The organism is Streptomyces pactum (assembly GCF_002005225.1).
GTDB classification, from domain to species: Bacteria; Actinomycetota; Actinomycetes; order Streptomycetales; family Streptomycetaceae; genus Streptomyces; species Streptomyces pactum_A.
The window spans coordinates 8472737-8529846 of the sequence record NZ_CP019724.1 but is presented as its reverse complement, the minus strand read 5'-3'; the positions used below and the strand labels follow the sequence as shown (position 1 = coordinate 8529846).

Below are 57110 nucleotides of genomic sequence, written 5' to 3'. Positions count from 1 at the left end.
CCGCGGTTTCCGCCGGTCAGCGACACCGCGAGCGGGATGCCCTGGCCGTCGACGATGAGGTGGTGCTTGCTGCCCGGCCGTGCGCGGTCGACCGGGCTGGGCCCGCTTTTGGGCCCCGCCGGGCGGCCCGCACGTGCGAGGAGTCGATCACCGCCCGTTCCCAGTCCAGCTGGTTCTTCGACCGCAGCTCGTTCAGCAGCAGCTGGTGCAGCCGGTCCCAGACGCCGGCCTCGTTCCAAGCCGCAAGACGCCGCCAGCAGGTCATGCCCGAGCCAAAGCCGAGCTCCTGGGGCAGGTACTCCCACTGGATGCCGGTGTGCAGGACGAAGAGGATCCCGCACAGGGCCTGCCGGTCCGGCACCCGCGGTCTGCCCTCGGCCTTCTTCGGACCCGGCTTCGGCAGCAACGGCTCGATCAGCGACCACAGTTCATCCGACACGATCCACGGCCGCGACTGACGGTTTCCCATGCCCAGACATACGAGCAGAGAGGGCGACCGACTCATGATCAGCAGCTTTTGTTAGAGCCAGTAAGGGCGATACCTGCAAATTTGCGCGAATGCATAGGCGAGGGCGGGGCGCACCATGTCCGCAGACGTTGCGGCGGCGGAGTGCGCCCCGGCGTACGTCAGGGAGGCAAGACGGTCCATTCGTCTGGATCAGTCGCATTTATGCAGCACAGCGGGGGGTTGTCATTCGCGGTCGAGACCGATCAAGGATGGGCTGAAGTCGACGATGTTCGACGCCTTCGCAGGCCACAGACTGCAATTGCTCACCGCGAGGAGATTCGAACTTTGCGCGATGAACGGTTTATATGGCGCCATCTGTGACGGAGGGGCTACCGTCCGTTGACGCGAGGGAACCCCGGGCAGGCTCGCTACCGACTCCGGGGCCCCTCCTCAACGAGACCAAGGAAGGCAGGTAACCACCTATGCTTGTCCCGTACTTCGCCGCTGCCGCAACCAGGGCGGCAACTCGCGACGACGCTAGCATTCCGCGTCGCTCCCAGCCTGAAACCCGTGGCATGAGTGCCTGGACTGTCACGGTGCAGGCGAGCGCGTTCCTGGCAGTGACCGTGCTCCCCGTGCTCCTGATCCGAGACGAGTGGACGGGACCTGCCACCACAGCGCTGATGGCCGGCCTCTCGGTGATGATGCGCCAGTCGCAACTCCGCTACCAGCGAATTCGACTGATCTGAGCCGTGCTTGATCGTGGCGGCGCGCTGCACAGCGCGCCGCCCGCCGTCCCGGCGGCTGCCGCCGGGACGGACACGGGAAGAGTCCATTCCTCTTCAGCTTGCGCAGAACCCCGCGCACATGGGAGAGAAACGGTCACAGCACGTGGGAGGAAAGGATGGCGGGTTCAAGTCCCCGCTATGGCATCTGCCGCTACTGCCAGGAGCGCTTCGCTCAGACGATCGGTCCGGGCCGCAAGCGGGAGTACTGCAGCGTCGGCTGCCGGAGCAAGGCGCAGCGCGACCGGTCTGGCAAGACAGGCCAGCACAAGGCGCCCACGGCGCTCCCCTTGGGCCGGCGCATCGCAGAGGACCTGCAGGCATTGTCGGCCGCTCTCCTCGAGGCCGAGTACGACGGACGGCCTCTTCAGGAGCTCCTGCGTTGCGCCAGCAGCGTGGCACGGGAAGTGGACTACTACACGGCGGCCGCCGTTCAGGACGCGCGGTCCCAGGGCTCGAGTTGGGAGCAGGTAGCCGAGGCGGCGCAGCTGAGCGTGACCACGGCCCGTACACGGTGGCCGGAGAACCGGGTGCGAGAACGCCTGGGAAGGCGGGCTGCCGAGCGTGCTGAGGTGCAGCAGCCTCTTGCCCCGATGACGGAGGGCCCGAACGCCGCGGCAGACGGTCAGCTGTCCAAGGTGGCCGAGCGGGCGTCGGCGAAACTGGCCTCGGCGCTGTCGCATCTCCACCGATCCAGTGGCCTGACGATCAGGGACGTGGGCGAGCGGACGTGCTTGTCTCCCTCGTATGTCTCGCGCATCCTTTCCGGAGAGCGAACCCCGGCCTGGGCCGTGGTGGGTGCGCTGACCGAGTTGTTCGGAGGCGACCCGGCAGAGCTGAGCGTGCTGTTCGAAAGTGCGCACGGGAAGGTGCCGCCAGCGCAGTACGCGATCACTGACGCGGTGGACCGGCTCCACGCCGCACTGCGCGGTCTGCACCTGGCGGCAGGACGTCCCCGTGTCGGCGTGGTCCGCAGCGCTTCACATGGCGCGCTGAGCGTCCAGGAGATCGACGACATCCTCGAGGGCGTCTTGGTTCCGGGCTGGGAGCAGACGTCGGCGCTGGTGACCGCGCTGGGCGGCTGGCCCGCCGACGTGCGGCCGCTGTGGCAGGCGGTCCACTACACATTCCTGCTCTGCATGGATCCGCCCAAGGATCCGCAGCCGCGGTCTGCTGACCCGTCCGAATCCACCTGATGCCCTGTGTGCTGCAGGAAGTGGGATGCCATGTTCATGCGTTTGCGTCGGACGGACCGGCTGGTGCAGGCAGCCGGCGCGGTGGAGACCACTACCACTGCGCCGTCTATCGAGCTGGTTCTGCCGCTGGAGTACACCGCCTTCTGCCTTCTGTATCAGGAGCGGTACCTGCACTACACGCGGGAGCGGGTCCACGACCCCTTGATGAGCCAGCAGGTGGTCAGGGCGCTCCTGGGCAACCTTGCCACGATCTGGCCGACGGTCATCAGCAGCCCGCGGCCTGCTGCGGTGGCGTGGCGGCTGCTGGACGCCCTGATCTCCTCCGTGCTGCGCAACGGTGATGCAGGTGTCACCGGGCCGGATCCGGTGCGCCAGGTGTTGCCGCCCGCGCAGGCAGACGCGGTCGTCCTGCGATGCCGGATGCATTTGAGTGAGGCGCAGGCGGCGGAGCTGATGGGTGTCGAGCCGCCGGTTGTCGCTACCCGGTTACGGATGGCTCAGCGGGCCTTGCCCGGGAAGCTGACGGCCTCCGCCGCGGCCGCGCATCCGCCATCCGGTCGCGCGCGCCAGTGAGAGGGTTCCGGAAGAGATTCTGCAGCGCGCCTCGACCCACGGGTGCTGATTCGGCGAAGAACTACCCGCGGTGAAAGCGGCCTCCTTACCATGGGTACCCGCAGCACGCAGCGTGCTGCGGGTACCAACACGGGGCGGGGTGCCACCTTGGAGCGCGGGCAGACGCCGCGGCTGGACGTAATCGACTCCAAATCACCGAACCTTGCCCGGATGAACAACTACCTGTTGGGCGGCAAGGACCACTACGGCGCCGACCGTGAGGCGTGCGAGCGGCTGACGCAGCTCGTTCCCGAAGCACCTCGGGTGGCTCAGGCTGCGCATCGGTTCCTCTTGAGGGCAACCAGCCATCTGGCCCGTGATCACCAGGTGCGCCAGTACGTGGTTTTCGGCGCCGGACTGCCGACCTCTGTGGGAGTACACCACGTTGCTCGGCGCATCCAGGCGGGTGCGCGCACCGTTTATGCCGATCACGATCCGCTGGCTCTGGTCCATGGCCGCGCGCTGTGGGAGGACCGGTACACGCTGGTCATGCGGGCTGCTCCGGCTGAATCACTTGCTCTGCTGAGAAGTGCAGCGGTGCGCGAGATGATCGATTTTGCGTCGCCGGTGGCCGTGCTTCTTGTCTCAGGACTGCACAACGTTCCCGAAGACGCTGGTCCTTCGACCGTGCTGCAACAGGCATCGAGAATACTGGCATCGGGAAGTTTCATCGCAGCAAGTCATCTCGTGAGTGAGGATGCCGAGGTGCGTCGGAAGGCTGGTGCATTGCTGCGGGAAGCGGCCGCGGGCCGGTGGGGGCGCGTGCGCCCGCGGGCGGAGGTCGACGCATTCTTCGGCGGCTTGCAGCAGATGGCTCCGGGGCTGGTGGATGTGCACCAGTGGCGGCCGGGCGGTGACCGTGCTGCGGGTGGCGGCAGTCTGAGGTGGGCCGAGCGCGGAGCGGTGGCCGTGGTGCACTGAGGTGCGGACTGGCCGGGTTCAGCTGATGATGCTGTCCAGGAGCTCCACACTCTCCTGCGGGGACAGAGCGGCCTGGGCCAAGCCGTCCAGGACGCTTCGGTAGTGCTGAGTCTCGTCTGGTTTGTCCAAGTACTCGGCGTCCTGCAGTTGCTCCAGGTAGACGACGTCGGGCAAGGCGGGAAGGTCGAAGCGCAGGTGCGTAATCGGGAAGCCTCCGGCGATGCACCCCGGCCGGTTGAAGGGCGCGATCTGTATCGTGACGTGGCTGAGGCGAGACATGCTGATCAGAGAGCGCAGTTGCTCTCGCATGACCAGATCGCCGCCCATGGGCCGGCGCAGCACGGCTTCGTCGAGGACGGCCCAAAGGCGGGGCGGGTCCTGGCGGATCAGGACGTTCTGGCGTAGGGCCCTGAGTTCCAGCCGGTCTTTGACCTCTTCCGGAGGAGCGGCGGGGTAGGCCTGGTGTACCAGGGCTTCTGTGTAGGCGGGTGTCTGCAGCAGTCCGGGAACGAGCTGCACTTCGTAGGTTCGGATGACAGAGGCTGCCTCCTGCAGTCCGATCAGCTTGCCGCACCAGTCCGGCAGGACTCCGTCGAATCGATGCCACCAACCGGGCTGGCGGGAGATGCGTACGATCTCGGCGAAGCAGGCGCGGACGTGCTTGTCATTGACACCGTAGAGGGTGAGCAGGTCCATCACGTCGTCGTGCTTACAGGTGACCTGGGCTCGCTCCATCCGGGAAATCTTGGCTTCCGAGCTTCTGATGGACTTGCCCGCCGGCTCCGCGTCGATGTGTGCCGCCTTGCGCAGGTGACGGAGGTAGTACCCGAGGACCAGCCGCAGCGCGATGGGGCTGCGCGCGGAGGCGTCGAGGTAGTACTCCAGGGTCGGTGCATCGACCGGAGGGGCGGGCACGGGCATGATGTCTCCTGTGGTGGCCGGACGACGAGCGTCAGTCTTCCAGGAGACGATGCGACGGGCGCGTCAATTGGACTGTCTCAGGCTGGCGTTACTGACTTCGGCTCGCCAGGGTGAATCTTTGCGAAGTCCCTGATGGGTCTGGAGCGGTGGCTGTATTCCGTGGTGTGTGAGATATGCGGATGGGGGCGGGCTGACCGCTGCGGGACGTCGGCGCCGGGAGTCGGTGCGGATGCAGGCGGCCGAGCTGTTCGAGCAGGAGATCAAGCCGCCGGAGGTGGCACGGCGACTGCGGGTGAGCCTGAAATCGGCCTACCAGTGGCACCAGCTGTGGCGGGACGGTGGTCATGAGGCTCTGGCCTCCCGCGGCCCGAGCGGATCCCGTTGCCGGCTGTCCCCGCGCTGTCTGGAGAAACTGGCTGCGTACCTCGATGAGGGCCCGGCCGCCCACGGCTGGGTGGAGGACCAGGTGTGGACCGCGGCGAGGGTGGCCACGCTGATCGGCCGGAAGTTCCACGTCTCCTACAGCGTCTCCGGTGCCACGAGGCTGATGCACCGGCTCGGCTTCAGCCCGCAGGTCCCCGCACGGCGGGTCGCCGAGCGCGACGAGAGGGCCGTCACCGTGTGGAAGGAGGTGACCTGGGCGGAGGTAAAAGAGCCCGGGCGGCCTGCGGGGGCTACATCTGCTTCGAGGACGAAGCAGGGTTCACGCGGAAGCCGCCCCGGGGACGAACCTGGGGCCGGCGCGGGCACACCCCGGTCGTGACCGTCAGCGGGCGACGCTCGGGGCGGCTGTCGGTGGCCGGACTGATCGCCATGCGGCCCGGCTCCCGTACCCGGCTGTGCCACCGCCTGCGCGCCCACCGGGCGGGCAGAGGCAAACGCCGCAGCATGGGCGAGCGTGACTTCATCGCGCTCGTCGACGGCGTCCACCAGCTCCTCAAGGCACCTATCGTGCTGGTCTGGGACCGCCTCAACACCCACGTCTCTCACGCCATGCGCAAGTTGATCGCCGAGCGCGCATGGCTGACAGTGTTCCTGCTGCCCGCCTACTCACCCGACCTCAACCCCGTCGAATGGGTATGGGCACACATCAAACGCAGCCTGGCCAACCTCGCCGTCGTCGCGCTCGACCGGCTCGAAGCACTCGTCCGTAACCGACTCAAGCGCCTTCAGTACCGGCCCGGCACCCTCGACGGCTTCATAGCCGGCACCGGCCTGACTCTCGACGAACCTGCCTCACCCTGACGAGCCGAAGTCAGTAACTGGCGATCGGGTCGAATTCACCGTCCTTCACCCCCGCGATGAAGGCCGCGATCTCTGCCCTCGAGTAGACCAGCGCCGGTCCGTCAGGGTGCCGGGAGTTGCGCAGTGCCACCTCACCTCCTATCAGTAGCGCCACTTCGACGCAGTTGCCGTCTGCTGTGCTGTGACGGCTCTTGACCCATGTCACTCCTGGAAGAGAGTCCGCCGAGACACCGTTGAAGGCACGGGCCATGTCCGACCTCTTTCGATCGTTTCCGACTTCTTTCATTTTTGGGTGACGCTGCTCTGGTTGCTGGGGACATGCTTTCCCTCCCCTCCTCATTTGGATGCAAGTCACGGATGCAATTGCATCCGGAGCGGGGCGACGCGGATACTTATCAGTCAGGGCAGAGGACCGCGGCCCATACAACTGGACGTCTTCCGGGGGGATGAACAGTGTCAGCTCATGCGGCGACGGCGCCGAGCCAAGGGCCGAATGCGGAGGCGCTCTTGCCACTTCGGAGCATGAGCTGCCCCTCCCGTTCACCGCTGACGCCACCCACGGCACCGGACTGGGGACTTGCCCTGGGCATCAGCACATCCGACTTTGCCGCTCGGGCATTCACGCGGGACCCGAGTAGTCTGAAAAGCATCCGCTGCTTCGTCCGCGACACCGCCGTGGCATGGGGCATCGGCGCTGTGGCCGAAGACCTGACTCTCGTGGTCAACGAGCTGACCACCAACGCGGTTCGGCATGCGCTGCGGTCGAGCCCTCAACGGGAAGCCAAGGCATGGCTGGGTATCGCCCAGACTGCGGGCACGGTGCTGTGCGCTGTCTCCGACCCCAGTCCGGCTCCCCCACTGCCTCACCCGCCTCGGGGTATGGCCGTGGCGGGCCGGGGCCTGCTCATCGTGGACGCCCTGACCAGCCAATGGGGTTACGCCGAGGCAGCACCCGGAAAGACCGTCTGGGCACGGCTGAACGCGCACGCGCACTGACTTGGTGATGACGGTCACCCCTCCGCACCCTCACACGTACGCGGGCCTTCATGACGCGTCCTGCGCCGCAGCACCGTCGGGGTGATCACGGACCCATGACAGCCCGCCGAGGTCGAGACACTGGCGTGCCCGTGTGACCGCCACGTACGCCAGACGGGCTTCTGCCTCGTCGATCGGTTCGGGAGGCGTCGGAGCGCCCTCATAGCTGTCGACTGGGGCGAAGTCGTCGGCGATGAGCACGCGGGACCACTCCCGTCCCTTCGCTTTGTGCGCGGTGGAGACAGTCGCCTGCGCCTGTGGCTCGGAGACGAGCCGAGCTACGGCGTCGAGAATGGCATCGGTGCCGTGGCTGTCGACGAGGTTGACCAGCGGCTGCAGATCACGTCCCGCCGGGTCATAGGCTGCGTAGTCCTGGAGGTCGCCCCAGTGAGTGAAGAGGGTCAGCTCCGGGTGGTGGGTACGCCGGCCTTCTTTGAGGTCCCGGGCTGCCAGGGCAAGGGCCTGCAGACTCTCTCCTCCCCCGGCCAGAGCTACTCGGCTGCCGACGGCCATGAGCGCCATCACCTGCGCCATGGCACCGACGTTGGTGCGGCACAAAACGGCATCTGGTTGGGTGACGGTCCCGAGTTCTGTGGGGATGTCGGGGGTGCCGGTAAGGCGGAGCGGAGCGCCGGCGAGGTGGAGCCAGCGGTTGGCCTCTGCGGCAAGGTCGGGGCCGAAACGGAAGGACTGCGACAAGGCCAGGCGGGTGCCGTCGAAGCCGGTCATGATGTCCTTGGCGCCGCGCCAGTGGTAGATGGCCTGTGCAGAGTCACCGACCATGACGAGCTGGGCGTGGCCGCGCTGGGCCAGGAAGACGTCTTCGACGACCGGATTAGTGTCCTGTGCCTCGTCCAGCAGGAGAAAGTCGGTGTCGAGCCGAGGTCGGGTGAGTGCCCAGATTTTCAGGTAGTGGTCGTGGTCGAAACGGACGGCGCCGCCGTCGGGGTGCTGCAGGTCGGCCCAGGCTTTACGGGCGAACGGAACGATGTGGTCGGCGAGTTCAGTATGGCAGCCAGGATCTTCCAGGCCGCGCAGGCGGGGCACGTGGTGAGGAGCGATGCTCTCGTCGGCGGCATGACAGAAGCGGGAAACGGTACGCAGGGTCGCGTTGGAGAGAGCCATAGGGCTCACCTCCTTCTCGTCGATGCGGAGGGCCTTGGTGATGCCGAGGTCCTGCCCGCTCTTCCATGCGGGGCGGCGGGGGGCGTTCAGACGGCGGCGGTATCGGTGGCCGATTGCCGCGTAGGCCAGGGCGTGGGCAGTTCTGCACTGAACGCTGCTGGGGAACTGCGCGGCGGCGCTCTGGGCGATGGCCCGGTTGTAGGCGAGATAGCGGCCTCGGCGACTGGTGGTGCGAGCGAGCAGGTTGAGGGTGGTGGTTTTGCCGGTCCCGGCACCGGCCTGCAAGGACAGGTGATCGCCGTTACGGAAGGTGTCGGCTGCGGCGGTCTGCTCGTCAGTGGCGGTCACCATGGTACTGCTCCAGGGAAACGGGTCAGCGCGTGGCCGACGGCCGTCAGAAGGCGGGCGGGCGTGGTACCGATGAGGAGGTGATTCACAGCGCGGCTGAGACGCTCGGTTTCCTCCCTGTCGTACTGGGTCAGTTCTTGGTGCAGCGCCCGTTCCAGCACCTGTTCGGGGGTTTGACCGGCCTGCTCTGCTGTTCGGCCGAGGACGGCTCGAGTGGCGGGCGGCACAGAGACGTTGAGCAGAACCTGGCCATGCGTGTCCGGGTAGTGGGTGGTGATGACGTCGACCGGCAGGTGTTCACCGAGACGGCGGCGCAGACGGTGGGCGGCTCGCCGGGCTGTCTTTCCGGGACAGAGTGCCATCAGGCGTGTGGCGTCGTGGTTGGCAGCGAGTGGGATGGAGCGGGTGGCTGCGCGGAGCTCGGCCGGACGAGCGGAACGGGTGAGCAGGACTTCCAGGGCGTGGTGGGGCATCATCACGCTCCTTGGCAGGGTCGGCGCGACGGGCGTGGAAGCTGGGTGTGGATGTGGTCGGCGTGCAGGAGGGGGTCGAAGACCTTCCATTCGGTCTGGTCGAGTTCGACGGGACTGGCAACGTGGTCCGGGCAGTGTTGAGCGCGCCAGCGCAGTTGCTGGACCGGGTCGAGTCGGTCGAGATCGTAGACGGCCACCGGGAGCGGAGACTGGCCTGGGCTGTGCTTGGCGCGGACGGGCAGGAGGCGCCAGGTGCCTGCCGGGAAGCCGGCGTCCAGGAGGCGCTGGCCGCACAGGGGATGGTGAGGACGCTGTGCGATGCAGCGGATGTTGTCCAGTGGTGCGCTGGCCAGGTAGAGGGTCAGCAGGGCTCGTACGACCGGGCGGGCAGGGGTGGTGGACGGTTGCTCTGAGCGGTGCGGTGCGGGGGTGAGCAGGCCGGTGTCGATCAGGCGGCGGGTTCGCAGGGCGAGCCGGAGGCGGAGGGCGTCCAGGTGGGGCCGGGACTGTGACGAGTCCGTTCGGCGGGGGCAGACGAGCCGGTGTGGGATACGGCACCACGGGCTGCCGTCACCGCTCGGGTGGGCGATGCCTGCGCTGAGGTGCCAGCGGCAGTCCTCGGGGATTACGGCAGTGGCCAGTTCTGCGGGGTGCAGGGCAATGAGTCGGTGATCCGCGCGCGGGAAGAGCTCGATCGGGTTGCCGCAGGCGTAGCAGCGGCGAGTTTGACCGGCAGTCGGAAATCGGTCTGGGCTGGTGGCGGTTGTTCGTAGCGGTCGCCTGCGGGGGCGCGCGGTGTGAGGGATGCCGTGCAGGCGGGTGAGGTGGGAACGCATGCGCGGACCGTGTCAGGCGACACGCTGTGATCGGCGCAACGACAGCCGAGGATCCCGCGAACGGCCCAACACTCGCGAACGTGTGAGCGGAGGTGCGTATGCGAGTGCGACTCTCCCTCGCCTCTTCGGGTGATTCGCTGCGGCGTGATTTTCAGGGCGTGGCCGGTTGGTCAGGTGTCGTTGCCGCCCGGCGGGGTGTGGTTGCCGCAGAGCACCGCAAGCAGGTGCTCGATGGGTACGTCGAAGACGTGGGCGAGGGCGTGCCAGGTGGTGAGGTTGCCGGGGGTTCGACCGTGTTCGAGGTCGATGAGGGTGCGGCGGGCCAGGCCACTGCGGTTGGCGAGTTCGTCGAAGGTCCAGCCGCGTTCGCCCCGCAGGCGTGCGAATTCCACGCGTAGTGCGCTGAAGTCGGGATCGGGGGGCAAGATCGTCACTCCACCATCCGACGGTGCAGAAGCCTGCCCTGTCAGTGCGGGTTTCTGCACTATCTGCGCTGACGAGAGTGACATTCACGGTGCGGAAATCTGCACTAGCGTTCTGGCCGTCCTGGCGCCTGCTGCCAGGACGCCTGTCAGACCAGTTGTGTTCACGGGAGGACGACGAGCCGATGAGGCTGGCCGGTACACAGGCCGCGGTGCGGCGCGTCTGGACAGTCGAGCTACGCCCGCGAGCGGGAGGGCCGAGACTGTTCTGCATCCAGTGCAAGGCCCACACACACCCGGTGGATGTGTCCTCGGCCCGTTCGGCGGCCCTGACACATCTGGCCAGCCACGCTCGTGCCGAGGCGTTGCCCGGGCACCTGCGCACGTGCCAGTGCCGCGCCCTGGGCTGTACGTGGCATTCCCGCAGCCGAGGCTGCGGGGGGCTGGTGCTCCTGGCGCTCACCCGCCAGGCGGGCGGGCGCTCCTGGCGCCTGGCCGACGCCTGCGCCGCCTGCGCCGCAGCAACCAGCGAGACCGCCGTCGTGCCGGACACGCTGCTCGGCGCACGCCGGCCCAAGCCGGCGGGAGGCATCTTGCGGCGCGCCCACCACGGCCTGTCTCCGGGGCCCGACGAACGGGCCCGTGTGCGGGAGATGCTCACCTACCTGTCTGCCACGCTCCCCCAGTTCACCTCACCCGCTGCCCGGCTGCTCGCCCTGCAGTGCGCCCTGCGCTCGGACACCCGGGGACATGTCACTGTCGCGGACGGGCTACTGCGCAGCATGCGGCTGCGCGGGCGCCGGGAACTGTGGCTGGAGCTGGCTCAGGCCGGATGGCTGGAGACGACCAGTCCCCGGCCCGGATCCGTGGCCGTACGGCTACTGGACGCCACCGTGCTCGACCAGGCGCCAGGCCGCGGCGCGCGGCGCCGCGCCGCTCACTGGGCGCTGCACCCGACGCCCCTGGTGCTGCCGGCTGCGGCTCCCGCTGTGTTGCGGCTGACCGCTCTCGCGCTCGCGTCACATACCTTCCGCACGGAGGATTTGGATGCTGTGTCCCGCCTGTGCGGGAACTCCCCGCAGCAGACCATGGAGTTGCTCGACCGGCTGGTGTCGGCTCGCACACTGGCGGCCTGGCATCACCACCAGGACACCGATGAAGTGCTCTGGCAGTTCCCGCAACAGCTACCACGGTATTCGGCAGACCGGGACAGCTAACGCTGCAACCCGCGGCGTCCGGACCAGGAGTACGCATGGACGTGGTCCGGGATGACCAATCCTCATCTCTCATCCGTACTATCTCCGCACGGGGGTATGCGCGGCAGGTGCTGTGCAGCGGCTTTCCTCTCAGGCGCAGCCAGCACATCCGCGCCCGGCAGTTACCTCCCCTCCCCGTCCCTCACGCAACCAAGGAGAACCAGCGCCATGTCGGAGACATCGAACACAACCGAAGTGGCCTCGCAGTATGCCGTCCAGGTGGCCGGCGACCTCGAGCGCAACGCCAAGGAGCAGGAGCGCATCGGCGCGGACATCGCCACGCTGCAGGAGAAGCTCACCGCCCTGCAGCAGGACCACAATGTGCTGGTAAACATCCAGCAGGCACTGGCCGCCACTGTGCCCGCACCGGCTGCTGAGAGCACCACCGTGCCCTCGCCCCGCAAGAAGACGGCCGTTGAGCCTACCGGCGGCAGGCGCTCGCAGGCCGAGAAGACCACGGCCTCGCGGGGTCGCACAGCGGCCAAGGGGCCCGTCGCCAAGAAGGCACGTGCCGCCAAGGCTCCGGCCAAGGCAACAGGGGCGAAGAGCGACGCGCCCACCCTCGTCGAACTCGTCCGCCTTCACCTTGCCGCGCAGAGTGAACCGCGGTCCGCCGCAGAGGTCTCTGCCGGGCTGAACCAGGCCCATCCCGAACGTGCTGTCCAGACCACCGTGGTTCGCAACACGCTCGAAGGTCTCGTTGCCAAGCAGCGTGCCCAGCGCACCAAGCAGGGCTCCTCGGTCTACTACACCGCCACCGGTGGGCCCGAGCCCGTTGCTGCTTCCGAGGTCGCTGCACAAGCCGAGAAGAGCAAGTAGAAGCCCAAGCCCGCTGCGCTCGCCGCCCGCAGACTGGGCTGTGTGGTTGTCACATCACCGGCGACATAGCGTTGGCACGACGGGCCTGGCCCGGAGCGGGCGGCGGAGAGCCAAGGACGTCCGCCCTCTCCAGCTTGCAGCCCTGCTTGATATCACGGCTGAGCCACCAACTCGGGTCAAGCAGGCCGGCCACAGCTGGATCGCGCCCGATGCACTGCGTCATGACGTCCATCGCTTGCGCTTCCGCATGGCGGCAGCCGTCGTTCCGCCAAAGTCCCAAGGGTCCTGGCCGGTTGGGTTCCCTGTCCTCCCCGTGAGGGGATCATGCTGCCATTCTGGCTATACCGATCGTGGCGCCGTCTTCTCACCTGATGCGGTGGCGACCGCCATCGCACTTGCGGCTGCGCCACTACGCTACTTCGGTGCCCGGGCCGGCGCGAAGGCCACTGTGCAAGCCGTCCGCGAACAGACCCGAAGCGCCGCCGACCAGCAGGCACTCACAGCCCGCCGCACTGTGTATGCAGAGTTCGCCCGGGGCGCGGTCCGAGGCGGTCCTGCACGTGGACCAGCAGGTTGAACGGATTCGGCGCGCCGCTGGGAAGTTGCCACCGGAGTGGCGAATGCTGGCGAGAGCCTGGAGCAACGTGCCTGGTCTCCGGGAGCGCTGGGAAGAGGAACGAAGGCCGTCCCCCGCGCGAAGCTTCTGAGCTTGAGGATTTGGCCGCGCTGGTCGCTCTGCTCAGAGGCGGCGTGCACCCGAATGCGCTGAAGGAGGCCGTCCAGCTTGGCCTTCTGCCCCCGAGGGATGCTGAACGGATCACATCATACTCGGTCCAATGGCCCGATGATGAGCCGCTGGAACGGGGTCGGCAGCAGCTTCAGCCCATGAACGAGGCTCTGGGTGCGTTCATACGCGAGGCTCACTTGGTTCTGCATCCGCCAGAAGTGGAACGGACCGCCCGGACCGCCCGTGACCGACCGATGCCGATCCAGTTCAGACGGGAGGAACCTTCACTCTACGCCTCGCACACAGCGGGGGGCCGTTGGCCGCACGAGTACACAGAGCCGTCAGCGAGGGCGCCAAGTGCGTACTTCAAGATGGAGAATCTGGGCTTCGGGGCGGATACGGCCGGTCTCCGAGAGCCACTGGTGCACGGCGGCGGTAACGTCACCGCCGGCGGCGTCCACGCGGCGGGCGAAATCGGTCGCATCGAAGCCGCCGGTCTGGGCGGAGCCGTAGGAGCGTTCTTCGGTGTGGTCAGCGCGCTGGGTGACATCGCGGCGGATCCCGGGTGAGTCGGTGCGGCTGCCGGAGGGATGCACATAGGCGGTCTTGGCGAGGCGGACCGTGAAGGCCAGGCGCAGGCCGCGGAGTGCCGCTTCGGCAATAAGGGGGCGCAGGCGGGCGGACCCGGAGGCGATGGCCTGGGAGGCGACGCGGCCGGTGCCGGAGCCGGTCGGGGTGATCAGCAGGGCTTTGGTGCGGACGCGGGCGCGGGTGCCGGAGGCGGTGGTACGGCGGGTGGTGTGGCGGGCCGCGATGGCGGCAAGTTCGGGCAGGTCGGTGATCCCGCCGGTTTCGACGGCGGTGAGGACCTGGCGCAGGGCGGGGACGAAGGCTGCACCTTTGTTCCTGGAGTAGAACTGCGAGACCAGGGAGGGGTCGCGGTCGATGATGCGGGCGATGTCACGTTTGGTGTAGCCAGCCTGCTGGAGCCGGTCGGCGAGCTGAGCAGCTTCGTTCCTCCCTGTGTCCTGCGAGGAGCGTCGGCGACGAGTGCGGGGCGGCATCAGGCCTCCTGCCGGGTGATGGCGTGGGTGGCCCTTCCAGCGTCCCGAAGGGTGAGGAGTTCCTCCTCGGTGGTGGGAGCGGTGACGGGGCCGGTGAGGTGGCCGCGCAGAAGGTAGTCGCCGGGCTGGTGGTGATAGGGCCAGTTCTGGTGCTGGGTGAGGTAGAGGGCATCGGTACGGAAGGCGACGACGGTGCCGGGCGGGGTGTGCAGGGCTCCGGCGTAGGCGTTGTCGTCGCGGTGGCGCTGGCTGAGGAGGGCAGCGCGGGCACCGGACCAGATGGCGGCGGCCCATTCTGGGTGGGCGTTGGGGTCACGGCTGAAGCCGGTGGGGCGCTGCCAGGTGATCTGCTCGTCGTCGAAGCCGATGATCTCAGCGTCCGGGGGCAGGTCGCGTTCCATGGTGCGGGGAGTGGTGCCGGTGACCATGCGGGGACGCTGGGCGAAGGAGCCGATGCCGTACAGGAGGATGGCGCGTACGGCGCGGGAGGCGAGGTGGGCGGCGCGGGCCTGCTGGGGGTCGCCGTGGATCTGGGCCTGGGCGGTGAGGTTGGTCCAGGTGTCTTTGAGTTTCTTGGCCCAGTCGTCGAGGGGCTTGCCGTCTTCCCAGAGGATGCCGTCGAGGATTTCGATCTTCCACGGCTGAAGGGGGTTGGTCAGGGCGGTGTGGAGTTCGGGGCCACCGGCCCAGGTGGTGAAGGTGGTGCCGGCAGTGGCGGGGTAGTGCCAGGCCCGGTCGCCCGGGGCAGGCGCCGGGAGGAGGCCGACGTGGTTCCAGCCGTCGGGCACGGTGACGCGGACGTGCCAGTGGCCGCAGCCGTACAGGGCGCGGATCTGTTCCTTCTCACTCCAGGAGGCGAAGGTGGCGGAGGGGATGCGGCGGGGGGTGCCGACCGGGGATTTCCAGGTGTGTTTGGCGTAGGCGAAGGTACGGTCGTATTCGACCAGTGCGGGAAGCTGTTCAGGTACGCGGGGCGGGGCGATGAGTTCGTTGCGGCCCTGGCCGGCGGTGGCGTGGAGCAGGCCGCGCAGTTCTTCGGACAGGACGGGGAAGCCGTCAGCGTGCTGGCCGCGTTGGGGGATGGTGCGGGTCCACAGGTCGCGGCCGGTCTGCGAGGGGGAGCCCATGAGGACGGCGTCGTTCCAGTGGCGGCGCAGGGCCTGCCACAGGAGGACGAAGGCGTCGCGGACGGTGGCGGGGGTGTCGTTGGTGTCGAGGTCGAACCACTCCCCCACCGAGCGGATTTCGACGTGGGTGGTGCCGTCGTTGCTCTGGTAGCGGCCGACGGGGTTGCGGGCGTGGACGAAGTGTCCGGCCATGCGGTCGCGGCCGCGGCCGGTGTCGGTGCGCCAGCCGGGGGTGGGGGCGTTCAGCCAGGCGGTGACTGCGTCGCGGAGGTAGGGGTAGCGGTCTGCCTCGCGGTGCCAGGGGTCTCCGGCGGTGATGTAGATCCGCTCCACGCCGTCGGGGACGGTGTGGAAGACGGCGGTGAGGATGTCCGCTGCTGAGCGGCCTGCGAGGTCCAGGTGGTGGGTCTGGTGGCGATGCACGAGGACGCCGGTGGCGGTGTCGAGGAAGACGGTGGACCGTGCCTGCTGCGTGAAGCTCGGTCGTGTGGAGGCCAGGTCCGCGGTGTGGGAGAACCAGGCGTCGCCCACTTCTCCTGGAGGAAGGGTCGGCAGGGTCCGTGGCGTGTCCGGTGCCTCGGGCGGGGCCGGGGCACCGACCGGTTCTGTGAACTTCTGCGGAGGCGGCGGGGTGGGCGGTGCGTTGTTCGTTGCGGGGGCTGCTGTCTGCGGGTGAACCACCGGCCGGTCGTCGGTCTCGTGCATGGTGGCTTCGGAGGGTGTGGTGGGCTCTAGGGCCTCGCGGGCGGCAAGGTCGTCTGGGGCCAACTCGGGGGCGAGGGCGACGATGTCGGCGACGCTCATCCCGGCTGCTGGGGCGATGCGTTCGGCCTTGGCTTTGCCGTAGGCCGCCACGCGGGTGATCCGCTGGTCGCGGTCGGTTTCCAGCTTTGCCAGCTCTGTCCGCAGCTTCTTGATCTTGTCTCGCACGGTGCGCAGTTCGGCAAGCGCGGCGTTGTAGCTCTGTGCGTCCATCGGGTTTCCTCCGGGCCGGGCTCAGGCTGTGGCGTTTGCCGGGACGTAGGCGACCGCGCCGCCAGAGTGTGAGACGAGGCGGGTGCCCAGCAGCAGTCCGGCAAGGTGAGGGTCGTCGTTGACGTGGGACGTCATGACGGTGTGCGGAGTGACCAGGTCGGTGACGTAGCCGGCGAGGCGGGCCTTGGGGAACGCGTGGCGGCCCTGGGTGTTCTTCTCCCACTGTTGAAGGCCGGTCAGTACGGCCACGACGTAACCGGACAGGGTGACCGGCAGCACCTGTCCGGCTGCTACTGCGGCGGGATCACAGCGCCACCAGCCGCGCAGAGCGCTGAGTAGGTCATCTGGTGCGAGGAAGGAGGAGAACCCCGTCCAGGCACGGTCGGGTTCCTTGGCTGGCTGGACGGTGTCGACACGCAGGACGGCGACCTCTGGGGAGTCCAGCTGATCGAGGGGGGCGTGGTGGCGGGTACTGAGTGCTTGGACGGCCTCTAGCGGGACCATGACGCGGACACCGCGCCGGGACAGGCCGGGTAGGAGCTCCGCGCGCACGAGGCGCCGGAAAGTGGTGATGGCACAGCCGAGTTCTTCCGCTGCCTGGCCTGTCGTCAGTAGCATCGCACACCCTTGCATGCCAGATCACATATTTGATTTGGGATGCTAGTGATCACCCGGACAGGAGTCAAAGCCCGGCGACGACGATGCGGAACACAGAAGGCCGTCGCCGGACTCATCTGTTCCTGGCGCACGGTCCAGGCATCCGCTCAGGCCCGCACCGGGCCCCGGCCCGTGGGGGCGGAGTGTCTTGCCAGCAAGCAGGTCCTGCGGCTTCGTCGGTGGTCCGAATGATGTCGCCTCCAAGTGCGTGATCGGGAGGGTGGTCTGAGCCCGCTCGGGCAAAGAGCACTGCGGCCGTTCACGTCGACGGTGGTCCCGGCTTCGACGTCAGGAACCCGATGATCTCGCGCCCTGAGGCTCCGCCCCGACCAGGCCCGAGCCTGGGCCTGGGAAGTGCAGTCGGTGCAGACCGTCGCGAAAGTTGCCGCAGATGGCGGGAAACCCGCGAAGTCGTTCGATCGAGTGTTGGCAAGGCGAACTCAGACCCATCCCTCGAACGTATGCACTGGCTTCTCGTTCATCCTGGGCGCCGAGGCGGCGCGGCCCGGCCTGCAGACCGTATGCGGCTGGCAGCCTCCAGCGCATGTCCTCTAGCTTTCATGACTCTGTGTGGCCTGATGGTGCGATTGATGCTTCCTCCGCGCGGCGGGCCCTGTGGAGCGTGCGTTCGTGCGAGGTTTCGACGATCGCGTGCCCCACTTGCGGGGCAGCGAGGCGTCAGGCGTGCCGCACTTTGCGGGACCGGCCCACGCGGGCCCTGCACCGCAGCCGCACCGTCCGCTATCTGAAGATGCGCTTCGCCCTGGATCTGGTCGAGCCGCATGTCCGGCCAGTTCGCCACCGGACCGGACCCGTACTCGCGGGCGCTGGACTGGAGGCGACTCGGGTACCGCACCCGCAGCCGTGGCGGCTTCCGATGCAGGAAGTGGCGGACCTGGTCCATGTGAGTTTCCTCGACCTGGCCAAGGTCGTAACGGCGCATGCATGTGGGCTCCGGCGGACCGGCCTGGATGAGCTGCTCTTCGGCCCGGACTGCATCCAGCAGAGCATCGACGCCCTCACCTATGCGATGCACGACCGGCAGATCCGACGTGAGATGTACGTCCTGGGCGGCGGCCGCTCGGAAGAGGGCGAGTTGTTGGCGGCACAGTGGCGGTCTGTGCGTGGCCGGCTGCGCGATGCCGAAAGGCTCCTCAAGGAGCAACGCGTGGCGGATCTTACGGCTGCGGGCATTCTGCCCTTCCCGACAGCAACCAGCGATCCACGGCGTCTGGCGCGGATGTGGCTGGGCCGCTACCTCCCCGATGAGAAGGAAGCCTTGGTGCGTGGCTTCGCGGCAGAGGCGGGAGTGGCGCCCTCGGCCACCGTTCATATCAGGTCCATTCCGGAGAAGATCAAGCGGTGCATCGACAACGGGTGGCTTGTCGCGCCACTCACGGACGCGGTGGAGCAGTTACTCGAACTGGACAGGCGGGCCTTCCGGCAGCGTCTCATGGTCGATGCCGGCCGGAACGACACTCGCGACGACGCACTGTGCCATCCGCTGCTGCTCAATCGATGGCGCGATCAACTCAACGAGGTCCTCGCCGACATCGCGCCGAGCGCAGAGAACTCGCATACCCGGCACCTTCATGACCTCACGCTCACGGGCACGGCACGAAGCGCCGCACAGCTCGAGCGACTCCACGGCCGCCGGCGCCTGTTTGCCGCGCTGCTGCAGCGACGCTCGGAATGCATCCGGCTGATCACTACGCTCAACGACGCCATGTCCCTGGCGGAACGCCGAGACCCCAGTTATGAGGTGCTGAAGAGGGCCGGGGCCCGGGCCTACGACGAGCTCGTCCGCCGTCACCCCGCCCTCTACCAGCTCATCCGCGCCCGCCTGGCTCCGTACGAGACTGGCCCGGGCCGCCTTGAGATCACGGGTTCACGTGCACGGCTCCGTGATCAGATCTTCGACGAACTCGACTGCCTGTCCACCTCCTCTAGACCCGGCTGCTAGGCCGTGTCTGACAAATGATCACGCTGTGGTGTCGCGGAGCCACAAGATGAGCGAGGCCAGGTGCAGTCCTGACTGATAGCGGACGGCGAGCTTGTCGAAGCGGGTCGCGATTGCGCGGAACTGCCTGAGTCGGTTGAAGCAGCGTTCGACCACGTTGCGGCCTTTGTACTGCTCTTTGTCGAAGGCCGGTGGTCGTCCGCCGCGGGTGCCGCGTCGCTTGCGGTTAGCCACCTGGTCTGATCGTTCGGGGATGGCGGCCCGGATGCCGCGTTTCCGAAGGCTGGCTCGGATGGCCCGTGAGGAATACGCCTTGTCGGCCAGCACCCGGTCGGGACGGCGTCGCGGCCTGCCGACCGTGGCGCGGGGTACCTTGATGGCGTCCAGTACCGCGTCGAACATCGTGGAGTCGTTCACGTTCCCGGCGGTCACGACAAACGACAGGGGCAGGCCACGGCCGTCCGCTGCCAAGTGGACCTTTGTGGTCAGTCCGCCGCGGGACCGGCCGAGGGCCTGCCGCGCCGCCGAGCGTTGTGGATCTTCCAGTTTGTCCCCGTCCAAGTCCCCTTTTTCCCGGCTCCGGCGGAGTGCTGGTGAGCCCGGTTGATGGTGGAGTCCACCGAAACTGTCCACTCCAGGCGGCCGACCGCATCGTCACGGACCTGAACGTGCTCCAGCAACCGGGCCCACGTGCCGTCGGCTTCCCACCGGGCGAACCGCTCGCAGACCGTCTGTCACGGCCCATAGCGCGTCGGCAGGTCCCGCCACGGAGCCCCGGTCCGCAAGCGCCACAGCACCCCGTCGATCACCTGCCGGTGGTCCCGCCACCGCCGCCCTCGACCATCCAGCGCCGGCAAGAGCGGAGCTATCCGCTCCCACGCCGCATCCGTCAACTCACCACGACCAGCCACAAGATCAAGTATGAGACTTCGCTGCATTGGGGCAGTCCACGACTTCAGCGAAGTAGGGCCAGCCGTTCACTTTGAGGTTCTGCACCGATGGCCGGGTGTCCAGAGCAGGCGCCGCGGCGTCGAGCAGGCGTCGAACCGTTCCGGGCTCGTAGAGGTTGAGCCAGGCGCGGTCCGGGAGGCGCACGACCGTGCCCGCCTCGAAGTGCGAGTTCGAAACGATTCTGTCCGGGCCCGGGGCAAAGACCAAGGCCAATCGACGTCGAACGCCCTGCGCCGTGACCTCTGGGAAGAGTGAAAGCGTCAGCCGGCAGTCAGCGTAGTCCGGTTTCACTCGCTGCCGGACAGTCCAACACCAGACAGCCTCGTCGACCACGAGGTGGCGGACACGTCGATCGTTCCCCATCGAGCCAGCGTAGATCGTTGGCCTGGACGAATGGCTTTTTTAGACGACGCGGTCACCCCCATCGTGATCGTTTGTCAGACGCGGCCTAGCCGCGGTCAGGTCAAGGAGGTCCCAGGAGTCACTGACTGCCACTGCCCATAGCCGTTCCCCATGTCAGCCAACGGGCCTGCACGAACTGAAGAGGGGCGGGTCTTGCGAGCCCCCGAGAAGGGATTGTCGTGGTAGGCACCGGGCAAGAAGCCGCGGGACTGGTCGGCGCTCCCGACGAGGTGACCGTGCGTGACCTGGCCCGTCTCCAGACGCAGGCACTGAGCGACTACCTGACCCGGCACGCCGGCAACGACTCCCTCGCAGAAAAGGCCCTGCTGTCCTGTGCCGCCAGCGGATACCGGTCGCGTGACGACTTCGACAACGTGCTGCGCCGCCACAGCTGTCCCGACACGGTGCTGCTCCGCCTCACCGAGCGCCTGCGCACCCGCCTTGGCGGCGGGCCTTCCTGGCGTGAGACCTGGACCCAACTGGTCCTGAGCAGAACGGGGGCCGATCCGGCACTCGTGCGCGCCCCGCCGGCCTGGACGGCGCTGCGCGCCCGGGGCGACTACCACGCAACCGCGCACGCCGCTGTGGTCACGGCCGTACGCGAGGCTCTGGGAAGTGACCAGGAGGCATGGGACCGCTTCGCGGCCTGCCCCGCCACTCACTCCGGCCCCACCGCCTGGCTGCGCCTGGGCGACTTGCTGGACGCAGCCGCCACAGGGAGCCCGTGGCCGAAGCCGCCGGGCAGCCGATAAGCCCCGCCATGGCCTCAACGGGCACGAGGCCCTCTCACCGAGCAGCAACGCGTGCCAGGTCTGCGCTGAATTCCCGCAATTCCGGCGACGGGCGTGGCGCAGACTTGACCAACTGCGCTACAAATCGGGCTTGTTTGGAAATGCAGGAGGGGGCATCAGCCCCGGCCCGCCCGGCTGCCACGGACCCGTGGCCTGATCCGCCATGGCGAGAAACGCCGTGGCTCTATCGGTCGGAGCCAGGTAGGTGACCTCGGGCACCGTGACCGTGGCACCGTCGTCCATGTACAGGGAAATGGTGAAGGTGTAGATCCAGGGCATCGATCCCTCTCCGTACCGCTCGGCCCCACCGTGAACGCAACCCGCTCCTGAGCATGCGGCGGCAGGGTGTACTTCATTTTCCGGGGGATGACGGCTCCCTCGCGGGCTTCGGCCGGGATCTTGATGTCGTACTGCGCAGTGATGTCAGTCGGCCCGGCCCCGTAGCGGCAGAACACCTCAGCAGCGGAGACAAGGTTCACTTCGGCACGGGAGATCAGAACGGGATTGTCTGCGCTGTTCCTCAGCGTCGCGCTGACGACGGATGCGGGTACCCGAGCCTGTTCGGTGACTTGTCCGTCGAAGACCACATCGGCAGCGACGTTCTGCTCCCGGTGGACGTCCGAGTCGACCAGTTCGACCGCCGGCACCGGTTCGGGCTCAGGTTTGGGCTGCACGTCGGGCCAGAAGAGAAAGATCAGTCCGGCTACCCCAGCAATCGCCGTAACAACGGCGCCGACGATCTCGAGCATCCTTTTCTGCTTGTGCCAGAACCCTCCCTCCGGCTGCGGGCCGCTGTCCCCGGTTTCCGCTGCCGCCGCATCACCTTCCGGCCGTGTGGAGCCCTGACCGCCCTCATCGCTCGTTCGTCTGCCTGACCGCGGCCGCGCAGCGCTGCCGCTTGCCCCTTCCCCCGAAGGCCGACACTGCTCCCCCTCATGTAATCCGTCTGTCTCTCCAGAGCTCATACCCTTCTCCTCCCTTGCCCCCATGGCAGCCATCCACCCACGCGTAGCCCAGCGACGGTTCCGCGCAAAAGACCATCACCGACCCGAACCCAGGTGGGGCCGGCGCCCTGCCAGGGTGCCTCGCGTACCCGCAGCCTTCGCCGCCGGGCAGTGCGTCCCAAGGCACTGCCCGGGAGCGGGTAACGCGAGCACGGAAGGTTCTGTATAGGGAAGTTCACTCCTCCGCAAGTAGCCTCTCTCGCAGCTGGGCCAGTGTGCGCGCCAGTAGCCGGGAGACGTGCATCTGGGAGATGCCGATCTCCTGCGCGATCTGCGATTGGGTCATGTTGCCGAAGAAGCGCAGCAGCAGGATCCGCTTCTCGCGCGGCGGGAGGCTTTCCAGCAACGGCTTGAGGGACTCGCGGTACTCGACGCCCTCGAGTGCCTCTTCCTCGACTCCCAGGGTGTCCGCGACCGCCGGGGACTCGTCGTCGGTGTCGGGGACGTCCAACGACAGTGTGGAGTACGCGTTCGCGGACTCCAGGCCCTCCAGGACTTCCTCCTCCGAGATCGACAGCTTCGTGGCCAGCTCGTGGACCGTGGGCGGTCGGCCTTGTTCCTGCGACAGCTCCGCAGTGGCCGTGGTGAGCGCAAGGCGCAGTTCCTGAAGGCGCCTGGGTACACGCACTGCCCAGCCCTTGTCACGGAAGTGGCGTTTGATCTCACCGACCACCGTCGGGGTCGCGTACGTGGAGAACTCCACGCCACGCTCCGGGTCGAAACGGTCGACCGACTTGATCAGACCGATGGTGGCGACCTGGGCGAGGTCGTCCAGCGGCTCATCGCGGTTGCGGAAGCGGCGTGCGAGGTGCTCCACGAGCGGCAGATACATCCGGACCAGCCGGTTGCGCAGCTCGGCGTACTCCGGGCTGCCGCCTTGCATCGCGCGCAGTTGGAGGAACATCGCTCGCGCGTCACTACGGTCGGCGTCGGACGACGTAGTGCGAAGGGGCTGCTGGGGGGTGGGCTGTGTCTTGGTCCGCCGCTTGACTCTGGCCAGCGCGGACTCGACGTCCTGGGCCGTGGCCATGAGCGATCCGATCGGTCCTTCACTGGCCATGAGGGTTTCTCGCAGCGCGGCAATGTCGTCCTTGTCGTGGTGGTCGGCCCTCGCCGCCTTCCGCCCGCGACGGACCGCCCCCGCAGGCAGTGCGGCAACTTCATCCTCGTCGTGGTGGCCGGTCATCACTGCCTCCCCTCGCCCGTGTCGATCACACCCAGCTCCTGCAGCTGGCTTCGTACATCTTCCAGCGCCTGGCGGGCGCGGTGCAGATGCACGCGCGCGGTGGCTACCTGGATTCGCATCTCCTTCGCGGCATCCCCCAGCGGCTGTCCGGCAATCGCGCAGCGGCCCATGACTTCGCGCTGTTTGTCGCTGAGGGACACGATGCGCTCCAGCACGGTGCGGTAGGCGCCGCGCGCATCCGTCCAGGACGCCATGTCCACCTCCGCCGCGGCCCGGTCGTGGTGCTCTGTATCGAAGCCGATCGAGCCGGCTTCCTTCTGCAGTCGCAGCACCTCCCGCACGACGGTGGTGCGTAGCCATGCGGGCCAGGCCCTGACCGGTTCCAAGTGCGGGGCGTTCCAGCGCTGCCAACATTGCAGGAAGGCCTCCTGCACCGCGTCGTCGGCCAGAGTGCGGCGCCCTCCGGAGACGAAGATCGCCTGCGCCAGAAGGGGCCGGTACCACGTACGGAACAGAGCGTCGAACTCCTCCTCGGGCGGGGCCGTCATTGAGGATCCTGCTCGTCCAGGCGGACGCTCCATGCGGTGCCGTCCTGGTCGCTCACCTCGGCCCTCCCCCCGCGGGCGGACAGCTCACGTGCCATCCGGACCATCGCCCGGGCACACACCTGCTCCCTGAGCAGGTATCCGCAGGTTCGTACAGCCGCGCCCGCAGCAGCCGCCCCGGTGCCCACTATCACCCAACTCCACTGTCCTGTCACGGCGTTGGCCTCCCGAGGCTCGATGTGCTTTCACCAGGTAGAGGAATCAGGCGCCGAAAACGTGTACACGCCCCGCCGACTCCGACCGAGAGGCGACTGGACGATCCGTCCGGCTCGGACGAGTTGGCCTGCAATCCGATGTACAGCCGAGTACCGGCGCCGGAGGGACGAGCCGAAGGCGTGCGCTGGCAGGATTCCCGTCGATCGTCCGCATCCGACGTCCAGCCCGGCGGCCCGCTCGTCCTGGTCAGGAACTTCTTGGTGATCAGTGAGTACGTGGTGTGGCTCTCGTCGGTGGCGTCGGCATAGATGACGATGGAGCGGCTCCAGCAGATGACGGCCGGCCGGGACGGCGTTGAGCGCGTTCAGATCCGCGGTCTGGAGCTGCGTCCGTAGGCGTCGCGTTCGCGCGGCGGCTGCCCGCCACGGAGCCGTAAAGCTCGCCGAGCCGAGCAGCGACGGCTCTCGTTGTGGCCTGGCTGGCTTCGAAGAGATCGCGACGGACGCCCCCCCCTGTCCCGCACCGCAATCAACCCACACCCAACATCAAATGAGCACTCAATGAGTGCTAAAGTTGCGCCTGTCTGTCGGGCACCGAAGGGGCGAGCATGGCCAAGGAATCGGCGAACAACGCGGTGAAACAGCGCCGTGCCGAGCTGAACCTCACACAGCAGGAGGCGGCTCGGCGCGCTGATGTATCTCTGGCGACCTGGCGGCGCTTCGAGAACAACGCAGACAGCGCCGGCGCACTGGACGGGTTCCGAGCGGACAACCTGCAAGGATTCGCCCGAGCACTGAAGCTCAGCGTCACAGCGCTGAAGCAACTGACTGATGCCGGGGCCACGCCGGGCAACGTAGAGCGCGTCGAGACCGACCACTCAGTCAGCGATGTCGTGCAGCTGTTCAACAGGTCTTTCACAGGTGAGCCGCTCACCCCGGCAGACGCCATGGCGCTGGCCAGTACCGTCGACTTCTCCGATTTCGCCCCCACCCGGGACGGCAAGCTGCACCTGGACACCTCCTTCACCTACGAGTTCGCCGCCTACCTGAAAGGCGAGGCGACGATCCGGGACGTCGGTCTGCTGCGCGACCTGCCTGAACTGGCTCTCACCCAGGTCAACAACCACTGGCTGGTACGCATGGGTGAGCGCATCATGCGGATCGGCAGCGAACTGGGAAAAGGGCGTGTCCCGCGTCCCCAGTGCCTGGCCGACGAGTACGCCCTGTGGATCGTCATCCAGAACACCGACCCGCCTCAGATCGGCGACGTCCTCGACATGTTCCCCGGACTCCGGAGTGCGGATGACGTGTTCGGCTACGACCCCGACGTCGATGAACCCGATGACGACCGCGCGATCCGGGAGGACTGGATGAACCGCATGGCGGGCGGCCTCCTCCCTCCGGACGAGAGTCACAGCCACCGGCGGTATGACCTGACCCTCATGGAGGCGTACGGACAAGGCGTCTACGATCCCGGCGATCCCCGTCACCCGCTGCGCTGGTTCGACCGGGACGACCTGCGCGAACGGTGCACATCGGAGCTGGCCTTCGTCAGACTACCGAAGGAGGAACAGGAGGCCCGGACCGCCGAAGCGTTCAACCGCATGTCGGAAATACTGCGTCCGGGAACAGCGGGCAACTCCCACTGACCACAGCGGTTCACCCAGGCCACGCATGCAGGACGAGGCCAAGAGCCCCCCGGATGACGGCTGGCATGTCCACCCGGGGGGGCAGTGACATGACGCGCGGAGTCGGCGGAGCAGCCGGTTTCCGCACCACACCGGCCGGCTTACGCCGATCACGCCACCGGTTCCCGAAGCCTGTTGGCGTCAGCGGCGTTTCGCACGCGCGGAATCGACTCGTGCGAAATCCTCATGCCCTTCGTCCATGAGCAGTCCCCCGGGATCCACCAGCGGCGCCACCACCAGGTGAAGCTCGTCTCCAGCGGGCTCATCCTCGCCGTCATGCCACCGCGCAACCACACGCCCCGCGCCCGCTATCAGGTCAGCGAGCTGGAGGGAGGGGTGGTCCACCGAACGGCCGCGTACCAGATCTTGAAGGTGGTTTTCCTTGATGAGGCCGTGGACCAGACCCACGGCCGTGGCCCCGCGCTCCAGCACCTCGAGTTTGTCATCGGTCAGCAGCCGCTGATCGTCCGCGAGCACCTGGAGCTTGCCGCCGTAGCGTATCGACGCGTGGAGAATGACCGTGGGCACCGCAGTGACGAGGGGGTCCATCGCGTCATCCAGAAGGCCGTGCTCTCCGGTCGGTGTAGCCTCGGCCGGACGCTCACGGGCGAACTCCTCCGCCTCCGGGCGGGTCTTGCGCAACATGTCCAGGACCTCTGCCGCTTTCTTCGCCTGGGGCGCCTTGCGGCGGCGGGCGTAGGCATAGGACTCCCGGATGACGGCGTAGAAGTCGTCGACCGTGACCTGGTCGCCCGTGCGGTTCTTCTTGGAGAAGAAGCCCACGGCGGTGGCAATGAGCCGGTCGAAGCCGTCGCGGCCCAGGGCTCGGGGGCCTTCCGTGGCCAGGTCCAGAGCCAGCTGCCGGCCCACGCCGTTGCTGTCGATGTCGTAACCCAGGGCGTTGAACCGCTCCTCCAGCAGGAGGGAGACGAGCTTGGCCGCCACGAAGTAGTGCTTGTCGATCACGTACACCGAAGCACGATCGTGCAAGGACCCGCCCGGCCCCAGCAGTTCGCCCAGGAGCCGGCGGCGCCGGCTGGCTCCCCCGCCGGTGAACATCTTCTGGAACTTCACCTCCGTCGCGGACTGCTGGATCCCCGCATCACGTCTCAGCGTGTCCACGATCGCGGCGGCTTCGGCGTCATCGATGGCCACCGAACCCAGGATCATGTAGCGGTCGCGGCCATGGAGTTGATCACCGTTATAGCCGGACTCATCGATGGCGATCCACCTGCCGGTGCCGACACCGTCGTCGGTAGGTGCCTGGCGGTTGCGGCGGCTGAAGTACGCTCCGAGCAGTCCCGTGCCGGCATTCGGCGCGTGGTCACGTTCGATCATGCCGCTCATACTCGGCGTACGGAACCTTGTGGACAAGCCACGCTGCACCCACGTCCCGCCGACCACACCCCGGCCTGCGCTGTGGGCACTGTCAGGGGCCCGACGGCAACCAGGTGGCGAGCGACCCGGCGAGAACGATGGTGGTACCAGCAGAGCCGACACCAGTCGAGAGAAACTATCCGGCCACGGCCAGCCCACCTGTTCTCGACCGCCACAACCGGCCGCCCAGCAAATCTGAGCAGTCAACGCTCAGCGTGAGCAACCCAGAAAGAACCGCAGATCACACCCACTCAACCGACACACCCCAACAACCTACCTACGAGTAACTTCAAGTGCGCCCCGCTCATCAAACTGAGCAATGCGCAGGTCAGCCCTCGAAGAGCTGCTCACTTTCAGGGGGGCCGCAACAAGTGAATAACCGCCGAACAAAGTCCTCTGAGTCGCCACAGTCAGCTTGAAGCATCCTCACGAGGAACCGGCTGGGGCCGTGAAACCAGAGGCTCACCCTGCAGCTCATAGTAGCGACGCCAGCTGCGGGCCCGCTGAATTGCTTTCTGCTTGTCTGCATTGAGCTGTTGGACTCTCGCTCGGTCTTTCCTGATCAGGTCCTTCACCTCATCCTCGAGTTCAGGGAAGAGACCGTCCACAGCACCACTCAGCAACGCTAGCGGCATGGTAGTGGTGACCAACATCACCGCGTAGATGACGATTTGAACCGGTAGCGGGCCTTCGGCTAGATGGCCCTCCAGATAGGAAATTGTAGGTCCGGCCATAACGCCGGCAGCAAGAAGGTAAAGCAGAACGATCTGCCGTCTCGCGTCCAACACCTGAGTTCGGTTGATGATGTCCGCTAATGCGGCTGCCCAGGGCACCATCAGAACACTAGCCGAGTACATAATTTTCACGAAGAGTTCGGTATTATCAGCCCAGGCCAACGCAACGATACAAATGGTTACAAGGCTCACGAGGCTCCCAGCCATACAGGCGGTAATTCGTGCTTCCTTCGGAATGCTGGTATCGAACGTCGATTCGACGATGCGGACGTACTCCTCGGCCGTCACGTCACCCGAGTCTTCCTGCTGCGTCGTCGTGCAGGTGTCGTCGCCGCTCGTGTCTTCGCTCGTACGGGTTTGCTCGGCTATGTGCAGGGATTCAGGTTCGTAGCTGGTGTCGTCGTGGACCTGCTTGTCTGTCACACGCAGGCGCTTCTTCGCACGCTGGGCCTGGCGCTGCAGCACTTTGACGTGCTGCCAGCGGTCGCGCCACTCCTGGACCATGTCGGGATCTGCACGGAACTTCGCCGCGGTCGGCTTGTCCAACCCGCTCGGGGTGGTAACGACCCGAACGAACTCTAGAAGTGCTTCCTGCGAGGGCAGCCGCTTCCCAGTGAGCATCTCGGTCAGGCCGGACTTCGTCAGTCTCGATCGCACTGAGGCGGAGGCGATGGTCGCGTAGGAGGGGGAACCGCTAGCAATATGGAGCAGGGTCAGCTCTTCGGCGAAGGCGGTCAGCGCGGCTTCGAACGCGTTGATCACTTCGTTGCCCTGCGGATCCACTGCAGACTCCTCGCCGATCATCAGATCTCCCTTCTCTGGTACGAAAAGCCACGGTAGAGCCCTGTGTCGGCGTGCGTACGCGGATTGTGCCGAACGGATCCGGACGTCCAGCCTCGTCCGGGATCGGGCCAATCCTCAATGGTGTTGTCCGGGGCCGTACGGGGTCGTACGAGTCACTGGGAAGACGGCTGCGAAGGCGGTCTCCTGGAGTCATGACCAACGCAGACAGCACTTCTATGAACCCTGCTTCCACACGGCCCCGCACCCGAAAGAACCCAACGGTGGCACCCAGGACACGCAAGGTGCCGGCTCCTGACGCCGTGGTGCTCGTGGTGCTTCTCGCGTCCTGTGCCGGCATCTACCTCGCCGTCGGCGAAGCGGGCTTCGCTGGCGTCATCAGCGCTGTCGCGGCTCTGTACGGAACCTGGCGCACACGCCGCTGACTGCCATCGCTCGAACATGCCCCAGTGCCTTCAGCGCAGATGCGATGCATGAGCACATGGCCGAACCTGCAGTCGCCGTGGTGGATTTCAGCGCATCAGAACTAACCAAACTGAGACAGCGTCACCCCTCACGCGATAACGCTCAACGACAGCGATGCTCTGTGGATCTCTGACCTCCCGGACAGTGCCCCCTCAGCCCCGAAACAACCCACGCCCAGCATGAGCACCCTCAAGCCTCGCTGTCGCTCACTCCGCTGTCGCCAAACCGATAGATCGCACATGCGCACGGCCCCCGACGGACTGATCCGCAGGGCGTCAACTGCTGTTGGGGGGCTTTTAGTGTCTTCTCTGGCCTTTTGGTGGACGAGTCGTCACTAGGCCAGTCTGAGGCTCGCCAAGACGGTGGCGGGCCTCACGGACACCTCAGCGGTCTATCGTCGCTCAAAGCCTCGTTGCCGCTTATCTGGCTTAAGGCCGTTGACTATTCCTCTGTGGCCGTTTCTGGGGTTTCTTCGATGGCCGCTGCGATCACCGCGTATGCCGGGCGTTCCTGGTCAAGTGATTCCAGCAGTTGGCGCCACAGCTTCTTCCGGGAGTCGCCGAGGTGGCTGGTCGCTTGGTAAAGGCTGACGAGGTAGTAGGGCATGAGGCGGCCCCAGCATTGCGGATTCTCTTCCCAAGCTGAGAGCAGTGCTTGGAGTTGGTCGTGCGTCAGGTAGCTGGCGCAGGGCAGTACTGCCGTTCGCGCCAGGGACTCGCCGTGGTCGAAGCCGCCGGCATCGGCCATGAGGGCTGCCAGATGTTCTGCGAAGTAGGTGCTGGGGCTCTGCGCTATGACCGCGGCCCGCTTGTGGGCTGGCAGGTCGGTGAATGCCTTCTCTAGGCTGGGAAGGGTGGCGCGTACGCGGGGGTCTGTGGCCAGGGCCAGCGCCTGGAGTTCGTCAGGGCTCAGCATCTTGTGCCATGCGCTCTCCTCGGCGTGGGTGGCGCCTACCGTGCGTATGAGGGCGTCGAGTTGGCTGTGCATCGGCTCGTCGGTTCCTGACCAGAATGGTTCGAGGTCTCCCATTCGTCCGGCTGCCCGTAGTTGCACCGGTGTCGGCGCGGTGAGCAGGCGTTGTGCTGCTCGGGTGATGGCGTTGCGGACGAGGTCGTGTTCTTGGGCTGCGAAGACTCGAAGGCAGGTCGCCATTCGATCGGCGAGTTCAGAGTCTGTGATCCCGTCTGCGGGCAGCTCCAGGAGGGCGTGCTTGGCAGCGAGGTCGGTGATGCGGCGTCGGGAGGTCGGGCGTACGCGATAGTAGAAGACCTGCGCAATGTGGACCGGATCGCCGACGAAGCCTGGGTCGGTAACGTGGTTCGTGAAGGCTTGCATGCTTTTGCGTCCTTGGCTGGCCGGGTGAACCAGTACTGCGTCCAGGGCGGCGGCCAAGTGAGCACGTGCGTATTCGGGCTGGGGGTCGAACAACTCTCCTAGTGGGCGCAGCGAGGGATGAGCGCACATGTTGCGGTCCTCGCGCAAGCGCTGCAGCTGGAGCTTTTGCGATGCGTCGATCAGCTCCAGCGTCAAGGCGGTGTCAAGCAGTGAGTCTTCAACCTTCTGCATGGTGCGCACCGCTGTGGCGTCCAGGTGGCCCTGGGCGGACTCGACCTGCTGCACGAGCGGCTTTGCGTCGCCCTCGCCCTCCTCATGGAGCTGGCGGATCTTGCCTATCAGGTCGGCGCAGACTGCTGTCCAGGTCAGGACGATCGCGGCCCTGGCTGCGCCTGCTGTGTAGGCGCGGTAGGCCTCCTTCACCAGTGGCCGAACATCGGCGTCTGGTACCCGTCCGACCCACTCTTCGAGGTCCCTCAACCCGCTCATCTTGCCTCCCCTTCGATCAGATCGACATTGTCCTCCCGAGAGCGGCAGCGCCTGGTCGTACCCAGCCTGTACAGGACGGCCGGACGCTGGGGAAGCACAGGCCCGTCTCGGGTGATGGCCAGGGCGTCGTCGTGCCCGCGCTCAGGTGCTGATTTCGGTGATGGTGTCCGCGATCAGGACAGGAAGGTGGCTGATCGCGCGTTCCAGAAGCCGTTCAATCGGGAGGGCGTGCTGACTGTCATCGACGCTGATGAGCTTGACCCAGGTCGCGGGCTGGTAGCGGGCGAGCATGGACAGGGTGTACAGAACGGCCCACCACGCCATGAGTGGATGCAGTTCTTGCTTCATTGAGGGGAGGACGGGCAGGAAATACCGTTCCCCGGCGTAGGAGCGCGTGATGGTCCGCAGGTACTCGCGGCGCTCGTCTGTGGTGGCTGGTCCGTGGGGCATCTGCCAGTTGACCGTCAGTCCGCCGCGGCCGTCCTCGTGACGGCTGTAGTCAGGGGGTGCCTCGGAGCCAAGACGGAGGGCGTGCGTGGTGACGTAGCTGTCGTGCTGGGCGACGGCCGGGTATGCGGTGAGGAAGTCGGCGAGCGCCTCGCGCGTGCCCGCGTCGACGACCCGGCTCGGAATGTCGTTTCGGCTGGCCGGTACCCCGTGCCACCCGCTTCGGCGGACTGAGCGGTGCCGGCCTTTTCTACTGCCCGGGGCTGGCTACACAGTCAGCCCGTGCGTGCGTCGGCGAGCAGCTGCTGCGCGTTGCGCCCGCGGGGCGACCCCGCCGCATCGGGTGGCATCCCTCGCGCTTCAGCGGCTGGAGTCGGTGATGCCTGCCGCTAGCTTCGCCACGACGTCCAACACGCCCCGCCCGAACGCGGTCGGCGCAACGAGGACGCCGAAGACCAGGACGATCAGTACCGTCAGCTTCTCGTCGTTGCGGTTGCGCGCCTCGGTCCGCCGGCGCAGCCGCACGACGATGATGACCGCCAGCAACACCGCCACATTGATCGTGAGCACGAGCAACCCCCACCCAGAAGAAGACCTTTGGTCAGGTTGTAGCTAGTGCGCCTTCTGGCGTGTCCGTGCCCTGCGAGGATGGCTGCATATATCTGGCAGATCGGCCGGATCGGCTGTCTTGCCTCCCGCCGCTCCCAGAAGAAGGGCGTCACGCGAGGCCCGCTCGCCTACGAGGTCACACGGGCGACAGCGACTCTTGAGTGCGTGCCTGGAAGGTTGCGTGGCTGTTACAGGCCGCCCGCAATGGTGAGGCCACTTTTGCTCGGTTGGAACTCGCGTCCGGCTCAGGTCGCGGTCTCCCCCGGTGGCTACTTCTGGGGCACGCGGAGTGCTTCCGCGGCCACTGTACAGGTCGCCACTGACAGTTAATTCATTCGCTTGCGCGCCCGTCTTATCTCACTTTATGTTGACCCTGTCGCTGATCAGACAGCAGGTCAACGACCCTTATTTACGCAGGCAGTTGACGTTTTATCGCTCCCGTTTACCGGGAGCCACCGTCCCGGCTGGAGCTACTCTCTGTGTTCAATGTGCTGATGTCGCCGTGCGTGCCGATGAAGTGGTGCCACACCGCCGACCCCACCGAACTCTCGCGTCTGGTGCCTGGCGCGCTGCCTGCTGCCGCTCCGGGCCTGACGACTCTTACTCCTCTCGGTGAGGTGCTCTCGGCTGCGCATCTCGGCACGCTAGATGTCCCTAACGTTGCCGTCTCCTCCGCCCTGCGCCGGCTCCTCGTGGCACTGTTCATCCGCGTCAGCGGCCTGGACATCGCTGGCCCCGACGCGTGGGACGACCGCTGGGACTTACTCCTTGATCAAGGTCACCTTGATCCCACAGAGGTGAGCGCCTACGTCGCCAGGTGGGGTCACCGGTTCAACCTGGACGACCCTGAGCGGCCGTTCCTCCAGGACCCACGCCTCGCTGAGGAGTGCGGCGACCCGGCGCCGCCGGCGAAGCTCGTTATGACCCGAGCGTCCGGGAACAATCAGCCCTGGCTGAACCGGACTCCGCAGGATGCACCGATCACGCCGTACGAGGCGTTCTGGTGGATCCTCGCGTGGCGGCAGTACGGGCCGTGCGGACTCGGAGCGAACCGCAGCCACAACGGCATCACGCACAAGTCCATGGCTGCCGCCCCGCTTCGGTCCGTCATCTCCTGGCACCCCGAGACCGGCAACGAATACACCAACCTCCTGCTGTCGGCACCCCACCCCACCGACATCCCCGTCACCGGACCCGACCTGCCCGAGTGGGAACAGGCCACCCTGCCCGACCCCCTCCACCCTGAACTGCCATCCGGCCCCGTGTCCCGGCTCATCAACCGGGCCGCGCACGCCACCCTCACCCATGCCGACCCGGCCACCGGCCAGATCACCGCCGTCTGGGCAGCATGGCGATCCCCCGTACCCACCGCCGTGAAGGAGGCCGGCGCGAAGAAGGCTCTCGAAGTCGCGGCCGAGGCCGTCGCCGCCGCTGGCGACCCGTTCCTCATCAACCGCAGCAAGGGCGGTCCCGTCCGCGCCAACCACGCCCGCGCCCTTGTACGGGACTTCGACTCCCTTATCCACATCCAGCGCCCCGGTGACACCACGAAGGCGGCTACCACCCCGCCGGCGTGGATCCGGCTCCTCGACACCCTCCCCATCGAGGCCCTCGACCGACTCGGCCCCATCCGCGCACGAGCTCTCGCCTGTCACCAGGACAAGCAGGAGAAGGAAGAGATCTGGTTCGAGCAAATCACCCCGGTCCCGATCGCCGACTACACCTCGGGCCGCCACCCCGAAAGGGCGGCTCTGGTCGCATCCACCCGCAAGACGGCCGAGGACACTGCGAAGGCCCTGGCGGCCGCCCTGCGGTCTGCGTGGAACGCGATGAGTCCCGATCCTCGCTCCGAGTGCCCCTGGACCAACGACGCGATCGCCGCCTACTGGGACCGCGCCGACAGCCGCTTCTGGCAGGCCCTCAACGCCGACACCGACCCCCAACTGCACTCACTTGCCATCGCCTTGTACGACGACGCCACCCGCGCCGACGCCTCCACGCCCACGGGCCTCATTCCCATCGCCCAGGCGCGAGCCACCCTCACCCACCCCAAGGTCCGGCGCACCACGAAGAAGACCACCTGATCCGCGACCACGAGAAAGAGCCCCGACCGTGACGACCGAATCACCGCCGTCCAAGGAAAACAGTCTCGCCACCTGCGAGCGGTTCATGAACACCGTCCGCCGCGCCTGCGCCACCCCCGAAGGCCGCGCAACCCTACGGCAGGGTCTCGCCGACCATCTCGACAACCCCTGGCCCCTTTACGTGCACCTCATGCCCGCCGGCGGCATCCCTGTCGGTGAGGACACCCCCCACCACGCTCTCCGCCAAGCCGAACACCCGTTCCTGCTCGTCGCGGCCCTGTACGCCGTCCACGACGCGCCCAACCCCCGCGCCGGCGACAAACCGCTCACCGTCAAGCAACCCGCCCCGGCGAAGCCGTGGGAGAACCTCGGCTGGTCCCTCGCCCGCGCTGCGCGCGTCGGCATGCGCCGCGAGACGGCCACCGGCCTCCTCTCTCACCTGTGCGAACTCGACTACGAGGCGTTCATGGCCGAACTCCCGTCCACCATCAGCCTTCTGCGTTCCAGCAACATTCCGGTCAGGTGGCCGGTCCTGCTCCGCGACAGCATCCGCTACCAGCGCTGGGCGCCCGACGTCCGGATCGACTGGGCCCGCTCCTACACCACTCCCGCAGGCTCGAAGGAGACCAGTAAGTGACCCCGCTCTACATCGACGTCCACATCATCCACTCCGCCCCCTACAGCAACCTCAACCGCGACCGGCAGGGCGCCCCGAAGATGGCCACCTACGGCGGCGTGTCCCGCCCTCGCCTCTCATCCCAGCACGGACGCCGCCACAGTCGCACGCACATGGAAGAGGCCCTCGGTACGCGCGCCATCCGCACCCGCGGCACCCCCCTCGCCGTCGCCAAGCGCCTGACCGCAACCGGCTGGGACGAGACCACCGCTCTTGCCGCCGCGCAGATGCTGATCCTCGCGGCCGACGTCAAAGGCCTCGGCTTGTCGGACGCCGGTGGCACCAACGCCCTGCTGTTCCTGCCGGAGACCGCATTCGATTCCCTCGCCGAGATCGCCAACAGCCGCCGCGACGTCCTCACCAAGGCTGCCGGCGCCGCGGCAAAGGCCATCACCGAAGCCAAGGCGAAGGCCGAAGCCAAGAAGGCCAAGAGCGACACCGAGGACGCTGACGCCGACTCCGAGGAGGAAGAGGCCGTCGAGACCGGTCCCCTCGCCACCGCCTACAAGAAGATCCCCGCCGCCGAGCGCAAGGAGCTCCAGTCAGCTGTGCTGGAAGTCTTCCGCCAGCGCAACGCATCCATCGCTGCCTACGGCCGCATGCTTGCCAACGAAGCCGGATCCACCGTCGCCGGCGCCATCCAGATGGCCCACAGCATCGGCACCCACGCCGGCCCGTCCCAGATCGACTTCTTCTCCGCCGTGGACGACCTGATCCACGACGCCGGAGAAGAAACCGGCGCAGGCCACATGGGCGACCAGCGCTACACCTCCGCCACCTTCTACCGCTACGCCACCCTCAACGTCCGCGAACTCATCGACAACCTCGACGGCGACACCGCCACCGCCCAGCAGGTCACCGAAGCATTCCTGCGGGCCTTCCCGCTGGCGATCATGCCCGCCAAGGCCTCCGGCACCGCACCCCACACCGTCCCCCACCTCATCCACATCGCCGTCCGCACCGACCGGCCCGTCAACCTCGTCGGCGCGTTCGAGACCCCCATCCCCGCCACCACCAACGGCTACGTCACCGCCTCACTGGACGCCCTCAACGCCCACGCAGCCGCCCACGCCCGCATGCTCGGCACCAGCCGCATCGCCGACCACGCTCACGTCACCCTCAGCGACACCGAGTTCACCGCCCTCGGAGACCGCGTGGACGCGGTCGATGACCTGATCACCCGAACCCTCGCCACCATCACCAAGCACACCAGCTGACCCGGCCTGCCACCTGCACCCGCGGAGCTGAAGCACACCGTCCCGGGACCGCTCCGCGCACGCGGAGGTCGCATCCGCCCCACCACACCAAGGAGGACCCTTGACCGGCTTCCTGATGCACTTGTCCGCCCCACTGCAAAGCTGGGGTGGACCCGCCGACTTCAAAGTGAGGCCCACCAGCACCTCGCCCACCAGGTCTGCCCTCACGGGCCTTCTCGCCTCCGCGCTCGGCCGGCCCCGCGACCACGAGAACACTGACCTTGCCCAACTCCGCTACGTCATCCGCGTCGACCGCCCCGGGCACCGCGAGATGGATTTCCACACCATCGGCGGCGGCTATCCCAGGGAACTCACCCCACCCACCGCCGACGGCAAACGGAAGAAGCCCGGGGAGGGAACGATGATCACCGAACGGTGGTACCTCGCGGACGCCGCGTTCACCGTCGCCGTCACGGGCCCCGGTGACACCATCGCCCTCGCCGCTCACGCCCTTGCCGAGCCGGTCTTCGCCCCCTACCTCGGCCGCCGCTCCTGCCCACCCGACACCCCCATCCTCCTGCGCACGGACCTGGACGACCCCGTGGCCGAACTCGACCGCGCCCCACTCCACGCAGACCGGCCCCGCAACGCGGCCACCATCGACGTCACCTTCATCCACGACGCTCCGCCCACCCCTGACCTCCCGGCGACCACCACCGTGCGCGACACCCCCGCACCCGGCCGCACCTTCACCACCCGCGACCTGTGGGAAACCCAGCGCGCCCTCCCCGCCAGCCTCTGCGCCGGCCGCGGAACCCAGTGGCTCACCGCCCTCACCGCCTACGCAAAGACCACTGCCGTCCAGGAGACGCCATGACCACTGCCGCCACCGCAACCACCGTCCACCTGGCCCGCATCACCCTCAACCCCCGCTCACGCGACTTCCACAACGACCTCCGCGACCACACCGCCCTCCACCGCCGCATCAGCGCACTCTTTCCCGACCAGGCAGGCACCAGCCCCCGCACCGCCCACAACGTTCTCTACCGCCTCGAACGCGAACCAACCGGCGCCAAACTGCTCATCCAGTCCACCGGCATCACCATCAACCGCAACGCCCTCCCCGCCAGCTACACCACCGCCGACATCGACTACCGCGAACTCAACCCCCTCCTCGACTGGGCGACACCCGGCCGCATCATCCGCTACCGCATCGACGCCAACCCCCTCAAAACCGAATTCGTCCCCGGCCGCCGAGGCCGCCGCGTCCCCCTCACCGGTGAAGCCGCCCTCACCTGGTGGGAACGCAAAGCCGCCCACGCCGGTCTCACACCGCAGCTCATCCTCGACACCCCCCAACCCCCCGTACTCGCCACCCGAGGCGACAAGAAGCGCGCACGCCTCAACGTCACACGGTTCGACGGCATCGCCACCATCACCGACACCCACGCCCTCCGCCAGGCCATCACCACCGGCATCGGCCAAGGACGCGCCTACGGACTCGGACTCCTCTCCATCGCACCCCACCGCGAGCAGTGACACAGCAACGCAACCAAGACAGCACAGGTTAGAGAGGGTGCGCTCCGCGTGAGTGGAGGTGTCCCGAACCCCATCACCGGCGACAAAAACGTCTTTGCATGGGCTCCGCGTACGCGGAGATGTCCCGTTGTTGGTGCCCTGGCCGATGGTGCGGGCGATATGCGCTCCGCCTACGCGGAGGTGTCCCGCAGGACGAGATCGCCGGCTACGAGTGGATGATGCGTGCTCCGCAAACGCGGAGATTTTCTGGATCTGATTGGAGATCTCTGATGATGCGGCCCCTCATTGAGGATCGCCTGTGGGGCAAGTCCGATGGTCTGGAAGACGTGGGGCCGTACCCGGTCCTCGGCCATCTGATCGACACCGCGATGATCGCCGGACAGTTGTGGGACAACTACCTCACCGCCGGCCAGCGGGACATCATCGCGAAAGGCTGGGGCGTTACCGAGGTGCACGCTCGGCAACTGGTGATGTTCTGGGCTGGACTGCACGACCTGGGCAAGATCTGCCCGGCTTTTCAGCATCAGGACCAGAAGGCGGCGGCCGGTCTCCTCGAGGACCCCGCATACCCTGTCCCGGACGACCGCAGTTCGATCCGGCACGAGCGCGTCTCTCACCTCACCGCGCCCATGCTTCTCGCGCAGGCGGGCTACCCAACGAGCGGCCGTCCACTGCGGTCGATCGCCCACCAGATCGGGCAAATCCTCGGCGGTCACCACGGCACCTACGGCAATGCCCTGAACGCCCGCACTCTCACCGGCCCCGAGGACCAGGAGCCGCGCGTCGGGGCGGCCGGCTGGAGCGCGCAGCGGGCCGCGCATCTCCACACTGTTCATGCTCTGTGTGGCAGCCCCGAGCCGCCTGCCTTGTTCGCCCCCGGGGGCGCCTGCGTCGTAGCGACAGGATTGATCGTTCTCGCGGACTGGCTCGCCTCCCGGATCGGCTGGGTTCGCGCACGCCACTGGGAGCGCAAGCACTCCCGTGACCCTCGCGACTGGAAGACGCATGCCGAACGTGCCCAGAGGGCAGCGCCGGAGGCTCTCGCGCAGGTCCAGCTTGCCTCCGCGGTCTGGAAGCCGGCCAAGTCGTTCACCGCGATGTTCCCGTTCATCACCGACCCGTACCCTCTTCAGGCTGACCTCGCCAAGCGCCTCCCGGCGCTCGTCAACGGTCCTGGTCTGGTCGTCATCACCGCCCCCACCGGGGACGGCAAAACGGAAACGGCGTTGTTCACCGCGCACGTCCTCGGTCACGCCGCCCGCACCGAAGGCCTCGGCGTGTTCCTGCCGACCATGGCCACCACCGACGCCATGCACACCCGCATCACCGAGCACGTCGCCCAGGCCGCCAGCGTCCGCATGCCCGTCGCCCTGCTGCACTCCATGGCCTGGCTCAACGCCGACTACAACCCCGACACAGACCGCGTCCTCACCGACGCGTCAACCACCGCGGGAGAGTGGATCAAAGGGCGCCACCGCGGGCTCCTGGCCGGCGTAGCCGTCGGCACCTGGGACACCGCGGCCCTCGCCGCCCTCCCGGTCCGCTACAACGTCATGCGCTGGCTCGGCCTCACCGGCAAAACCGTTGTCATCGACGAGGCCCACGCCTACGACGCCTACGGACATCGCCTGACCGAACGCCTCCTCGAATGGCTCGGCCACACCCGGACCCCCGTGATCCTGCTGTCCGCCACCCTCACCGGCACCATCGCCACACGACTCGCAGCCGCCTACCGGACCGGGGCAGGCCACACCAGCCCCGCCACCATCGCCCCCACCTATCCCGGCTGGACCCATATCGACGCCACCACCGGCACCGTCACCACCAGCGAAACCCTCCCCACCACCCGTGCCCGCCGCCTGGCCGTCAACCTCCACCACATCCGCCACCAAGCCTCCCCCACCAACCCGGACAGCCGCCTCGCCACCCTCACCCGCACCCTCCAGCCCATGATCGACGAAGGCCGAGGCTGCGCCGCCGTCGTCTGCAACACCGTCGCCGACGCCCAGGCCACCGCCCGCCACCTGAGGACCGCATGGGCCGGCCCCACCGCCCCGCTCGTTCAACTGCTCCACGCCCGCATGCCCGCACGCCAACGCCGAGGCGTCACACGCCGCATCGAGCACTGGGCCGGAAAGCCCCGCGCCGCCCGCACCACCCCGGACGGCCACTACACCCCGGCCCGCGGCCGTCGCCCCTCCCGGCCGGTCATCGTCGTCGCCACCCAGGTCATCGAACAATCCCTCGACGTCGACTTCGACCACGTCATCAGCGACCTCGCCCCGATCGCCCTCCTCCTCCAACGCGCCGGCCGATGCCACCGCCACCCCCGCACCGACCGCCCCGCCTGGGCCCCCGCCCCGGCCATGACCGTCCTCATCCCCACCGGAAAACTCCCACCCCAGAGATGGGGCACCGTCTACAGCGAAAACCTCCTCAACCGCACCGTGACGGCCCTCCAAGGCCTCGGCGGCGGCATCTGCGCCATCCCCGAAGATGTCCAAAGCCTGGTCGACCAGGTCTACGCCGCCGACTGGACCACCACCGCCGGCACCCACGATCTCGCCACCGAACACGCCACGCGGGCCCTCGCCGACACCGCCACCATCCCCACCCCCACCCAGCTGATCCGCGACCTCCACCCGCTCACCACCATCGACGACGAGAACCTCCTCGTGACCCGACTGGGCGCAGACAGCGTCCGCGTCCTGCCCGTCTGGACCGACACCAACGGCCGCCCCTGGCTCGACCGCCAGGCACGCCACCGGCCGCTCCCCACCCACATCGACCCCCGAGACACAGCCACCATCCGCAACCTCATGGCCCACACCGTCCAAGTCGACCACCGATGGCTCCAAGGACACGGCGCCGAAACCAACACCCCCACCACCTGGCGGCACATCGGTGCCCTCCAAGACGTCCTCCTCCTGCCACAACGCGTCACCAGCACAGGAAGACGGCCGTATCGACTCAACGGCAAAACCCACCACCTGTCCCGACTCGACGGCCTCGTACGCGAGTAACATCACAAACACACTCGCACCTTGAAAAAAGAATCACGCAACACCCACGACATCGCAGGTCACGAAATACCCGCTCCGCGCACGCAGAGGTAAGCCGGCCCAACCGGTCTGGTTGATGTCCCACCGGTAGTCCTCTCCGCTCGAGCGGAGGTGAGCCGGTGCCGCCGTCGGTGGTGACCCAGCCGAGGCAGTCCTCTCCGCGCGAGCGGAAGTGAGCCGTTGCAGCCGGTGGCGTCCAGCTCGACGACCCACCCCTCTCCGCGCGAGCGGAGATGAGCCGCCAGCGTCGCTCATGTGGACTCCGTCCGTGCCGTCCTCTCCGCGCGAGCAGAGGTGAGCCGACCGTCGTTTTCTCCCACCTGGCACACCGGATGTCCTCTCCGGGCGTGCGAGCGGAGGTAAGCCGGTCGGAACCGTCTCCCGTACCGGCGGAGAGAAGTCCTTTCCGCGCGAGCGGAGGTGCGCCGGGTCACTCGGCGTCTGTGGGTACGGTCCTCTCCGCACGAGCGGAGGTGAACCGACGTTCACGGCGAGCTCCACCGCCAGGCCGACGTCCTCCCCGTGCGAGCGGAGGTGATCCGAAATCGACCAGCGTATCTACGACCTCCGCCACGAGTCCTCTCCGCGCGAATGGAGGAGAACCGGCCTCGCGGCGGCCGCGGATCCCTCATGGGGACCCTCTCCGCGCGAGCGGAGGTGAGCTGGTGACCAGGCGCACGCAGACCGGCATACTCGGGTCCTCTCCGCGTGAGCGGAGATGAGCCGCAGACCTGTCACCCCAGAGCGCAGGTCGAAGGGGCCCTCTCCGCTCGGCGGAGGTGAGCCGTCGAGTGGGTCGATCGCCACCAGGCGGCCGAAGTCCTCTCCGCACGAGCGGAGTGAGCCGACGCAGGACGGGAAGACGCCCGCGCTGGAGCTGTCCTCTCCGCGCGAGCGGAGGTGAGCCAGTCCGCCGGCCGACGCTCCCCGGCGAGATGATGTCCTCTCCGCTCGCGCGGAGGTGAGCCGGCATCCACGTCGGTGGACGGTACGCCCAGTTCGTCCTGTCCACGCGAGCGGAGGACGAAGCGCCCTCTCCGCGCCAGCGGAGGTGAGTCGCTCCTGGAACTTCCGCTCCCATTCCGTGGAGCGTCCTCTCCGCGCGAGCAGAGGTGGGCCGGACATCAGCGCCTGTCTGGGGGTGCGTAGGGAGTCCTCTCCGCTCCAGCGGAGGTGAGCCGTTCTGCGTCGCCTCGGGGTACGCGTCGTCGGTGCCCTCTCCGCGCGAGCGGAGGTGAGTCGTGATAGACGGTCTTGCCGGCGGCGTCCGGGTAGCACTCTCCGCACGGGCGGAGGTGAGCCGTACAGCGCGCGGACGGAGACGATAGCGTTCACGTCCTCTCCGCGCGAGCGAAGATGGTTCGTGGCGCTGCGTCAGGCCGGCCTCCAGATGGTCCTCTCTTCGCAAAGCGGAGGTGAGCCGTGCCCAGTCGTCGTGGTCGAGCTGCACGGCGTGTCCTCTCCGCGCCCACGGAGGTGAGCCGTACCTGGTCAGTGAGCTGGAGCAGATCCTCCTGTCCTATCCGCGCGAGCGGAGGTGAGCCGTAGAAGGGAGGCCCGGGGGAAGGGCACTGGTGCCGTTCTCTCCGCCCGAGCGGAGGCGTCCTCTCCGCGCCAGCGGAGGTGAGCCGAACGCGAACGGCGCGCTGAGTTCTGACCAGGTGCCCTCTCCGCGCGAGCGGAGGTGAGCCGTTCGCCCGCCCGGTGCCGACGATGGTCCCGGCGCCCTCTCCGCACAAGCAGAGGTGAACCGTCGTGGACGTTGCCGTCCTCGTCGATGCCGGTGTCCTCTCCGCACGAGCGGAGGTGAGGCTCAGCCGTCGCAGAAGGAGACGTCGTGGTCACTGTCCTCTCCGCGCAAGCGAAGGTAAGCCAACGTATCCGTTCTCGAGACCGGGGATCTGATTGTCCTCTCCGCGCGAGCGGGGGTGAGCCGGGCATGGACGTCTACCCGGTCACCGTGGTGTCGTCCTCTCCGCGCGAGCGGAGGTGAGCCGTTCTGCCGCCCGTCAGGTGAGCCGGTCAGCCGGTCCTCTCTGCGCGAGCGGAAGTGAGCCGTGGGACAGGCTGCCGACGGACACGGTCCGGTAGTCCTCTCCGCGGGAGCGGAGGTGAGCCGGTCACCATCGGCCAGGGCACGGATTTCGATTTGTCCTCTCCGCGTAAGCGGAGGTGAGCCGTGCCACAGGACCTCCAGGTCCGCGCGAGCGGAGGTGAGCCGGATTACACGGTCGAAGCCGTGGGCATCGGCGGGTCCTCTCCGCCCGAGCGGAGGCGAGCCGGATCCCGATTCGGGTTTCGTGGTGACGTCCGGGTCCTCTCCGCGCGAGCGGAGGTAAGCCGGACAGCACAGCGCTGATAGCTTGCTTGATCGCGTCCTCTCCGGGCGAGCGGAGGTGAACCGGTCGGCGACGGTTCGACGTACCGGTGGTGGCTGTCCTCTCCGCGCGAGCGGAGGTGAGCCGGAGGTCTGCCCATGGCAGGCAACTCTCGGCCGGTCCTCTCCGTGCGAGCGGAGGTGAGCCGTCCGCCAGGAGCAGCAGCCGCTCGATCGCCGAGTCCTCTCCGCGCGAGCGGAGGTGAACCGGCGGTCTGGGACTCCGTCCTGGGCGACATCATGTCCTATCCGTGCGAGCGGAGGTGAGCCGTTCTGCCGCCCGTCAGGTGAGCCGGTCAGCCGGTCCTCTCCGCGCGAGCGGAAGTGAGCCGCCGGTGGGGTGGGCGGTGTGGCCGCATCACACGTCCTCTCCGCGTAAGCGGAGGTGAGCTGTCGGCGACGGCTGAAAAGTGGACCAGTAGCGGCGCTTGAAAGTTGACCCTCTCCAGGGGTCTGGCTCGTTGAGTCAGGCCGGGAGGAGTGGTGATCAGCGTGGAGGACTGGGCGGAGATCCGCCGGCTTCACCGGGCCGAGCAGATGCCGGTTCGGGCGATCGCAAGAAAGCTGGGGATCGCGAGGAACACTGTCCGCAGGGCGATCGCGGACGACGCGCCGCCGAAGTACCAGCGGGCTCCGAAGGGCTCGATCGTGGACGCGGTCGAGCCGCAGATCCGTGAACTTCTCGAGCAGTGGCCTGAGATGCCGGCGACGGTGATCGCCGAGCGGATCGGCTGGGACCGTGGTCTGACCGTGCTCAAGGACCGGGTCCGGGACCTGCGGCCGGCCTATCGGCCTGCGGATCCGGCCTCGCGGACGGTCTATGAGCCGGGCGAGATCGGCCAGTGCGACCTGTGGTTCCCGCCGGCCGACATCCCGCTCGGCTTCGGCCAGGTCGGGCGGCCGCCGGTGCTGGTCATGGTCGCGGGCTACTCGCGGTGGATCACCGCCCGGATGCTGCCCTCCAGGTCAGCGGCCGACCTGATCGCCGGGCACTGGCGGCTGCTGACCGAGCTGGGCGCCGTCCCACGGGTGCTGGTCTGGGACAACGAGGGAGCCGTCGGTTCCTGGAGGCCCGGCGGTCCTCAGCTGACCGATGAATTCGCCGCGTTCGCCGGACTGCTGGGCGTCAAGTTCCTGCTCTGCAAGCCGCGGGATCCGGAAGCCAAGGGCCTGGTCGAGCGGGCCAACGGCTATCTCGAGACGTCGTTTCTGCCCGGGCGGGTATTCACTTCGCCGGCCGACTTCAACATCCAGCTCGCCGACTGGCTGACCAGGGCCAACCGGCGCATCCACCGCACCTTGCAGGCCCGCCCGGCGGACCGGCTGGAAGCCGACCGCTCGCGGATGCTGGCCCTGCCGCCGATCGCCCCGCCGGGCTGGTGGAAGGCATCGCTGCGGCTGCCGAGGGACCACTATGTCCGCCTGGACACCTGTGACTACTCGGTGCATCCGCTGGCTGTTGGCCGCCGCGTCCAGGTCGCCGCCGACCTGGACCAGGTCCTGGTGACCTGCGACGGCGTCGAGGTCGCCCGCCATGCCCGCAGCTGGGCCCGCCACCAGACCATCACCGACCCGGACCACGCTGCGGCTGCCGCAGCCGCCCGCAAGGCGGCCGCCGGCACGAAACCGGCGCCGGTGGACGTGACGGAGGTCGAGGAGCGGTCGCTGGAGGCCTACGACCGGATCTTCGGCGTCATCGACGGCGGGCTGAGCACGGGCGAAGGGGCAGCGTGATGAGCATGAAGAACGGCACGAACCAGGCCAGGACCAGCCGCGACGTCGGTTCTGAACTGATTTATCTGACCAAGGCGCTGAAGGCTCCGGCCCTGCGGGATGCGGCAGCCCGGCTCGCCGAGCGGGCCCGCGACGAGGGCTGGAGCCACGAGGAGTATCTGGCCGCCTGCCTGCAGCGGGAGGTCGCCGCCCGCGACTCCCACGGCGCCGAGGGACGCATCCGGGCGGCCCGTTTTCCCTCTCGCAAGTCGCTGGAGGACTTCGACTTCGACCACCAGCGGTCCGTGAAACGCGAGGTCATTGCTCATCTGGGGACGTTGGACTTCGTCGCCGGAAAGGAGAATGTGATCTTCCTTGGGCCGCCCGGCACCGGCAAGACCCACCTCGCCACCGGGCTCGGCATCCGGGCCTGCCAGGCCGGCCACCGGGTCGCCTTCGGCACCGCCGCCCAGTGGGTCACCCGCCTCGCCGAAGCCCATCAAGCAGGGCGTCTGAGCGATGAGTTGACCCGGCTGGGACGGATCCCGTTGATCGTGGTCGACGAAGTGGGTTACATCCCTTTCGAGCCCGAGGCGGCGAACCTGTTCTTCCAGTTCATCTCGGGCCGCTACGAACGCGCCTCGGTGATCGTGACCAGCAACAAGCCCTTCGGGCGCTGGGGCGAGGTCTTCGGCGACGACACCGTCGCCGCCGCGATGATCGACCGACTCGTCCACCACGCCGAGGTCATCTCGCTGAAGGGCGACAGCTATCGCATGCGCGGCCGCGACCTCGGACGGGTTCCCGCCGCCAACACCGGGGAATGACCAACATCAACTGACGCAGCGGGGGGTCATTTTTCACCCGCCGGAATCGGCTCACATTTCAAGCGTCGCCGACAGTGAGCCGGGGCCTGACGAGGCTCTGGAGTGCAAGGACGTGCCCTCTCCGTGCAAGCGGAGGTGAGCCGCAAGACGAAGTCGCGGGCTCCGAGTGGACGATGTCCTCTCCGCGCTAGCGGAGGTGAGCCGTGGTGGAAGTGCCCTGTGATCAGGATGTCGGCGTCCTCTCCGCGCGAGCGGAGGTGAGCCGGAGTCGGAGCGCTTCAGTGTGAGGGTGCAGGGTCCTCTCCGCGCGAGCAGAGGTGAGCCGAAGCACACCCGCTTCCGCGGTGGTGCTTCGGCGTAGGCGCCCATGTCGCTCCTCAGTTCGGTGTCCTCCCCGTCCGCAGGGCTGTTGGGTCACCCCCGGCAATCATGAGCAGGACATCCATCCCGCAGCTACTGCAGCTGAGCTGCGGCGCCCGGCGTGCAAGATTGCCCGCAGCCCAGGCCGACCAGACCCTGCCCTCAGCTGGTGGGCGATGCGCGGCGCGGCGGTGGAACTGCCCGCAGCAGTTCCCAGAGCGGCCGTGAGCCGGACGCCCATACGGCAAGTGTCTGGCGGTCGACCACGTGGAGCCGCTGTTGCTTGGCGAAGGTCACGGCCGGGCCGGTCACGCGGCCGTTGGTGACAATGACTGCGACGTCCGCGCCGTGCACCTGCCGGGCCGTTCCGTTGAGTACCTGCAGGTCAGGTGTGCCCACCGGTGAGCCTTGAGCGCCGTTGCGGCGGTGCTTGCACTGGAACACGCTTGAACGGGTCTGTGGCCTTGACGTCCGCGCCCAGGTCGCCGCGGCCGCCGACCCGCTGGGCACCTTGGCAGCCGTCGCGCTGCATCAGGTCCCGTATAGCGTCCTCGAACCGAGCGTGGTGCAGCGCATCCAGCCCCCAACACAGCCGCGACGAAACCCTCCGCCACCTCACCCCCGACCAATACCTCCCCTACGCCCTCAACACCTACCGCGTCCTCCTCACCCGCGGCACCCACACCACCCACATCCACACCACCCACCCCGAAACCCAGCACTTCCTCGCGAGCCTCATCCCTTCACAACCACCAACCGACCAGCCATAGAAACGAAGAGGCGCCCCGCCGCGAGGCACCTGCCAAGTTAGCGATCGCTTCACTGGGTCAAGCCAGGAGCCTCGACCGGAAGGGGCGACAAGGACGTCAGGTGATCATGCAACAGGACTGAGTTCTCCGCAGCTGGAGCAGTGACGGCATGGCCGGTACGTAAAACGACTCACGCGGAGGTCGTCTGGGGAAAGAAACAACGGCGGCCGCCCTGTTCGGGCGGCCGCCGCGTCAACGAGTCGTCTGGCCTTTGATGGTGAAGGCCTTACGCGAGGTGGTCTACAGAGACTCTCCTGTCTGAGGGCGCGAAGCGCTGATGGTCAGCATCGCGGTCCGTCGGTGGTGTGGTCCAGGTGGGCAAGGAAGCTTTCGATCTCGCGTACCAGGGCTTGGGTTCCCTCGACCAGGTCGAGTCCGGTTTCCCCAGGCTCGGGCTCGACCTGGTCAGTGGTGGCGCGTGGATCGATGGATGGGCATGCGAGGTCGCTTACGAGTGACGTGAACGACCTGGCAGTAAGGTACTCCCCTTCTTTCCATTCGCGGCATGCCGGTAGGTCTTCTTCACTCTCGGCATGAAGGATTTCAAGGTAATCTTGTGCGTCTTTGTCTCCCCTGCGCGCCGCTCTGACCCACCATTCCAACGCCATGGTTTCCCTGTCGAGAAGTTCCAGAATTTCTGCGATGCGACGCGTTTGCCGTGGCGTTGCAGAGTCGTGGATTTCCTTTTTCATCAGGGTGCACAGTTCTCGGATTGCTTGAGTTCTGTGGTGTCCGTCTGCGTCTGGATTCGGGCAGGGGGCGGGGGCCGGGGGCCAGCCGGCAGGCTGGCCCCCCTCCGCCTGGACAGGGTCCTCGCCGATCCGAGGACCCTTGGAAACGGCCTGCTCAGATGCTTCGAGCAGCAGCCACAGGGCGAGGAGCCGGATGGGCCCGTGCTCCTCGGACGGCTGGCGCCACGATGGCTGGTTCATGCGGATACCTCCTCGCTGGACTCGTGGATTGACTTCTTCAGGTTGTTGGCGGCGGCTTTGACATAGCGCTTCACCGACTCCTCCTTGATGCGGAGGCGCTTCGCAACCACTGCGGGGCTCAAATCCTGCAGAATGCACAGGGTGATGACCTGGCGCTGACGTTCGGGAAGTTCGGCAATCAGTTCATCGATACCCTCTTTGAAGATTTCGTAAGCGGCGTCGGGGATGCCGATGCCGGATTCCTGTTCGGGCAGTTCCTGTACCGGGGCCGGGACCATGCGCCGGTTCTTGCGGAATTGGCTGATGACGGCGTTCTTCACCGCCATGCGGCCGTAGGCGGTGAGAGAGCCCTGCCTCGTGGACAGTTCCTCCCACCGCCGGTACATGTTCAGGTAGACGTCCTGCACGGCGTCCTCGGCGCTGTGCAGGTCGCCGGCCTGGGCCCGGGCCAGTCGGGAGTACGCCTCGAGGGTCTCGAGGACGAAGGACTCGAAGTCCACTCCCCAGACGGCCTCGCTCACGCAGCCTCCCGCATGGTGATGGCCCGGTGCCGGTCGGCCGGGTCGGCTGCGTCCTTGCGGAACAGCCAGGCCGGCTGTCCCTGCTCGAAGCGGGCGGCGGCGCCGCCGTCGGGCAGGGACTGGGCCATCGCGACCATGGTGGCGCGCTGTTCGCGCTCCGCCCGGGTGGCGATGTGTGCCTTCAGGAGCATTTCCATGACGCCGCGGGCGCGGCGCAGTGCGTAGAAGAGCAGGATGAGCACGGGCAGGGATACCCCGCCCGCTCCTACCCAGTACGACCAAGTCATCGACCAGGCCTCCTCGTAGTGACGGTCTCGTTGACGAAGGCCGAGAGCCTTCATCCCTTACACGCCGCAGAGGGGCCGGATCCGGATGCCTGGGAGCAAGATTTTTTTACAACTGCCGCTCCACTCACGCCTGTCACAGTGTTCATGCAGGTCACACGGGTGTGGTGCACAGTGGCGGGCGGAAAACTCGTGATAGCCACGCGGCCCCGCGCCCCCAGGGCCGGCAGAGAGCTGGGGGCGCGGGGGTCGGGAGCGGGCTCTGAGTGCGGGGTGGGCTCGGATCCGTACTGATGGGGTGGGTGCGGGTTCAGACCGAGGTGGCGAGAGCCGCGGCGGGCTGGAGTTCCCTGTGCCTGGGGGCGGGCGGGCTCTCGTCTGGGCCGGCCAGGCACTTGTACAGCGCCTCCACCCAGAGGTGACGGCGCTCTTCGGGTGCTTCACACGCGAGAAGGAAACCGAGGAGTTGGTGCTCGGTTCGCGGTACGGCGCGGGCCCTGATGATGCGGTGCGCGGTGCTGTGGGGCAGGGCGTTGAAGCCGCCGGCCCGTCGCTCCATCTCTGCGGCCGAGGGGAAGCCGGCATAGGCGTGAAGGTCGCGCAGGGCTCCGCTGAGGTCTCTGAAGTCACGTACGTAGTCGGGGCGCGGCTCGTCGTAGGCGCGGCCGGGGCGCTCCTCGTCGTGGCGGGCGCGTTTCCACAGGCGGACGGCGACGTCAGTGCACAGGTCGCGGTCATGCCCTGGGGTGGTGCAGGCCTGGACGTAGTCCTCCACAACCGTGCGTCGTGGCACTCCCTTGCCTGATGCGGCTCGTTTCAGGGTGGCGGGCGAGGACACTGTCCGCTGGGCGAGCTCGGCGAAGCTGAGGCCTGTTCGGGCGTGGATATCGCGCAGGTACTTGGCGAGCTGTGCCTGTGCGTAGAGGCTGAAGTCCAGCGGCTTTTGAGGGCGGGCCATGGCCGTGTTCCTCAGCGTTCGCCGGAGGAGGCGCGGTAGGCCTGGATGAGGCGGGCCAGGCGCCGTCCGGGCCGGGTGGGCAGCACGACACCGGCGACGGCCGCGGTGCCGATGGCGCCGGCACCGCACAGCAGGAGGAGGATGTCCTGGACCTGCTGGCCGTTGAGGGCCAGCACGGCGGCGGTGACGACGAAGGCGATGATGACGGCTGCGTGTGACATGCCGAAGGGTGCGGTATGGGTGTCGGCAGAGCGCCGGGGCGTTGCGGTGGTGGCGGGGTCCTTGGCCATGAGGGCACGGCTCCTTGTGCGAGGCGCCCGGCGGCCTGGCCGCCGGGCGGTTGCTACGGCTCCAACTTGTCTGGACCGCAGAGCGGTTGGCGACGCCCGACAAGGTCCGTGCTGTCGACTTTGCCAGGCCAAGGACGGTCTGCGGGGTCCCGCACAGGCGGGGGCCAGAGGTAGGCCCAACTGCATCCCTCAACAGTGAGGAACCCTGCACGCTCGTCTCCCCGGGCCGCTTCCGGTGCCCTCGACGTCACGGTGTCTGTGCCCGGTCTGCCGCATCCTTCCTGCTCACAGGTCTGACGCACGAACGGGTGGGGTGGACGCCTGCATACGGGCACGGACGGCGGCACGCGCGGTCTGCGCCCGCCTCCTTTGGCCCCAGCACCGCACACGGACACGCGCCCGACCTGCACCGATGAGGCCGCCCACCGGCGTCCTCACTACAGTGCGGCACCGTTTCCCGGGCGCAGAGGGCCGTTGACCTGCACATATTCCGCACCGGTGATCACTTCGTGGTGGGTTGGCTCATTGGCATCCATGGCCTTGACCAGGCACAACGTCGTCGGCGCTGGATAAATCGCCTGCAAATTGCGACGGTTGAAATGCAACTCGGCCCGCAATTGGCTGAGGCACTGCACGGCAGATCGCTACGGCTCCCACCAGCTGTCGCCGGCAGAACACCGCAGGCTCGTGTTGGCGCAGGACCTGCACCAGAGCCGGCTCCCTTCTCCGAGGGCGTCGGCTCTGCCGCTCACCAGGGCATACGAAGGAGGGGCACGCGTGGAGAGCACCACAACAGCTGGCCGGCCACTGGTCGCCACGCAGCCCTCTACCCCCCTCCGCATCGGCCAGTGGGGGCCGTCCATCTCAGGCACGTCGTCCCAGATCTTGACCCTGTCCAGCCTTGCCCCCCCCCACCGCCCTTCCTGCACGCGCCCGTCCCCAGCACCCGCCGCGCAGCCGGCCCCCTGCCCGGCCGGCACCCGCCACGCGAGGGACGACCTCCCGAACCAGACAGCCGCAGGCCTGGCCCCGGCGTCCGGTGATTCAGCTCAGCGACGTCGGACGGCGCGGGGGCGGCACTGCGCGCAGGAGCTCCCACAGGGGGCGGGATCCGGATGCCCAGGCGGCCAGGGTCTGGCGGTCGACGACGTGCAGCCGCTGTTGCTTGGCGAAGGTGACCGCCGGGCCGGTCACCCGTCCGTTGGTGACGATCACGGCGACGTCGGCGCCGTGGACCTGGCGGGCTGTTCCGTTGAGGACCTGGAGGTCGGGTGTGCCGACCGGTGAGCCGTGGGCGCCGTTGCGGCGGTGCTTGCACTGGATCACCCAGCGCCGCCCGTAGGGGTCGGTGGCTTTCACGTCGGCGCCGAGGTCGCCGCGGCCGCCGACTCGCTGGGCGTCGTGGCAGCCGTCGCGCTGCATCAGGTCCCGTATGGCGTCCTCGAACCGGGCGTGGTGCAGTGCGTCCAGCTGGGGCAGTCCGTAGCGCAGTCCCTGCGCCCGTACCGCCTCCCACTGAGCCTGCTGCTGTCGGTTGTAGAGCCAGCCGGCGCCCGCGAGGACGGCGAGCACCAGGACGACGACGAGGACCCACCAGTGGGTCAGCAGCCAGTTGACGACCATCACCACCAACGTGATGCCGGCCGCAGCTGCCGCGGCGTAGAGGAGTAGCTGGGCGTCGCGTTGCTGCTGCCGTCGGCTGGGCCGCCGGTTGCGCCGCCGCGTGGGCGGCCGCCGGCGGGTCACCGCTGCCACCGGATCGGGTACGAGACGGTCGGGCGGGGCTGTGGCGCCCGCGCGGCGGGGGCGTGGTCGAACCGGATCGGGTACTGCACCGTCGACTTCGGCTGTGGGGTCCCGTCCTCCCCGGCGGAGACGTTGCTGTTGCCCAGCCCGACCACGGCCAAGGCCACTGCCCCGAAGATCATCGTTTCCCGTTTGGCGCCCGGAGCCCACCGCGCATGCGCGCGAACCCGTGTCCCGTCAGAACGCACGTACGACCGCACTAAAGGCATGCAAGCCTCCCCCTCGTAGCAACTCCCCGCACACCAGGTCATGCTGACAGCAAGCACTGACAACGCGTCAGCACATCAGCACCCCGGGTGATCAAGAAAGGGGAGATCAGGCCAGGTCAGGGAAGATGTGAGGCACGTGGCGCGGAGGCGTGCGGGGCGTCGCTCAGGCGCCGGTCACGCGTGCTAGCCGGCGGTCCAGTGCAGTGCGGCGCGCGCCGCCTCGGTCCGCTCGGCTCGTTCAACGGACGTCAGCAGCATCTGCCAGCCGTCGCCAGGCATGGACCGGGGAAGTGCCGGGCTCAGTGCCCCGCCTTCGGCTTCACGAGCGCATCCAGGTAGCGAAGGAGTCGACCAAGCCCGTGTAGAACCGTTCGCCGGGAACCGAGCCGGGGGTTCTTACTGGCGTCGTAGAAGGCGACGTTGGTGAAGGTGGCCGAGGCGGAGGCGTTGAGGTTCTTGTAGAAGGCGAGCTTGCCGCGGCCGAAGCCGACGAAGAGCCAGAAGATGCCCAGGGAAGCAGTGTTCTGGAGCATGGAGCGGACCTCTGCTTTGTCCCAGGGCTCGTCGCCGACCTGGGTCACCACGAAGGCTGGATCGGCGGCTCCGGATTCCTGGTAGTGGCTGACGGCGCGGCGCATCGCGTCGGCGACGTTGCCCCAGCCCCAGTCGACCTGGGTGTGGAGCTGCCCGATGCGGCCGCGGTAGTTGTCCACCCGGATCTCCTCGAGGAACGGCTCGCGTCCGCTGGAGAAGATGACGGGTACGGTGCCGTCGTCGTCGAGGTTGGCCGACAGGGCCAGGACGCGTTCGGCGAAGGCCTGGACGGCGAACGACTCGTAGAGCTCTTCCATGTGCCAGTCGTGGTCCAGGATCAGGTAGACGGCGGCGTGCCGCCCTGTAAGGCCGCGGTTGGCGAGGGCTTGGCTGGCCTGGCGGGCGGGTGCCAGCAGGCCTGGGGCCTGTCGTTCCAGTTTCGTCAGGTCGACCGAAGCGGCGCGTGGGCCTGTCGTACGCGTCTGCGCGGGCAGCGGTGGGGCCGTGGGCTCAGGGGCGACGTCGACGCCATAGTCGGTTGCGAGTCCCGCGAGGCCGCTGGCGTAGCCCTGTCCCACGGCCCGGATCTTCCAGCCGTTCTGGCGCTGGTAGGGCTCCACGGATCAGGGCGGTGTCGGCAGGCAAGGGGCCGGTGCGGGCATGGGAGCCGACGCGGAGAAGCTCAGCTAATGGCACACGGACAACGGGGATCGGCTGAAGACCGTACCCTTCAGGACAATGTGTGTACATGCCATTGTTGCCGGTGATCTTGCAGCTTAGTGTCGCGGAAGTCCGCCGTACCGATTCATGTGAGTCGGTATCAGGTCGATCATTCGCGAAAGGACACGATGAGATCCGTAGTACGCACAGCAGCGGTTGCTCTGGCCGTTGGGTTGCTGCCCACGCCGGCGTTAGCCGCCGAAGAAACACCCCGCCCCCCAGCGCTCGTGTACAACGCTGAGCGCGCGAGCGCACCCACCCTGCCCGAGCCCGCCCCCCAATCGGCCCCGTCAATGAAGCGATCGAATGCCCTCGCTAACAGCTGTGACAAGCTGCAAACGAAGATCGACGCCGGCCAGCTGAGGGCCGAAGATGAAAAGCCCGAGGCAGCCTGCATCGAACCAGGCAGTGCTAGTGCGATCACGGATCGCCGCATGTCGAGGCTGGCCGCCCGGACCCCCGCGGCCATGCCCGACTACTGTTACGACCTCGCCACCGGAAACGGTGCCTGGTACTACACACGCAAGGACGCATGCGCCATCTCAGTGTGGACCCTCAAAGTCACCGACATCCGCACCGGCCGACAGACCGGCCAACTCGAGTACCTTCAGGCCGACCTGATATACACCAGCCACGACTCGCCCTACTGGGCTCACCAGGTAGTGATTGACAAGACCGGCGGCTGGGGCAACATCAGCGGCACCACTGTCAGTGGTAGCGGCTCCTGTGCCGGCAGCTGCACGCTCGCCGCAGGCGACATAGACTTCCCTGTCCAGACGATCACCACGGCGGGTACGACCTACGGGGACATCCTGCCGAAGAGCGGCCGTGTGCTGGGTAACAGCGGCAAAGGCCGCACTACGGTGAGCTACCGCTTGGCGAACACATCCTGGACTTTGCAGCCATCAGGCGTCACCTCGACGCCCACCTTCGACGTGCGCTGCGACAGCGCCACCCCCGGGACCACAGACATCGGTTGCGTGATTCCGGACTACGAAGCTGTCGACGTCGTCAGCCTCACCGGTCCCAATCCGGAATACGCCCGCCACGTTCAAGCAGCCCAGGCGTCCGGTCTGCCCGGCGCCTACCCGGACGGTGCACCGCTCCACCGGCTGACCGACTCGGCCCTTCGAGACAAGAACGGCAACACGGCCTGCCCGCAGGCAGCCAGCGGCGGCTACCCGCGCCCGGCGGACTACAGCTGCGACGAATACCCCTTCCGCTCCACCTGGCAGGGGGCATTCACTGGGTCGCTTCCTCAACCCGCCCCCAATCCGGGCCGCACGTTCAACTGGTGCCAGATCAGCGCGCTGCCTCAGAACGTCACTGGACCCGACGGCTGGAGCGCGTGCATGATCCGGGCAAAACAGAACAGCAGCGCGGGCAGTCTGCTGAACCGCTTCTACATCGAGAACCGGGTCATCGAGCGGGATGCTTTCCGCGTATGGATCGTCGCATGAGGAGGCAGCGCCTACGATGCCGGCCATGAGTGAACCCGTAGCGAAGGCGTCCGGTCAGGTACAGGTGGAGTACCACGCCTTCCACCTGGCGGACGCAGGGCAGTACACGCAGCCTGCTTTCCACCCGGAAAACGGACTGATCTTCTCCAAGCCTGGGCTCGCCGTCGTCCTCGCGGGCGTAAACAGCGGCCCCGTCGACGTGACCGTGGAGATCTACCGCGGCGCCGTCCCACTTCCCGACCCTGCCGAGATGTGGGACGAGGTGGTGGACCACAGCATCGAATCCCTCACGGGTGACATGAGAGTCACCGCCATGATGGATTCCCTCCCCGAACTGCCAGTGCTGACACCGTTCGGGCCCGGTCCTTACCGCGCCCGCGTTCACGCCCGCGGCCGTGACCGAGCGCACGACGCCCACGTCACAGACCCCGTGGAGGTATTCCTCCTCCAGGTATGGCCGGGGCAACGCCAGCCCGACCTGATCCACCGGCACACCGACCGCTACGGGCAATCCATGAGGCGATCCGCACAAAACCAGCCGCAACAAGTCGCCCCACCTGAACCAGCCGAGGAAGACTGGAGACGGGCGGCCAATGAGAGGCTGCGCCGACACGGAACCTGACCAAAAGGGCGGGGCCACCCTCGGCTCCGCCTTCGTTCGATACCGCCGCTGACCACGACCGGTGCCGTCCAGTGAGCAGAACAGCGCATCGCCGCCACCGACGTCACTCACTCGCGGGGCTGCCCGCCACGAGAACCACACACTGGCAGCCCGCCCGGCACGACACGACACGACCAGTCTCGATCCCACCGTTCGCTAGCTCCCGCGCAGCAGCCTGCGAGTCGATATCAACAGACCACGAGCGGAATCAGCCGGTGGTCCACGACGCGCGGAGGCCCCGCCGGCCTCAGTGAGCGACGGTAGTCGGCCATTCTGAGGACACGGCCGTGCGAGCAGAGGCGGCTCTACTGCCCGCGGTTCCGTACGAGCTGGCGCAGGCGCGCTTCGACCTCGTACCGGTTGAGGCGCTTGGTGCGAGCGTACTGCGTCACCGCGCCCTGCGCGGCTTCCGCGGCCTGGCGCCACACCTGGCGTTGAAGGTCCCGCTCGTGGGGATTGTCGAGCTGCTGGAGCTTTCGGTGGGCGGCGTCGGCGGCCTGTTGCAGCGTGACCAGTTCGGTGGGCAGTCCCGTCGTGCTCTCGGCCGCCTGCGGGATCTGGTCTTCGCACGGTCCGAGGGCTGAGGGCGCGGTCTCGGGCGGCGGTGCGGCAGCCTGCAACGGCAGTGCGGCCAAGAGGGGACGGGCCAGCGGAAGGCCGGCCGGAGCGGGCGGGTCCTGCACGGTGAGCGGTGCGGCGGCCGGCTGGCAGGTGGGCCGGTTGCGGCTGGCACCGCTCGCGGGAGTTGCCTCGCGCTCAAGCGGCAGACGGGTGTCGTCGCTGTTGAGGTCGTCCAGGCGGTCGCGGTCGGCGCTGGTCACCCAGTAGCGGTGCACGGTGCTTCCCGCGCGGAAGTGGATGGGCACGATGGTGCCGGCGGCGGTCTGGCGGACCATGTCGTCGAAGAAGACGTCGCGGGGCTTGGGCGTGGCGTGGGCCTTGCCGCAACGCCGGATGCCGTGGGGGCAGGGGTAGAGGGCGCTGGTGTCGCAGTGCCAGAAGTCGAGGGCGCGGAAGCCGGAGACGATGCGCAGGTCGCCGTTGCGGGCGATGAGGTGGGCGGGGAGGCGGTCGCTGCGGGTCCAGTGGGTGTCGTTGCGCTGGGCGTAGGCGGCGCGGTCGGTGTGCCAGGCCGGGGTGATGCCGTTCTTGGCGGCCTTGCCGGCGCGGGCGCGGACGCCGCGCAGGCCGCGCTCGTCGATGGTGGAGAGCTGGACTTCCCAACCGATGCGGCGGCCGTCGGCTCCTTCGACGAGGGTGTCGGTCTGGATCCAGGTACGGCCCACGCGGGTGCGGACCTCACTGTCGCCGCCGAAGCCGCCCTCGTGCGCGGCGCGCAGGATGCGTTCCTGGTAGGCCTTGTGCTCGTCGCTCATCGGGACGCTGTGGCGCTCTTCGTCCTCGCGGCGTTCGTGGACGGCCTCGCGTCGGCCGCCGCGCATCCGCAGATGCATGGGCGCCTCGACTCCCAGGTCGCGGCACACTCCCCCGCACTGCAGGTCCCGCTGGCTGACCGGCACGCCCCGGCGCCCGTAGAAGCGGTCCGCCGTGTAGATCAGGTCCCACAGCCCGGGGAACTCCGGATGGTCCAAGTCGTCCCGGGTCAGGTCCAGGAGAATCCGGAAGTTCTTGTGCCAGACGACATTTGCCAACACACACCGCCTTCACCGTCGCAGGTCGTTGCATCGACGGTACGACCAGGCACTGACAATGCGGCAGGAGCCGGATCAGCCATAACAAAACCCGACAAGCAGATGCGTGCGTCAGGCGCTGCGCCGTCCGCGCGGACCGGCGTCTGGCCAGCGGTGCCGGGGGATGGCTGCAGCCGCCGGGGCCCGGACTGCTCCCCAGGGTGTGGCGCGTCAGACCTCGACGTACGCGACGACGACCACGGTGCGCAGGGCCGTGACCCAGTACAGGACGCGTACGCGTTCTACCTCGTCGGTGTACTGGCGCAGCTGAGGGCTGGAGGAGTCGCCGGGCAGTGTCTCGCCGATGTCGGGGTCGACGGAGACGACGACCAGGGCGCGGTCCAGGGCGTGGAGGTCTGCCTCGCTGGTGATGGTCTCCAGTTGCTTGGCGGCGGCGTCGGAGAAGGCGA

General features: G+C 67.7%; 50 protein-coding genes and 4 pseudogenes (2 of these 54 running past the window's edge). 22 read left to right on the top strand and 32 right to left on the bottom strand.

What is annotated here, in order from left to right; genetic code table 11:
• Nucleotides 1–469: pseudogene (locus tag B1H29_RS37845) on the bottom strand (IS5 family transposase) (it extends 349 nt beyond the left edge of the window).
• Nucleotides 470–1023: 554 nt separating this feature from the next.
• Here B1H29_RS37845 and B1H29_RS36890 point away from each other — a divergent pair.
• The 4 genes from B1H29_RS36890 (at nt 1024) to B1H29_RS36875 (ending at nt 3962) form a co-directional block, all read left to right on the top strand.
• Nucleotides 1024–1197 (top strand): hypothetical protein, encoded by a 174-nt coding sequence (locus B1H29_RS36890; protein ID WP_159027741.1) that lies wholly within the window; start codon nt 1024–1026, stop codon nt 1195–1197.
• Nucleotides 1198–1352: 155 nt separating this feature from the next.
• Nucleotides 1353–2429 (top strand): helix-turn-helix domain-containing protein, encoded by a 1077-nt coding sequence (locus B1H29_RS39770; protein ID WP_055422319.1) that lies wholly within the window; start codon nt 1353–1355, stop codon nt 2427–2429.
• A gap of 30 nt (nt 2430–2459) precedes the next feature.
• Complete coding sequence (locus B1H29_RS36880; RefSeq protein ID WP_055422318.1) at nt 2460–3002, top strand: sigma-70 region 4 domain-containing protein; 543 nt, start codon at nt 2460–2462, stop codon at nt 3000–3002.
• Between the two features lie 90 nt (nt 3003–3092).
• Entirely contained in the window at nt 3093–3962 is an 870-nt protein-coding gene (locus tag B1H29_RS36875) for an SAM-dependent methyltransferase (RefSeq protein WP_079159898.1), read from the top strand.
• An 18-nt stretch (nt 3963–3980) separates the two neighbouring features.
• Here the strand turns inward: B1H29_RS36875 and B1H29_RS36870 are convergent, their stop codons facing one another.
• Nucleotides 3981–4883 (bottom strand): DUF5753 domain-containing protein, encoded by a 903-nt coding sequence (locus tag B1H29_RS36870; RefSeq protein WP_055422315.1) that lies wholly within the window; start codon nt 4881–4883, stop codon nt 3981–3983.
• Nucleotides 4884–5049: 166 nt separating this feature from the next.
• On the opposite strand from B1H29_RS36870, the gene B1H29_RS40310 reads away from it, so the two are divergent.
• Nucleotides 5050–6128, top strand: a protein-coding gene (locus B1H29_RS40310) for an IS630 family transposase (protein ID WP_432280061.1) whose coding sequence is annotated in 2 segments (ribosomal slippage) — nt 5050–5551 and nt 5551–6128 — 1080 coding nt in all. Because the reading frame shifts where the segments join, the coding sequence is not laid out codon by codon here.
• Nucleotides 6129–6138: 10 nt separating this feature from the next.
• Here B1H29_RS40310 and B1H29_RS36855 read toward each other — a convergent pair.
• Nucleotides 6139–6378, bottom strand: coding sequence for a DUF397 domain-containing protein (locus B1H29_RS36855; RefSeq protein WP_079159899.1), 240 nt, complete (start codon nt 6376–6378; stop codon nt 6139–6141).
• Between the two features lie 272 nt (nt 6379–6650).
• Between B1H29_RS36855 and B1H29_RS36850 the strand changes: the two genes are divergently transcribed.
• Entirely contained in the window at nt 6651–7124 is a 474-nt protein-coding gene (locus B1H29_RS36850; protein ID WP_079159900.1) for an ATP-binding protein, read from the top strand.
• 48 nt (nt 7125–7172) lie between these two features.
• Here B1H29_RS36850 and B1H29_RS36845 read toward each other — a convergent pair whose 3' ends face one another.
• Complete coding sequence (locus tag B1H29_RS36845) at nt 7173–8636, bottom strand: UvrD-helicase domain-containing protein (RefSeq protein WP_107095413.1); 1464 nt, start codon at nt 8634–8636, stop codon at nt 7173–7175.
• Nucleotides 8633–9112, bottom strand: a complete 480-nt coding sequence (locus B1H29_RS36840; protein WP_324611064.1) for a hypothetical protein — start codon at nt 9110–9112, stop codon at nt 8633–8635. Before B1H29_RS36840 ends, B1H29_RS36845 begins: the two co-directional genes overlap by 4 nt.
• Before the next feature lie 44 nt (nt 9113–9156).
• Here B1H29_RS36840 and B1H29_RS38340 point away from each other — a divergent pair, with 44 nt between their 5' ends.
• The gene (locus tag B1H29_RS38340; RefSeq protein WP_055422311.1) at nt 9157–9522 is read left to right on the top strand and encodes a hypothetical protein; all 366 of its coding nucleotides are present in this window, start codon (nt 9157–9159) and stop codon (nt 9520–9522) included.
• A gap of 90 nt (nt 9523–9612) precedes the next feature.
• Here B1H29_RS38340 and B1H29_RS39765 read toward each other — a convergent pair.
• A pseudogene (locus tag B1H29_RS39765) lies at nt 9613–9945 on the bottom strand (DUF6083 domain-containing protein); the annotation flags it as partial.
• 170 nt (nt 9946–10115) lie between these two features.
• Complete coding sequence (locus tag B1H29_RS36830; RefSeq protein ID WP_055422310.1) at nt 10116–10379, bottom strand: helix-turn-helix transcriptional regulator; 264 nt, start codon at nt 10377–10379, stop codon at nt 10116–10118.
• Between the two features lie 434 nt (nt 10380–10813).
• On the opposite strand from B1H29_RS36830, the gene B1H29_RS36825 reads away from it, so the two are divergent.
• Together B1H29_RS36825 and B1H29_RS36820 are read left to right on the top strand one after the other, a co-directional pair.
• Nucleotides 10814–11584 carry a hypothetical protein gene (locus B1H29_RS36825; protein ID WP_234393220.1) on the top strand — a complete coding sequence of 257 codons (771 nt, stop codon included), beginning with the start codon at nt 10814–10816 and terminating at the stop codon, nt 11582–11584.
• A 207-nt stretch (nt 11585–11791) separates the two neighbouring features.
• Nucleotides 11792–12442 carry a hypothetical protein gene (locus B1H29_RS36820; protein ID WP_055422308.1) on the top strand — a complete coding sequence of 217 codons (651 nt, stop codon included), beginning with the start codon at nt 11792–11794 and terminating at the stop codon, nt 12440–12442.
• Between the two features lie 1068 nt (nt 12443–13510).
• Here the strand turns inward: B1H29_RS36820 and B1H29_RS36810 are convergent.
• From B1H29_RS36810 to B1H29_RS36800, 3 genes are read right to left on the bottom strand one after another with little or no spacing between them, the layout of a single operon-like run.
• Nucleotides 13511–14233 carry a hypothetical protein gene (locus B1H29_RS36810; RefSeq protein ID WP_055422306.1) on the bottom strand — a complete coding sequence of 241 codons (723 nt, stop codon included), beginning with the start codon at nt 14231–14233 and terminating at the stop codon, nt 13511–13513.
• A complete protein-coding gene (locus tag B1H29_RS36805) occupies nt 14233–16335 on the bottom strand; it encodes a hypothetical protein (protein WP_055422305.1) in 2103 nt (700 codons plus the stop codon). The genes B1H29_RS36810 and B1H29_RS36805 overlap by 1 nt, the downstream gene beginning before the upstream one ends.
• 21 nt (nt 16336–16356) lie before the next feature.
• Nucleotides 16357–16953 (bottom strand): helix-turn-helix domain-containing protein, encoded by a 597-nt coding sequence (locus tag B1H29_RS36800; RefSeq protein ID WP_055422304.1) that lies wholly within the window; start codon nt 16951–16953, stop codon nt 16357–16359.
• A 790-nt stretch (nt 16954–17743) separates the two neighbouring features.
• On the opposite strand from B1H29_RS36800, the gene B1H29_RS36795 reads away from it, so the two are divergent.
• Nucleotides 17744–18955, top strand: a complete 1212-nt coding sequence (locus B1H29_RS36795; RefSeq protein ID WP_159027742.1) for a hypothetical protein — start codon at nt 17744–17746, stop codon at nt 18953–18955.
• Here B1H29_RS36795 and B1H29_RS36790 read toward each other — a convergent pair.
• Both B1H29_RS36790 and B1H29_RS36785 read right to left on the bottom strand, forming a co-directional pair.
• Nucleotides 18952–19863 (bottom strand): annotated as a pseudogene (locus B1H29_RS36790) (IS5 family transposase). The gene B1H29_RS36795 and the pseudogene B1H29_RS36790 sit on opposite strands and share 4 nt — an antisense overlap.
• Before the next feature lie 4 nt (nt 19864–19867).
• Nucleotides 19868–20266, bottom strand: coding sequence for a hypothetical protein (locus B1H29_RS36785; protein WP_079159903.1), 399 nt, complete (start codon nt 20264–20266; stop codon nt 19868–19870).
• Between the two features lie 218 nt (nt 20267–20484).
• Between B1H29_RS36785 and B1H29_RS36780 the strand changes: the two genes are divergently transcribed.
• Nucleotides 20485–21057, top strand: a complete 573-nt coding sequence (locus B1H29_RS36780) for a hypothetical protein (protein WP_055422302.1) — start codon at nt 20485–20487, stop codon at nt 21055–21057.
• Between the two features lie 117 nt (nt 21058–21174).
• On the opposite strand, the gene B1H29_RS36775 is transcribed toward B1H29_RS36780, so the two are convergent.
• The 3 genes from B1H29_RS36775 to B1H29_RS36765 all read right to left on the bottom strand — a co-directional run bounded on the left by B1H29_RS36775 (nt 21175) and on the right by B1H29_RS36765 (nt 23834).
• A complete protein-coding gene (locus B1H29_RS36775) occupies nt 21175–21375 on the bottom strand; it encodes a hypothetical protein (RefSeq protein ID WP_055422301.1) in 201 nt (66 codons plus the stop codon).
• A 900-nt stretch (nt 21376–22275) separates the two neighbouring features.
• Nucleotides 22276–23160, bottom strand: a complete 885-nt coding sequence (locus tag B1H29_RS36770) for an RNA polymerase sigma factor SigF (protein ID WP_079160662.1) — start codon at nt 23158–23160, stop codon at nt 22276–22278.
• Nucleotides 23161–23285: 125 nt separating this feature from the next.
• On the bottom strand, nt 23286–23834 hold the full coding sequence (locus B1H29_RS36765) for an RNA polymerase sigma factor (protein WP_055422300.1): 549 nt from the start codon (nt 23832–23834) through the stop codon (nt 23286–23288).
• A gap of 820 nt (nt 23835–24654) precedes the next feature.
• Between B1H29_RS36765 and B1H29_RS36760 the strand changes: the two genes are divergently transcribed.
• Complete coding sequence (locus tag B1H29_RS36760; RefSeq protein WP_055422299.1) at nt 24655–25695, top strand: helix-turn-helix domain-containing protein; 1041 nt, start codon at nt 24655–24657, stop codon at nt 25693–25695.
• A gap of 180 nt (nt 25696–25875) precedes the next feature.
• Here the strand turns inward: B1H29_RS36760 and B1H29_RS36755 are convergent, their stop codons facing one another.
• The 5 genes from B1H29_RS36755 to B1H29_RS36735 all read right to left on the bottom strand — a co-directional run bounded on the left by B1H29_RS36755 (nt 25876) and on the right by B1H29_RS36735 (nt 31952).
• The gene (locus tag B1H29_RS36755) at nt 25876–27072 is read right to left on the bottom strand and encodes a DUF3800 domain-containing protein (RefSeq protein WP_055422298.1); all 1197 of its coding nucleotides are present in this window, start codon (nt 27070–27072) and stop codon (nt 25876–25878) included.
• 449 nt (nt 27073–27521) lie between these two features.
• A complete protein-coding gene (locus tag B1H29_RS36750) occupies nt 27522–28649 on the bottom strand; it encodes a hypothetical protein (RefSeq protein WP_055422297.1) in 1128 nt (375 codons plus the stop codon).
• 903 nt (nt 28650–29552) lie between these two features.
• Nucleotides 29553–30935 carry a hypothetical protein gene (locus tag B1H29_RS36745; protein ID WP_055422296.1) on the bottom strand — a complete coding sequence of 461 codons (1383 nt, stop codon included), beginning with the start codon at nt 30933–30935 and terminating at the stop codon, nt 29553–29555.
• A 141-nt stretch (nt 30936–31076) separates the two neighbouring features.
• The gene (locus B1H29_RS40305; protein WP_079159906.1) at nt 31077–31568 is read right to left on the bottom strand and encodes a YaaC family protein; all 492 of its coding nucleotides are present in this window, start codon (nt 31566–31568) and stop codon (nt 31077–31079) included.
• 174 nt (nt 31569–31742) lie between these two features.
• Nucleotides 31743–31952 carry a hypothetical protein gene (locus B1H29_RS36735; RefSeq protein ID WP_055422352.1) on the bottom strand — a complete coding sequence of 70 codons (210 nt, stop codon included), beginning with the start codon at nt 31950–31952 and terminating at the stop codon, nt 31743–31745.
• Between the two features lie 533 nt (nt 31953–32485).
• Between B1H29_RS36735 and casA the strand changes: the two genes are divergently transcribed.
• The 8 genes from casA to istB all read left to right on the top strand — a co-directional run bounded on the left by casA (nt 32486) and on the right by istB (nt 45465).
• Nucleotides 32486–34075, top strand: a complete 1590-nt coding sequence (gene casA / locus B1H29_RS36730) for a type I-E CRISPR-associated protein Cse1/CasA (RefSeq protein ID WP_324611065.1) — start codon at nt 32486–32488, stop codon at nt 34073–34075.
• A 28-nt stretch (nt 34076–34103) separates the two neighbouring features.
• Nucleotides 34104–34712, top strand: coding sequence for a type I-E CRISPR-associated protein Cse2/CasB (casB, locus tag B1H29_RS36725; protein WP_159027743.1), 609 nt, complete (start codon nt 34104–34106; stop codon nt 34710–34712).
• Entirely contained in the window at nt 34709–35968 is a 1260-nt protein-coding gene (locus tag B1H29_RS36720; protein ID WP_055422293.1) for a type I-E CRISPR-associated protein Cas7/Cse4/CasC, read from the top strand. Before casB ends, B1H29_RS36720 begins: the two co-directional genes overlap by 4 nt.
• A 100-nt stretch (nt 35969–36068) precedes the next feature.
• Nucleotides 36069–36824, top strand: a complete 756-nt coding sequence (gene cas5e, locus B1H29_RS36715; protein ID WP_055422292.1) for a type I-E CRISPR-associated protein Cas5/CasD — start codon at nt 36069–36071, stop codon at nt 36822–36824.
• Entirely contained in the window at nt 36821–37486 is a 666-nt protein-coding gene (gene cas6e, locus B1H29_RS36710; RefSeq protein WP_055422291.1) for a type I-E CRISPR-associated protein Cas6/Cse3/CasE, read from the top strand. Before cas5e ends, cas6e begins: the two co-directional genes overlap by 4 nt.
• Before the next feature lie 269 nt (nt 37487–37755).
• Nucleotides 37756–40509, top strand: coding sequence for a CRISPR-associated helicase/endonuclease Cas3 (locus B1H29_RS36705; protein ID WP_055422290.1), 2754 nt, complete (start codon nt 37756–37758; stop codon nt 40507–40509).
• Nucleotides 40510–43408: 2899 nt separating this feature from the next.
• Nucleotides 43409–44659, top strand: coding sequence for an IS21 family transposase (istA, locus tag B1H29_RS36700; protein WP_055422289.1), 1251 nt, complete (start codon nt 43409–43411; stop codon nt 44657–44659).
• Nucleotides 44659–45465, top strand: a complete 807-nt coding sequence (gene istB, locus B1H29_RS36695) for an IS21-like element helper ATPase IstB (protein WP_055422288.1) — start codon at nt 44659–44661, stop codon at nt 45463–45465. Before istA ends, istB begins: the two co-directional genes overlap by 1 nt.
• A 522-nt stretch (nt 45466–45987) precedes the next feature.
• Here the strand turns inward: istB and B1H29_RS36690 are convergent.
• From B1H29_RS36690 to B1H29_RS36655, 10 genes and pseudogenes are all read right to left on the bottom strand, one after another.
• Nucleotides 45988–46357 (bottom strand): annotated as a pseudogene (locus B1H29_RS36690) (restriction endonuclease).
• A 558-nt stretch (nt 46358–46915) separates the two neighbouring features.
• On the bottom strand, nt 46916–47566 hold the full coding sequence (locus B1H29_RS38335) for a hypothetical protein (RefSeq protein ID WP_159027744.1): 651 nt from the start codon (nt 47564–47566) through the stop codon (nt 46916–46918).
• The gene (locus B1H29_RS36685; protein WP_055422287.1) at nt 47563–48087 is read right to left on the bottom strand and encodes an RNA polymerase sigma factor; all 525 of its coding nucleotides are present in this window, start codon (nt 48085–48087) and stop codon (nt 47563–47565) included. The genes B1H29_RS38335 and B1H29_RS36685 overlap by 4 nt, the downstream gene beginning before the upstream one ends.
• The gene (locus B1H29_RS36680) at nt 48084–48374 is read right to left on the bottom strand and encodes a hypothetical protein (RefSeq protein ID WP_055422286.1); all 291 of its coding nucleotides are present in this window, start codon (nt 48372–48374) and stop codon (nt 48084–48086) included. The genes B1H29_RS36685 and B1H29_RS36680 overlap by 4 nt, the downstream gene beginning before the upstream one ends.
• Before the next feature lie 307 nt (nt 48375–48681).
• Nucleotides 48682–49329 (bottom strand): helix-turn-helix domain-containing protein, encoded by a 648-nt coding sequence (locus tag B1H29_RS36675; RefSeq protein ID WP_055422285.1) that lies wholly within the window; start codon nt 49327–49329, stop codon nt 48682–48684.
• Nucleotides 49330–49340: 11 nt separating this feature from the next.
• Entirely contained in the window at nt 49341–49619 is a 279-nt protein-coding gene (locus B1H29_RS36670) for a hypothetical protein (RefSeq protein ID WP_055422284.1), read from the bottom strand.
• A 437-nt stretch (nt 49620–50056) separates the two neighbouring features.
• Complete coding sequence (locus B1H29_RS38330) at nt 50057–50254, bottom strand: hypothetical protein (RefSeq protein WP_159027745.1); 198 nt, start codon at nt 50252–50254, stop codon at nt 50057–50059.
• A gap of 409 nt (nt 50255–50663) precedes the next feature.
• On the bottom strand, nt 50664–51365 hold the full coding sequence (locus tag B1H29_RS36665; protein ID WP_055422283.1) for a restriction endonuclease: 702 nt from the start codon (nt 51363–51365) through the stop codon (nt 50664–50666).
• Nucleotides 51362–51547 carry a hypothetical protein gene (locus tag B1H29_RS36660; RefSeq protein WP_055422282.1) on the bottom strand — a complete coding sequence of 62 codons (186 nt, stop codon included), beginning with the start codon at nt 51545–51547 and terminating at the stop codon, nt 51362–51364. The genes B1H29_RS36665 and B1H29_RS36660 overlap by 4 nt, the downstream gene beginning before the upstream one ends.
• Nucleotides 51548–51933: 386 nt before the next feature.
• Nucleotides 51934–52788 carry a VWA domain-containing protein gene (locus B1H29_RS36655; RefSeq protein ID WP_234393218.1) on the bottom strand — a complete coding sequence of 285 codons (855 nt, stop codon included), beginning with the start codon at nt 52786–52788 and terminating at the stop codon, nt 51934–51936.
• 327 nt (nt 52789–53115) lie between these two features.
• Between B1H29_RS36655 and B1H29_RS36650 the strand changes: the two genes are divergently transcribed.
• Both B1H29_RS36650 and B1H29_RS36645 read left to right on the top strand, forming a co-directional pair.
• Nucleotides 53116–54348: a NucA/NucB deoxyribonuclease domain-containing protein gene (locus tag B1H29_RS36650; protein WP_234393217.1), complete on the top strand. Its 1233-nt coding sequence runs from the start codon at nt 53116–53118 to the stop codon at nt 54346–54348.
• Between the two features lie 25 nt (nt 54349–54373).
• Nucleotides 54374–54970, top strand: coding sequence for a hypothetical protein (locus B1H29_RS36645; protein WP_159027746.1), 597 nt, complete (start codon nt 54374–54376; stop codon nt 54968–54970).
• Between the two features lie 344 nt (nt 54971–55314).
• Here B1H29_RS36645 and B1H29_RS39755 read toward each other — a convergent pair whose 3' ends face one another.
• Both B1H29_RS39755 and B1H29_RS36635 read right to left on the bottom strand, forming a co-directional pair.
• The gene (locus B1H29_RS39755) at nt 55315–56661 is read right to left on the bottom strand and encodes a hypothetical protein (RefSeq protein WP_234393216.1); all 1347 of its coding nucleotides are present in this window, start codon (nt 56659–56661) and stop codon (nt 55315–55317) included.
• 210 nt (nt 56662–56871) lie between these two features.
• Nucleotides 56872–57110 carry the 3' portion of a hypothetical protein gene (locus B1H29_RS36635; protein ID WP_055422279.1) on the bottom strand. It continues 34 nt past the right edge of the window, so 239 of the gene's 273 nt are visible here — the last part of the coding sequence; the start codon falls outside the window, past its right edge; it ends in the stop codon at nt 56872–56874.

Bases quoted from the DNA above. Each gene is read 5' to 3' on its own strand.
- casA (WP_324611065.1), top strand. From the start codon at position 32,486: ATGTCGCCGTGCGTGCCGATGAAGTGGTGCCACACCGCCGACCCCACC.
- B1H29_RS36810 (WP_055422306.1), bottom strand. From the start codon at position 14,233: ATGCCGCCCCGCACTCGTCGCCGACGCTCCTCGCAGGACACAGGGAGG.
- istB (WP_055422288.1), top strand. From the start codon at position 44,659: ATGAGCATGAAGAACGGCACGAACCAGGCCAGGACCAGCCGCGACGTC.
- B1H29_RS36660 (WP_055422282.1), bottom strand. From the start codon at position 51,547: ATGATCTTCGGGGCAGTGGCCTTGGCCGTGGTCGGGCTGGGCAACAGC.
- B1H29_RS36800 (WP_055422304.1), bottom strand. From the start codon at position 16,953: ATGCTACTGACGACAGGCCAGGCAGCGGAAGAACTCGGCTGTGCCATC.
- B1H29_RS36760 (WP_055422299.1), top strand. From the start codon at position 24,655: ATGGCCAAGGAATCGGCGAACAACGCGGTGAAACAGCGCCGTGCCGAG.
- B1H29_RS36850 (WP_079159900.1), top strand. From the start codon at position 6,651: ATGAGCTGCCCCTCCCGTTCACCGCTGACGCCACCCACGGCACCGGAC.
- B1H29_RS36875 (WP_079159898.1), top strand. From the start codon at position 3,093: ATGGGTACCCGCAGCACGCAGCGTGCTGCGGGTACCAACACGGGGCGG.
- B1H29_RS36680 (WP_055422286.1), bottom strand. From the start codon at position 48,374: ATGACTTGGTCGTACTGGGTAGGAGCGGGCGGGGTATCCCTGCCCGTG.
- B1H29_RS36705 (WP_055422290.1), top strand. From the start codon at position 37,756: ATGATGCGGCCCCTCATTGAGGATCGCCTGTGGGGCAAGTCCGATGGT.
- B1H29_RS36805 (WP_055422305.1), bottom strand. From the start codon at position 16,335: ATGGACGCACAGAGCTACAACGCCGCGCTTGCCGAACTGCGCACCGTG.
- B1H29_RS36795 (WP_159027742.1), top strand. From the start codon at position 17,744: ATGCGCTTCGCCCTGGATCTGGTCGAGCCGCATGTCCGGCCAGTTCGC.
- B1H29_RS36785 (WP_079159903.1), bottom strand. From the start codon at position 20,266: ATGGGGAACGATCGACGTGTCCGCCACCTCGTGGTCGACGAGGCTGTC.
- B1H29_RS36890 (WP_159027741.1), top strand. From the start codon at position 1,024: ATGAGTGCCTGGACTGTCACGGTGCAGGCGAGCGCGTTCCTGGCAGTG.
- B1H29_RS36765 (WP_055422300.1), bottom strand. From the start codon at position 23,834: ATGACGGCCCCGCCCGAGGAGGAGTTCGACGCTCTGTTCCGTACGTGG.
- B1H29_RS36770 (WP_079160662.1), bottom strand. From the start codon at position 23,160: ATGGCCAGTGAAGGACCGATCGGATCGCTCATGGCCACGGCCCAGGAC.
- B1H29_RS36880 (WP_055422318.1), top strand. From the start codon at position 2,460: ATGTTCATGCGTTTGCGTCGGACGGACCGGCTGGTGCAGGCAGCCGGC.
- B1H29_RS36775 (WP_055422301.1), bottom strand. From the start codon at position 21,375: ATGCCCTGGATCTACACCTTCACCATTTCCCTGTACATGGACGACGGT.
- B1H29_RS36745 (WP_055422296.1), bottom strand. From the start codon at position 30,935: ATGAGCGGGTTGAGGGACCTCGAAGAGTGGGTCGGACGGGTACCAGAC.
- B1H29_RS36855 (WP_079159899.1), bottom strand. From the start codon at position 6,378: ATGGCCCGTGCCTTCAACGGTGTCTCGGCGGACTCTCTTCCAGGAGTG.
- B1H29_RS36645 (WP_159027746.1), top strand. From the start codon at position 54,374: ATGAGTGAACCCGTAGCGAAGGCGTCCGGTCAGGTACAGGTGGAGTAC.
- cas6e (WP_055422291.1), top strand. From the start codon at position 36,821: ATGACCACTGCCGCCACCGCAACCACCGTCCACCTGGCCCGCATCACC.
- B1H29_RS36870 (WP_055422315.1), bottom strand. From the start codon at position 4,883: ATGCCCGTGCCCGCCCCTCCGGTCGATGCACCGACCCTGGAGTACTAC.
- B1H29_RS36675 (WP_055422285.1), bottom strand. From the start codon at position 49,329: ATGGCCCGCCCTCAAAAGCCGCTGGACTTCAGCCTCTACGCACAGGCA.
- B1H29_RS36670 (WP_055422284.1), bottom strand. From the start codon at position 49,619: ATGGCCAAGGACCCCGCCACCACCGCAACGCCCCGGCGCTCTGCCGAC.
- B1H29_RS36840 (WP_324611064.1), bottom strand. From the start codon at position 9,112: ATGATGCCCCACCACGCCCTGGAAGTCCTGCTCACCCGTTCCGCTCGT.
- B1H29_RS36820 (WP_055422308.1), top strand. From the start codon at position 11,792: ATGTCGGAGACATCGAACACAACCGAAGTGGCCTCGCAGTATGCCGTC.
- B1H29_RS39770 (WP_055422319.1), top strand. From the start codon at position 1,353: ATGGCGGGTTCAAGTCCCCGCTATGGCATCTGCCGCTACTGCCAGGAG.
- B1H29_RS38335 (WP_159027744.1), bottom strand. From the start codon at position 47,566: ATGAACCAGCCATCGTGGCGCCAGCCGTCCGAGGAGCACGGGCCCATC.
- B1H29_RS36750 (WP_055422297.1), bottom strand. From the start codon at position 28,649: ATGATCGGCGAGGAGTCTGCAGTGGATCCGCAGGGCAACGAAGTGATC.
- B1H29_RS36755 (WP_055422298.1), bottom strand. From the start codon at position 27,072: ATGATCGAACGTGACCACGCGCCGAATGCCGGCACGGGACTGCTCGGA.